Genomic DNA, 56,916 nt, shown 5'->3' on the forward strand with positions numbered 1-56,916 from the left:
AGAAGCCTTCGTAATCCTGCTCGGCCTCGGCGACGAGCGCGCGATAGGCCGGCATGCCGGAAATGGCCGCCGTCTTCTCGAGCGCCGCGGGCGGCGCGAACTGACGGGTTTCGTGAAGAACCGATTCGATCTTGGACAAGCGTGTCTCCATGCGTTCATGTGATTCCTGACGGCGCTCGGGAAAACGCAACATGCGTGCCAGTCGCGTGACGGATGGATGCATGCGGCGCAAGCCGCGACAGTCCGGCGTGTCGCGCCCGCTCCCGGCTAAGCGACGGCATCGCGGACGGTAGCGCGATGCGGCGCGGCGTTCAGAAATGCAGCAGGTCGTGTTGCAGTCCTGAGCAGTTGAGGCGAGCCGGCAGGTGATCGTCCGGCACCGCCGCGTCAGGCGAGCAACGAGCGAAGTGCCGGTGCGTGCCTGAATTGCCGGATGCGTTCGAGCGCCGATACCTCGAGCTGACGAACGCGTTCGGCCGACAGGTTCAGTTGCCGGCCGATCTCGCGCAGCGAATACTCGTTGTCGACGTCGATGCCGTACCGCAGGCGCAGAATCCACGCTTCGCGTACCGGCAGGCTGTCGATCAGCTCGGCAACCGCCGCGCGCAACTGACCGGCGCTCGCGGCTTCTTCCGGCGTCGGCGCGTCGGCGTCGATCGTGACGTCGCACAACGTGAGGTCGTGATCGGGCGAAACCGGCAGGTCGGCAGAGATCGGCTCGCGCACGATGCTCATCAGCTCGCGCACCTTGTCGACCGGCAGTCGCATCTGCGGGGAGAGCGCTCGTGCGTCGGCGACGTCGCCGGTCCGTTGCCGATGGATGCGCGCGAGCCGTGACAGCTTGTTGAGCGAATCGACCGTATGTGCGGGCACGCGGATCGTGCGCCCCAGATCGGCGAGCGCATGCGTGATCGCCTGCCGGATCCACCACGTCGCATACGTCGAGAATTTGAAGCCGCGCCGGTGATCGTAGCGATCGACGGCCTTCATCAGGCCGATATTGCCTTCCTGGATCAGATCGGCGAACGGCAGGCCGCGGTCGGCATAGCGTTTGGCGACCGACATGACGAGCCGCAGATTGCTCTGGAACAGCTTCGTTCTCGCGGGCTGCATCGCGCGCTCGATCCGCGAGAGCCGCGCATCGAGCGCGATCGCGATGTCGAGCGGCAACGGAGACTGCGCCGCGAGGCGAGCGAGCGCGCCGCGCGCGTCGATCAGCGCCGGCGCGTGGCGGGCTAGGGTGGCGGCGCAGTCGGGATGCGCGGCGCTGCATGTGTGCAGCCATGCGCGTACGTCGTCGCACGGCGCGAAGAGTTCGTGGCGCGCGGCATCGAGCGGGATGCCCGTGGCGACCAGCGTGTCGACGAGCCGTTTTTCGAGCGTGCGCGCCTGAGTCGCGCGCTCGCCGTTCGCTTGCCTGATACGCTCGATCGCGCGCGAGGTGAAGCGGATGCGGCCGGTCGACGCGGCCGCCTCGCGCAGCAGCGCCCGGTAAGCGGTGGACGCGAAGCCGTCCGCGTGCAATGCGTGTTGCATCGCCGATACCGGTGCACCGGCGCGTTCGAGTGCTTCGACGACCGTATCGCGCCATGCGGGGCTGTCGAGGGCAAGGCCTGCGTCGTCGTCGGGCGCGGGTGAGGCCATGCTTGGATCGTCGGGTAACGTCGTCGGCGCACTTGCGGCCGATTCGGCATCGCCGGCAAACCCCGTCACGTAAACCGACGCCGCCACCTTGCCGGCGCGGATGTCGTTCGCGATCGCCGCGACGGCGGCGAGTGCCGCCGGATCGCGGCTCAACGCGTCGATGCATGCCGCGCGGCCGCTTTCCAGACGAACCGCGAGCGCGATCTCTTCGTCGCGTTCGAGCAGCGGCGTCGCGCTCATTTCCCGCAGATAGAGCCGAATCGGGTCGTTGGTCCGGCCCGCGAGCAGATCGTCGGCCGCGAGCGGCGTCGATGCGTCGGCGAGCGGCGACGCGACTTCCGTCACTTGCGCGAAATGACGGTCGAGCGTCCATGCGGTGTGCGCGCCGGCATGCTCGCGTACGTCGATGCCGAGCTCACGCAGCATCGACGCGGCGGCGTCCACATCCGCGCCGTCGGCCGCGTCGTCGGGCAACGCATCGGCGATTTCGCCGTGCGTCACGTAGCCGCGATCGATGCCCAGCGCGATCAGCGCATGCAGATGCGCGGCGCGGTCGGCGTGGGCGCCGCGACACGGCGACGGCGCGCCGTCGCGTTCGCGAGCGGGCCCGGCGTCAAGCGAGCTTGGCATAGACGTTGCACCAGCCTTCCGCGGCAACCGTCTTGCCCGCGAACATCGGGCACGTCCCCGAGGATTCGCCCGCGGCGGCCTTGTAGAAGCGGCAGTTCGCACACATCTGGCCGGCCTGGTACTTCGGGAACTTGCCGGCGTCGACGGTCGTCGCCTTGGCGCGGTAGCCGAGCGTCTTCGCCGTCGCGTCGTTTTCGTCGACGGGCGGAGCGGCGGCGAATGCGCGCGTGCCGGCCGCGAGCGCGGCGCACAGGCCGGCGGCCTGCACGAAGAAGGTTCTGCGATGACGGGAGATCATGATGCGGTCCTGAATGAAATGAACGGAAAAAGCCCGGCCCGCGCGCCGGGCATGTTGCCCGGCGCGGCGGTCGATCGAAACGAAAGCGGGTGGAGCGGTTACTTGCGCGGCCCGGCGATCAGCGGCGCCTTCGACGCGTTGGCGATCTCGGCGGTCAGCTTGCTCTTCGACGCGTCGTAGCCGTTCGAATAAAGCAGGAACGCCATCAGATCCTCGTATTCCTGTGCGGTCATCTTGCCGGGGCGATCGGCCGGCATGTTGCTCGACATGTACAGGAAGATGCCGCCGACCGTGATGTGCGACTTGCCTTCGGGCGCGAACGATTCCCCGCTCAGCGCGGGTGCGGTATTGCCCTCGAGCTGGTCGCCGTGGCATTTCGCGCACGCATCGCCGTAGAGCTTCTTGCCGTGCTGCACCTGAGCCTGGTCGAACGACGGGACGCCGCTGCCTTCGCTCGTCGACACCTTGATGAAGCCGGGCCGCTGCGCGGACGCGATCGCGCCGTCGAGAAACCGGCCGGGCACGCGCGAGGCGGCGGCTTGCGCGATGCCGTCGGGCAGCGTCCAGCCGCGCGTGAGCGACGCGAGGCGGCCGTTGCCGCTCAGTTGCGACAGCGTGGCGTCGATGCGCTTTTGCAGCGCGTCCTTGCCCGGCCCGAACGCGAACGACAGTTGCCAGTCGGAGTACGGCGACGACGTCGCCGCCACCTGGAACCGTTGTTTCGGATGCGCACGCTCGTACGCGACGACGCTCGGATACCAGACGATCGCGCGTTGCGCGCGGCCCGCGGCGAGCGCGCCGATCGTTTTCTCGCTCGTGTTCTCGAGATCGAAGCGGGCATTCGTCTGCTGCGCGGCGATCAGCTGCGACGGGCTGCCGTAGGTGGCCGCGATCGTTTCCTTCGCGCCGGACGGCGCGGGCGCATCGCGCAGCGACACGCTGACGTAGCCGGAGCGCAGATAGCCCTGCGAGAACGTCATCTTCGATCCCGACGCATCGGCGATGGCCGAACGCGGGAAGCCGGCGATCACGTCGCAGTCGCGTTCGAGCGATTTCGTCAGTTCGCTGGCGGAGATGCCGTCGTCGTCGCCGTTGTCGTCGACGCCACGTGTGTTGAAGGTCGCGGCGATGCCCGCGGTGCGGAACACTTCGCGCGCGACGGCGCGATCGAGCGTGGTGGTCGGGCTGCCAGGCAGCGTGCAGATGCGCACGCCGGCCGATGCGGTTGCCGGTGTCAGCGCCACGCCCACGGCGAGCAGACTGGCGACGGCAACGGAAGTGAGACGAGTATTCATGGTCGTGTTTCCGGTTGAAGCGGGTGGGGCGTCGCGCCCGCATCGGGCGCATGCGGGCGCGACTCGGGCGTGGCGCCGGGTCAGTTCAGCGCGAACACGTAGAGCGTGCCGCCGCGCGGAACGTCCTTCGCGATGTCGGCCATCGGGCCGCCCCAGATCGGGTTCGCGCCGCCGTAGCCGGCGAGCACCGCGACATACTCCTTGCCGTCGACCTCGTACACCGACGGCTGCGAAATGATGCCGCTCGCCAGTTGCGGGCTTTCCCACAGCACCTTGCCGGTCGCCGTGTCGAACGCGTACAGGTGGCCGTCGAGCGAGCCGCTGAACGCGAGACCGCTCGCGGTGGTCGCGACGCCGCCGTTCCACGGTTTCTTCGACCAGTGGCTCCACAGCTTCTTGCCGGTGTTCACGTCGATGGCCGTCAGCTCGCCGTAGCCTTCGCTGCCCGGTTCGGGCTTGATCTCGAAGCCTTCGCCGAGGTACGGCAGGCCTTCCATGTAGCTGACCGACTTGCCGGTCAGGCTCATGCACGCATGCAGCGCCGGCACGACCGCGATGTTGCGTTCCTGGTCGTACGAGATCGACCACCAGTTCTTGCCGCCGAGGAAGCTCGGGCACGTCTCGATCGTCGTGCCGGCCTTCGGGAACTTCGACGCGTCCTGGATCGGCTTGCCGTCTTCCGTGTAGCCGGTGACCGACAATGCCTTCACGAACGGCGTCGCGTAGATCAGCTTGCCGGTCGTGCGGTCGATCGCGTGGAAGAAGCCGTTGCGGTCGGCGTGGATGATCGCGTCGTAGTCCTTGCCCTTGTACTTGATGTCCGCGAGGACGGCCGCGTTCACGCCGTCGTAGTCCCACGTGTCGTTGTTCGTGTACTGGTAGTGCCACTTCAGGTTGCCGCTCTTCGCATCGAGCGCGAGCAGCGAGTCGGAATACAGGTTGTCGCCCGGGCGCAGCGCCGCGAGCCACGGGCCGGGGTTGCCGACCCCCCAGTACAGCGTGCGCGACGCGGCGTCGTACGTGCCGGTGAGCCATGCGGCGCCGCCGCCATGGCTCTGCATGCCGTCGGGCCAGGTTTCCGCGCCCTTTTCGCCGGCGGCGGGGATCGTGTAGCGTTTCCAGACCTGCGAGCCGTCCTCCGGATTCAGCGCCGCGATGTAGCCGCGAATCCCGTATTCGCCGCCGGACGTGCCGACGACGATCGCGCCGTCGATCGCGAGCGGCGCGAGCGAAAACGCGTAGCCGAGGCCCGGCTCGAACATCTGCTTCTTCCACACGAGATTGCCGGTCTGCGCGTCGAGCGCCGCGACTTCGCCGTTCAGCATCGCGATGTAGACGTTCTTGCCGTACAGCGCGACGCCGCGGTTGACGACGTCGCAGCACGCGGTCTTGAACGAGGCCGCGCCGAGCTTCGGCTCGTATTTCCACAACTGCTTGCCCGTCTTCGCATCGAATGCGTAGACGTTGTCCTTCGGCGTCGTCACGAACAGATAGTTGCCGTTGACGATCGGCGTGGCCTCGAAGCCCTGCTTCAGGTCGGCGGGGAACTTGTACGCCCACACCTGCTTGAGATCCTTCGCGTTCGACGCGTCGATCTGCTTGAGCGGAGAATGCGAGCGGCCGTCGTAGGTGCGGTAGTAGGTCAGCCAGCCCGGGTCGCCGTGTGCATCGGTCAGGCGCTGGTAGGTCACGGCCGGGTAGTCCGCGGCCGCTTCGACGAGGCCGGGGTTCAGCGCGACGGCGGCCGCCACCGCGATTCCGATCGTCGCCAGCCGGCTCGCTGAAGCCGAGAGTTTCTTCATGGTTGTCTCCTGGGTCATTGTGGTCGCACCGCCGCGAATGTTGCGTCGCGCCGGCACGGTTGGGGTTTCCGGGCCGAGTGCCCTGCCCGTTACGCAAGTCGCATGCCATCGCGGCCGGAAGCCGGTACGGTGCGGCACACCGGCGCATCGCAGGCGATGCGTCGAGCGATGGCGTGCGCGGCGACGTCGACGCAGGTGTTGCATTCAGGTACACCGTCGCGCGTGAAGTGTTGCCAAACATGACAGGTGGCGCAGTCGGCCGGACAGCGGCGCGCCGGTCGCGCGCATCGCGTACCCGAGTGATGCGCGGCGCGGCGTGCACCGTTCGTGCTCGCGGTGCTGGCACGGTTCTCGCACGCCGGCTTCGCGACAACCCGTCGCCGTGCGGTGCATCGCACGCGCCGGCGGAATAAAAGTGCGGAGACAACGGAATGATCAGGAGACCAAAGGCCGCCGGGTGGTACGGCGCGATGCGGCATGGCCGGCGTGCGCGATGCGTTGGCGTGACCGTTGGCACGTTGGCGCTGTTCGGTTTGCCGCCCGGCAGCGTGCGCGCGCAGCAGCCGGCGGACGGCGGCACGATCGCGCCGGCCGAGCCGCCGGCCGTCGTGCTGCCCGCGGTGGTTGTCGTCGGCACGACGCCGCTGCCCGGGATCGGCACGCCGCTGTCGAAGGTGCCGGCGAACGTGCAGACGGTGCGCGCGGCGGAACTCGACGCGCAGCACCGCGCGACGCTCGCCGATTTCTTCGCCGCGAACCTGCCGAGCGTGACGATCTCGGACGCGCAGGGCAACCCGTATCAGGCGGACGTCAACTATCGCGGCTTCACCGCGTCGCCGCTGCTCGGCACGCCGCAGGGGGTGTCGGTGTTCGTCGACGGCGTGCGCGTGAACGAGCCGTTCGGCGACGTCGTGAACTGGGACATCCTGCCCATGCAGGCGATCGACCGCGTGCAGCTGATTCCGGGCTCCAACCCGGTGTACGGGCTCAACACGCTCGGCGGTGCGCTCGCGATCACGACGAAGAACGGCAGGTCGAACCCGGGCGGCGAAGCGGAGGTGTCGGGCGGCTCATGGGGCCGCAAGACCGCCAGCGTCGAGCAGGGCGGCACGATCGGCTCGAACCTCGACTACTACGCGACCGCGAACGTCGCGAACGACGGCGGCTGGGCCGACCACAACGCGAGCCGTGTGCGGCAGGCGTTCGGCAAGCTGCGCTACACCGATGCGGACACGACGCTGTCGATTGCCGCGGGCGGCGCGGACAACACGCTGTCCGGCACCCAGACGATCCCGCGCTCGTTCCTCGACAACCGGAAGCAGGCGTATACGTATCCGGACCGTAACCGCAACAGCGCCGGCTACCTGACACTGTCGGGCGAGCGATTTTTCGGCGAGCACGTCGAGCTGAGCGGCAACGCGTACTACCGGCACCTGCGCAACACCAACACGAGCAGCAACAACAATACGGATTACGGATCGGTGGACGAGGACGGCGCGATCGATACGGTGCAGGGCAGCAATGCGCAATCGACGATCGTCACCGACAGCTACGGCGGCAGCGTGCAACTCACGCTGCTCGGCAAGCTGGGCGGGATGGCGAACCGGCTGGTCGCGGGCGTCTCGGCCGATGTCGCGAATTCGAGCTACGTCGCGTCGTCGCAGGACGCATCGTTTACCGATGCGCGCGCGGCGATCGGCATCGGCGATTTCGTTCCGCAGACCAGCGCGAAGACGCGCAATGCGAACGTCGGTGTGTACCTGAGCGATGCGCTGTCGCTGACGCCGCACTGGACGCTGACGCTGTCGGGCCGCTACGACTGGTCGAAAGCGCGGATCGGCGACGAGAGCGGCGTGCAACCGCTGCTCGACGGCAGCCATGTGTTCTCGCGCTTCAACCCGGCTGTCGGACTCAACTGGAACCCGGTGCCGGGCTTGACCGCCTATGCGACGTACAACGAAGGCATGCGTTCGCCGACCGCGATCGAGCTCGCGTGCGCGGACCCGGCCGCGCCGTGTTCGCTGCCGAACGACTTCATCGCCGACCCGCCGCTCGAGCCGGTGATCTCGAAGACGTTCGAGGCCGGCATGCGCGGCCGCATCGGCGCGGCGACGACCTGGAGCGCCGCGGCCTACCGCACGACGCTGACCGACGATATCCAGTTCATCAGCAGCCCGGCCAGCGCACAGGGCTACTTCCGCAACGTCGGCGATACGCGGCGGCAGGGTATCGAGCTCGCCGGCCGCACGCGGGTCGGCCCGCTCGGTGTCGGGTTGTCGTACAGCTATGTCGACGCAACCTACCGATCGTCGTGGACCGAACACAGCCCGGCGAATTCGACGGCCGACGCGAACGGCAACGTGACGGTCAAGCCGGGCGACCGCATCCCCGGCATTCCCGCGCATACGGTGAAACTGCGGCTCGACTACGCGGCGACGCCCGCGTGGGACATCGGCGCGAACGTGACCTGGCGCGGCGGCGTGTATGCACGCGGCGACGAGAACAACGGGGACGTGAACGGCCGGCTTGCCGGCTACGTGCTGGTCGATCTCGACATGCGTTACCGGATCACGAAGCGGTTCGAGGTGTTCGCGAGCGTGACGAACCTGCTCGACAAGCGCTACGCGAGCTTCGGCGCACTCGGCCAGAATTTCTTCAACGGGCCGAACCATACATTCGACGGCGCCCGTCCGGTGAACGAACAGTTCGTCGGGCCGGGCGCGCCGCGCGGTGCGTGGGTCGGCGTGCGCTATGCGTGGGATTGAGCGGCGCACGATCGCGTGTGGCGCGCTTGCGTGTGTCGTCGCGTCATGACAGGAACGAGCGCGGGGCCGTCACGTGAGCGGCACCGTCGCGAACATCGCATTGACGGCGCGTGCGACGCTGCGCGCCAATGCCGGGTCGCTTGCCAGATGCCCGGCCTGCACGCGTTCGATTTCCGCTTCGGGTGTGGCCCGCGCGAGACGTTCGACGTTGCCGACCGGGCACACGGGATCGTGCCTCCCGTGCGCGGCGAACAGCGGCACGCCGGCTTGCGCGGCGCGTCGCGCGAGCGCGAGCACGCGGCGCTCGCCCAGCCAGCAGTCATGTTGCAGGTAGTGCGCCTGAACCCGGTATTTGTCGATCAGACGGCCGACGGTCTGGTTCGAACGGATCGTGTGGGCGGGCGAGCGGCGCGTTCGCACTGACGCTAGGATCGCGCTTTCGTATGCGTGCCACGCGAGCGCCACCGCGCGCTGGCGGGCGGCGCTCGCGCCGTGACGCAACCGCTGCGCGCAGCGCGAGAGCAGGCGATCCGGCCGGCCGCTGCCGGCCGCTGCATGCAGGCGCCGCCATTCGCGCGGCGCACGCGTGCGGGACGTCATGAAGAGTTCGCGGACTTCGCGTCGCGACGTCAGGAACAGGCCGCGCAGCACGACGCCCGAGACCCGCGCCGGATGCGTGCCCGCATATGCGAGCGCGAGCGCCGCGCCCCACGAGCCGCCGACGACTCCCCAGCGTGCAATGCCGAGCTGCTCGCGCACCGCCTCCAGATCCGCGATCAGCCGGGCGGTGGTGTTGTGGCGCGTGCCGCCGCGCGGCCCCGACGCACCCGCGCCGCGCTGGTCGACGAGCACGACGCGCAAGCGGCTGAGGTCGAACAGCCGCAGGATGCCGGCCTGGCTGCCGCTGCCGGGGCCGCCGTGCAGCACGACGACCGGATGGCCTTGTTCAGTGCCGGCGACGGCGAATGCGATCGATTGCGCGTCGCGGTGCAGGTGCCGGCGCGCGGGCGTGTCGGGCAAGACCCGCATGGCGGGCGACGATGTGGATCGAGTCGGGCGACGCGTCATGTCGATAGGGTACGAGAGGGGGGAGTCATCGGCGGCGTGGCGGTGGCCGGGCTTGCCCTGCGACAAAGCGAGAAGCGAGCCAGAAACGCGTCAGCCGCGAAGATCCGGATTCGCACGGGTAGTCACGCGTCGGGAAATCACGGTATCACGAAGGCCTGGCCGTCGCGCGACGCGACACGCTCCGCCCGGACGATTCATTACATCGAGCTTTCAATGTATGCCGCGGCGCCGGTGTGGCCCGATGCTTGCTTGCAACGACGGCAAAGAGTCCGGCAGTTGACCGGAAGGATCCCCCGGAGGAGACAATGCGCGATGACGTAGAGCAGGCGGCCGGATCACGGGCCGCGCATCCCGCTGGCTGGCCCGCGCCGTCGATCCAGAAGGCCCACGAGCGCTCGGAGACGTTCGGCCTGCAGGTATCGGCACGGCCCGACTACGACGTGCTGTCGAACGCGGCACTGGTGCTCAAGCGCGAGCAGAGCCGGGTGCTGTGCGTGCACGCGATGCCGGTGATGGAGACGCTGCACGAGCAGATCGTCAACACGCAGAGCATGATCGTGCTGACCGATGCGGAAGGGCTGATCCTGCATTCGATCGGCGACGACGATTTCCTGCGCCGCGCGGAGAAGGTCGCACTGCGTCCCGGCGCGAACTGGGCGGAGAGTCGCCAGGGAACCAACGCGATCGGCACGGCGCTGGCCGAGCTGTGTCCGATGGTCGTCCACGGCGACCAGCACTTCCTGGCCGCGAACCGCTTCCTGACCTGTTCGAGCGTGCCGATCCTCGATCCGTACGGCGACGCGATCGGCGTGCTCGACGTGACGGGCGACCACCGCAGCTATCACCAGCACACGATGGCGCTCGCGAAGATGTCGGTGCAGATGATCGAGAATCATCTGTTTACGACGACCTTTCAGGAAACGCTGCAGGTGTCGTTCCATGGCCGCCCGGAGTTCCTCGGCACGCTGATGGAGGGGATCGTCGCGTTCACGGCCGACGGCCGCTTCCTGTCGGCCAATCGCAGCGCGCAGTTCCAGCTCGGCATGCCGCTCGCCGCGCTGCGCGCGCACACGCTGTCGTCGCTGTTCGACGTCACCAGCGCCCAGCTGATCGACCGCATGCGCGCGAGCACCGACCGGCACCTGATGCTGAATCTCGGCAACGGCGCGGTGGTCTGCGCGCGCGTGCACTTTCGCCGCGCGACGCTCGCCGAAGGCAGCCGGCCGACCGACGTGCACGACGCGGCGGCGCCGGCCGCGCGCGCGAACGCGGTGCCCGCGCCGGCGGCGGGCACGTCGGCCGGCCTGTCGCGGCTCAACTATCTCGACACCGGCGATGCGCAGGTCGCGTGCGTGATCGCGAAGGTGCGCAAGGTGATCGGCAAGGACATCCCGATCCTGATCACCGGCGAGACCGGCACCGGCAAGGAGCTGCTCGCGCAGGCGATCCACAACGACTCGCCGCGGCGCGACGCGCCGTTCGTCGCGGTCAATTGCGCATCGATTCCGGAGACGCTGATCGAGTCCGAGCTGTTCGGTTACGAGGAAGGCGCGTTCACCGGCGCGCGCCGCAAGGGCGCGATCGGCAAGCTGCTGCAGGCGAACGGCGGCACGCTGTTCCTCGACGAGATCGGCGACATGCCGTATCCGCTGCAGGTGCGGCTGCTGCGCGTGCTGCAGGAGCGCCTCGTCAACCCGCTCGGGTCGACGAAGACGATCGCCGTGGACATCGCGATCATCTGCGCGACGCACCGCGATTTGCGCGACATGATCGCGCAGAACCGTTTTCGCGAGGATCTCTACTACCGGCTGAACGGCCTCGTGGTGCGCCTGCCGCCGTTGCGCGACCGCACCGATCTCGCGGTCGTCGTGCAGAAGATGCTGCAGCGGGAAGCGTTCGCGGGCCCGGGCCGGCCGCCGCTGTCGGTCGCGCCGGACGTGATGGAGTTGTTCGTGCGCTGCACGTGGCCGGGCAACTTCCGCCAGCTCGGCAACCTGCTGCGCACGGCGGCCGCGATGGTCGACGACGACGGCGAAATCCGCCGCGAGCACCTGCCGGACGATTTCTTCGACGACCTGCGGCGCGGCGATGCGCAGCCCGTGCAGGCGGCGCCCGATTCGCTTGCCGCGGCGAGCGCCGGGCCTGGCGTCGCGGACGCGTTGCCGCTCGCCGACGCGCGCCTGCAGGACGTCGCCGCGTCCGCGATCGCCGCCGCGCTCGCGCGTCATGGCGGCAACGTGTCCGCCGCGGCGCGCGCGCTCGGCGTGTCGCGCAACACGATCTACCGGAAGATGCCGGCCGCCGACGCGGGACGCCATCCGTCGGAAGAGAGCTGACGCGCGGCCGTCGCGCCGTGCGCGACCTGTCACAGCCGGTGTGTCAAGTTGCAACACCGGTGTTCAACGATTCAACACCTGTCACCACTCGCGGACATCGCGTCGCCGGGGTGGCGGACCGCATTCGCGCGAATCGTGTCGGCGATTCGTAAGGTTTCCGCGCCGATGCCCGGACGACGGCCGTCTACCGCCGCGGCGCCGCCGAAATACCGCTTCGGCACGCTCCTTGCTGAAGAGGAACCGACCGCTCGATTGCCGCGGTCGTTCGATTCATCCGGCAACACATCAACTCATCAACTCAACAGGAGACACACCATGCAGTGGACGACACCGTCTTACACCGACCTGCGCTTCGGCTTCGAAATCACGATGTACATCGCCAACCGCTGATCGCCGTGCGTGCCGCCCGTTTCGCCGTGGTCGGCGCGGGCGGCCTCGGGAGCTGACGCCCATGAAGATCAAGATACTCGGCTCGGGAGCCGGCGGCGGGCTGCCGCAATGGAACTGCAATTGCGCGAACTGCCGCCGTGCACGCAGCGGAAGCGGCCACGTGCTGCCGCGCACGCAGTCGTCGATCGCGGTCAGCGACGACGGCATCGACTGGGTCCTCGTCAATGCGTCGCCCGACATTCTTTCCCAATTGCGCGCGGACCCGGACCTGCAACCGGCACGCGCGATCCGCGACAGCGGCATCGCCGCCGTCGTGCTGTGCGACGCGCAGATCGATCACGTGACGGGCCTGCTGATGCTGCGCGAGCGCTCGACGCCGCTGCCGCTCTACGCGAGCGCGCCGGTGCTCGACGACCTGTCGACCGGCTTGCCGCTCGTGCCGCTGCTCGGCCATTACTGCGGCGTCGCCGCGCATACGATCGCGCCCGGCGAGCCGTTCGCGGTGCCGGCGGCGAGCGGGATCCGGTTCACCGCGATCGCGGTCGACAGCAAGCCGCCGCCTTATTCGCCGCGGCGTGCGTCGGCCGCACCCGGCGACAACATCGCGCTGTCGATCGAGGACGTCGCGAGCGGGCGGCGCGCGTTCTATGCGCCGGGGCTCGCGTCGGTCACCGACGACGTACGCGCGGCCATGGACGGCGCCGATCTCGTGCTGGTGGACGGCACGTTCTGGACCGGGACCGAGATGATCGATCTCGGCCTGTCGCACAAGCATGCGGCCGACATGGGGCATCTCGCGCAGTGCGCGGAACACGGGCAGCCCGGCATGATCGACTGGCTCGACACGCTGCCTGCGCGAACGCGCAAGGTGCTCACGCACATCAACAACACGAACCCGATTCTCGATCCGCATTCCGTCGAGCACGCGCACCTGCGCGCGCACGGCATCGACGTCGCGCACGACGGCATGCAATTCCAGGTCTGACGATGAACGCACCGATCCCCGCTACGGCGTTGCACGCGACGCCCTGGACCGCGACCGAATTCGAGGCGCGCTTGCGTGCGCTCGAATCGCGCTATCACATCCATCATCCGTTCAACCGGCGGCTCAACAGCGGCGCCTGTTCGCCCGCGCAGATCCGCGGCTGGGTCGCGAACCGCTTCTACTACCAGATCTGCATTCCGCTCAAGGACGCGGCGATTCTGTCGAACTGTCCCGATCGCGACACGCGGCGCCGCTGGATCCAGCGGCTGATCGACCACGACGGGCAGGGCGACAACGCAGGCGGCATCGAGGCGTGGGTGCGGCTCGGCGAAGCGTGCGGCCTGACGCGCGACGAACTGTGGTCGCTCGAACACGTGCTGCCCGGCGTGCGTTTCGCGGTGGACGCGTACGTGAACTTCGCGCGGCGCGCGCCGTGGCAGGAAGCCGTGTGCTCGTCGCTGACCGAGATGTTCGCGCCGCAGATCCATCTCGACCGGCTCGCCGGCTGGCCGTCGCATTACCCGTGGATCGAGCCGGCCGGGCTGCATTACTTCCGCAGCCGCGTGCCGCTCGCGCAGCGCGACGTCGAGCATGGGCTCGCGGTCACGCTCGCGCATTTCACGACACCGGACGCGCAGCAGCGCGCGCTCGGCATTCTGCAATTCAAGCTCGACATCCTGTGGTCGATGCTCGACGCCGTCGAAAAGGCCTACCCGTGATGAACGCGATCGAAGCCGCCAGCGGCGTGCCGCTGCGCCCCTGCCTCAGGGGCATGTACCGCCTGCAATGGGAGGCGGCCCAGGATGCGTACGTGCTGCTCTATCCGGAGGGCATGGTCAAGCTCAACCCGAGCGCGGGCGAGATCCTCGCGCGCTGCGACGGCACGCGCGAACTGGACGACATCATCGGCGAGCTCGAGCGCCTGTTCATGCAGTCGGATCTCGCGACCGACGTCTACCGTTTCCTCGATCATGCGCGACTGCGCGGCTGGCTGGACTGACATGACGCCCGACACCCCCCGTCCGTCCGCGCCGCTGTGGCTGCTCGCGGAACTCACGTACCGCTGCCCGCTGCACTGCGCGTTCTGCTACAACCCGGTCGACTTCGCGACGCACGGCGCGGAACTCGACACCGACGCGTGGCGCACGGTCATCAGCGACGCGCGCGCGCTCGGCGCCGCGCAAATCGGCTTCTCGGGCGGCGAGCCGCTGCAGCGCGGCGACCTCGAGACGCTCGTCGCGCATGCGCGCGGGCTCGGCTTCTATACGAACCTGATTACGTCGGGCATCGGGCTGAACGTCGCGCGCATCGAGCGGCTCAAGGCCGCCGGGCTCGACCACATCCAGTTGTCGCTGCAGGATTCGACGCGCGAGCTGAACGATTTCCTGACCAGCACGCGCACGTTCGAACGCAAGCGCGACGTGGCGCGACTGATCAAGGCGCACGGCTATCCGATGGTGCTCAACTGCGTGCTGCATCGCTACAACCTGCCGCACGTGGGGCAGATCATCGAGATGGCGCTCGATCTTGGCGCCGATTACCTGGAACTCGCGAACACGCAGTACTACGGCTGGGCGATGCTCAATCGCGACCAGTTGATGCCGACCGTCGAGCAGGTGCGCGAGGCCGAGGATACGGTCAACCGCTATCGCAAGCTGATCGGCGAGCGCTGCAAGATCCTGTTCGTCGTGCCCGACTATTTCGAGCGCCGCCCGAAGGCCTGCATGAACGGCTGGGGCTCGGTGTTCCTCGGCGTCGCGCCGGACGGCACCGCGCTGCCGTGCCATGCCGCGCGGTCGCTGCCGGGGCTCGCGTTGCCGAACGTGCGCGACCGCTCGCTGCGGGACATCTGGTACGACAGCGACGCGTTCAACGCGTTTCGCGGCGACGACTGGATGCGCGAGCCGTGTCGGACGTGCGACGAGCGGCATGCGGATCACGGCGGTTGCCGGTGTCAGGCGTACCTGCTGGCCGGCGATCCGAACGAAGCCGATCCGGTGTGCGCGAAATCCGCCCATCACGGCCAGGTCGAACAGGCCGTGCAGTTCGCGCGCCGGCGCGCGCCGCCCGACGAACGGCCGCTGGTTTTTCGCAGCAGGGAGAATTCGCTCGCGCAATGCGGCGTGACGTGCGACGGTTGACGGGGCACGGCCGGGACGACGGCAGGCCGCGTCGTCGCCGCGCGTGTCGCTGCCGCCGGCAGCGGCTATCCGCGCTTCGATGCGGTGCTGCGCGATGCGTGGCTCACGCGCCGCTGCGCCACGCATGTAGAAAACGGCGCGCCGTCGCCGATCCGGGCGCGCGTGCCGATCACGTTCAATCTCGATGAATGACGGGGCCCGTCGCCGCCATTACCCGTCATCCGCCTTCGCCTGCAAATCCTTCAGCCCCTGAATCACGACCAGCAGCGCGCGCCCGTGCTCATCCGAGCCGTCCCACGCGTCGACGATCGCGTCGCGCAGCAGGTCGTTGTACCGGCGGCGCGACGGCTCCGTGTCGACACCGTAGAAACTGCATAGCTTGTTGAATGGCGCGCTGCGGCGCAGCCGGCGCCCGTTCGACAGCCGAAGGCGCGACACGGTGGGCTGGCTGACCCCGGAAAGTCGCGCGATTTCGCTGGACGAGCGTGTATCTGCCAGCAGGCGGCGCAACAGGTCTTGAACGGGAAAATCTTGGTCCGGGGCTTCCATGCGATGCATTATACCTATACAGTTACGGCTGTTGAATGGGCTTGCTGTCACCAGCGAGGCTGTATCCCGAGAAAGTTGATGACACTGAAACACCTCCCTCCCACGTTCTGCTGGACCAAGATCGGTACCGAGTCCGGCGAGGAACTGCCGACCGTCGTGCTCCGCAAGGAATGGGAGCGCCGGCTCGGGGGCGGGCGTTTTCTGTGGGGCATCAACCAGCCGCTCGGCAGCAGCGCGCAAGTCGCCGCGCATCGCACGGGTTCGCTGCTCGCGCTGTTTTCGCCGGTCGCGTCGCGTCCGCGCGCGGGCGAGCGCAAGGACGCGCTGCTGTGGAATGCTTGGGTCGACGCAAGCGGCCAGGTGCGGCCGTTGCCGCCGCATACGTTCATCGCCAGCCGCTCGACGTTGCCGTCGGGCCGGCGTCGCGAGCAGCACTACGCACTCGTGTGCGCGTCGTCCACCGCGCTGACGGTCGGCACGCAGTTGCGCGTGTTTCCCGACCACCTGCGCAGCGTGAGCACCGGCAAGCCGCTGGGCGCCGCGCAAGGGGCGGCCGTGGTCGACTGCATCGGGCGGGCGAAGGAGCAGACGGGCAAGAGCTATCCGCTCGCGCTGTCGGTCGAGCTCGAAGCACCGTATTTCGTGCGGCTCGCGCAGCCGTGCGTGCTGAAGGCGCGCGATCTCGCGGAAGTGAACAAGGCCACGCGCGCGGGCGATTTCGATCGCTTCGTCGAGCTGGTCGCGCGCTTGCGCGGCCGTTCGCCGACGGACGCCGTGCGCGGCGTCACGCGCGATCTGTTCGACGTGCCGCCGCTCGAAACGGCGGCCGCGTATGTGCCGCCTACCCACGTCGCGCGCCTGCGCAACCGGCCGGCGGCCGAGCATCCGCGCGATCTCACCGGCGATCTGTTCGACCTGTCGCCGGGCGAGGCGGCCGCGTTCGCGGGGCTGGCGCATCCGCGCGTCGGGCGCGCGTGACGCCACGCGCGGAGCCGTTCGCGCAAGAATTTGTTGCAATCTCGCCGTAGCGGATCGGCGAGCGCGGAGGGACAATCGGCACGAAGCGCGCGGTGCGGCGGCCGATGCGTCGACACGCGACGGGTCGTGGTTCACGCCGCCGACATGCGTACCACGCACACTGAGCGTCGGCGTGCTTCACACTGCAATCCTGAGGGAGGAGTGTCGATGTCGACCCACATCTGTTCGCCGGAAGCACGGGCCGCACAACGCTTCGTCGAAGCGACGCGCAACGTCGATCAGGCGTTTCGCGCGGTGCGCGGCGAAAGCGACGACGACGGCTCGTCGACCGAATACGCACGCGCGATGTCGCGTCTCGATCGCGCGCTCGACGAGCTGGCGCGTGCACAGGAATTCTTCGATCGCGTCGTCGGCGCGGACACCGCGCACGACAACTGACCGGCTCGCCGCTTTCGTTTGCCGCGCGCGTCGGGCGACGCGCGTTCATCTTCTTGCCGGGCGCGCTGCGCGGCATGCCGGTTCGTCATCCCGTTTCGACTTTCGACGTCAGGCTTTGCCGTCTCGGGCGGTAGCCGCGCCTCGGCCCGCGCGCGTCATGCCCGGCGCGGCGGGCGTGGCACGAACGCGTAGCCGCGATGCTGGAACGACGTCGCGAAGAACCGCATCTGATAGCGGATCGCGTTCGCCCAGTAGTCCCACGTATGGCCGCCTGGCCGCTCCGCATAGTCGTGCGGCACGCCGAGCGCGACGAGCCGTTCGTGCAGTGTGCGGTTCGAGCCGACGAAGGCATCGTCGCGGCCGCAATCGATCGTCAGGTCGAGATGCGCGCGCACGAATGACCGCGCGCTTTCGACGATCACGTTGCGGTTCCAGAATGACGGATGGCGGTCGGGATCGCCGAACACGTGGGCGATCCCCGGCTCCTCCGTGCAGCAGCGCGGATCGACCGCGCCGCTGATGCTGCCGACCGCGCCGAAGGTGTCGGGCCGGTCGAGCGCGATGCGCAGCGCGCCGAAGCCGCCCATGCTGAGCCCGGTGATCGCGCGCGCGTGCTGGGTCGCGATCGTGCGGAAATGCAGGTCGACGTAGGACACGACTTCGTCGCCGATGAAGGTCTCGTAGCGGCTGCCCGAATCGAACGGGCTGTCGATGTACCAGCTTTCATGTCCGCCGTCGGGCATCACGAGGATCACGCGGTAGCGGTCGGCCAGCGCGGCGATGTGCGTGTTCGACGTCCAGTCGGTATGGTCGCCGCCCGAGCCGTGCAGCAGATACACGACGGGGTAGCGTTCGCCGTGGTTGTCGCGCGCGTAATCGTCGGGCAGCACGATGGTGGCCTTGAGCGTCTCGCTCATCGCGGCGCTCGGGATCGCGACGACCCGCGCATGGAATGCGAACGCAGGGGGCGTGACGGCGAGCAGCAGAAGCAGCCAGAAGGTACGTGCCAGGCGCATCGATCCTTGCATGTGTCGACCCAGTCCGGCCGGATGCCGGGAAAACCCTGTTGCGACGACTCTAGCAACCGCGCCTTTCAACCATATTTCGGTGAATCCTACGGGTTGTCAGGCGGCCGGCTTGCATACGATGCGCGCGAGGGCGGCGCGCAACGCATCGGGCCGCTCGGCCGCGATCAGGTGGCCGCAGCCGGCGATCGTGTCGAAGCCGGCGCAGCGGGCGAGCGCGTATTCGGGCACGTGCCAGCCCGCGCGCGAGCGTTCGCCGGCGATCAGCCAGACCGGATGACGCTCGAACACTTGCGCGAGCGCCGGCAGGTAACCCGCGTCGCCGGTCGTCTCGACCACCGAGCGGCCCATCGCGCGCAGCGTCGATGCCGGCTGATGCGCGAGCCAGCGGCGTGCGTCGTCGAGCTGACTCGGCGACGGTGCGTTGATCGCGCCGCGCAGCCAGTCGAGCGGCGCCGCGCGCAGGCCGTCGAGCATCGCGTCGGCTTCGTCGGGCGTCATGCGCCCGACCGATGCGGACCAGAACGCATCGTCGAGCGTGAAATTGCCTTCGACGTTGACGATGCGCCGCACGCGTTCGGGGTGCGCATGCGCGAACAGCATCCCGATCGCGCCGCCGACCGAATGGCCGACGACATCGACCGGCCGCATGCCGACGTGCATCTCGACGGTTTGCCGCACGTGCTCGACCTGCGCGGCAAGCGAGATCGCGTCGGGCGGCGTGGCGCGATGCGCGCCGTAGCCGAGCAGGTCGGGGCACAGATGCGGGCCGTGCCATCCGCGCACGTCGAACGTGCCGATGAAGCCGTGAATGAAGACGACGGGCGTGGGCTGGATCATGCGGCGTGTGCGGAAGGAAGCGGCGGCAATTCGAGTTCGGCGAGCAGTTCGTCGAGCTCGAGCAGGTGCGTGCGGTCGTGGTCGAGCAACTCGCGCACGAGTTCGTCGAGCGACATCCGGCGAATGCCGTCGCGCAGCCCGCAGCGTGCGAGTTGCGATGGGTCCAGCGCGGCCGCGGTGGCGCACAGCGCGGCGCGGCCGCTGCGGAACGCCGCGACGGCGAGATCGAGCGGCTGCGCGAGATAGTCGCGTTGCGTGGCGAGCGCGGTGCCGTCGACGGATTCGATCACGGGCAGCTCGGCCGTGCGCACGGCGTCGATGCGTGCGGCGAACACCGCATCGAGATCGCGCAGGTGGCACGCATGTTCGACGAGCGAGAAGCCGGTGCCGGTCGGGCGGCGCGTGGCCAGCGCCGCCGGTACATGCGCGGCACGGGCGGCGAGCCGGGCGGGCATGCGGGCCAGCGCGGCGACGACGTCGGCGAACGGCAGCCGCTGCGGGTGCGCGGCGAACACCGCGCCGTAGCTGAACAGCGCGCCGCCGAGCCGCCCGCGCGCCTGCACGACCTCATGGCCGTGGCGACGCATCACGTCGGCGACCATCGCGCCGCAGAACTGGCGGGCCGTCGTGTCGGCTTCGACTTCGGGGAATTTGCGTGCGATCTCGTCCTGGATCGCGCCGATCGCGGCGACGCCGACGCGCGACAGCGCCGCGAACTCGAGATAGCGCTCGGGCTGCTCGATCAGCGCTTCGAGCTGGGCGCCGAGCGCGGTCGAGCGGAAACGGTCGAAACGGGAATGCATGACGAAGCCCTGCCGAGTAACGTGACAAAACGATACGTTACTCGGCAGGGCTTCGTCAACGGGCTCGTCCGGGCGCGTGCGAGATTCGCGTGCGCCGCCCGCTTGCGGTTCAGGACTTCTGCCGGGCGTCGACCTCCGCACGCATCCGCGCCTCCTGCTCCTGCAACTCCGGCGTGAATGCGTCGCCGAAATCTTCCGCCTCGAACAGCGGGCGGATCTCGATGTCGGAGTCGCCGGGCATCGGGTTCGGGCAGCGCTTCACCCATTCGACCGCTTCTTCCATCGATTTCACTTGCCACAGCCAGTAGCCGGCGACGAGTTCCTTCGTTTCGGCGAACGGGCCGTCGATGACGGCGCGGCTCTTGCCGGAAAAGTGCACGCGTTTGCCGTGGCTGCTCGGGCGCAACCCGTCGGCGGCGAGCAGGATGCCGGCTTTCACGAGTTCTTCATTGAAGCGGCCCATTTCGGCCATGATTTCGGTGTCGGGCATTTGGCCGGATTCCGAATCGGCGGTGGCTTTGACGATGACCATGACGCGCATTGTCGTATCTCCTTGAACGTGAATAGGACGTTTGCCGGCGGTGCGACGGCAAAACGATCGGTTACGACAACACGACGCGCGACGGCGACGCGAATCGACATCGCGGGTAAAAAAATTCAGCGGCGATCGGAATGGCGAGGGGCGCCGTGTCGGCAATGCGTCAGGCCGCGTCGGCCTGCGCATCGAGCACGCTGCGGATCCGCGCGGCGAGTTCGTCGCGCCGGTAAGGTTTGCCAAGCAGCATCACGCCGGGGTCGAGCCGCCCCGCATGGAAGATCTCGTCGCGTGTGTAGCCCGAGGTGAACAGCACCGGCAACGGCGGCTTGCGCAGCGCGGCGCGGCGTCCGAGTTCGCCGCCCTTCACGCGGCCCGGCATGATCACGTCGGTAAACAGCAGATCGATCGGCGTCTCGCTGTCGAGCACGCGCAGCGCGGCTTCGCCGTCGGACGCCGTGATGACCTTGTAGCCGAGCTGCGCGAGCATGTCGACCACCGTCAGCCGGACATCCGCATCGTCCTCGACGACGAGGATCGTTTCGCGGCCGCGCATCGCGTCGTGCTGCGGCGTGCGGGCAGGCTCGTCGGCCGCCTCGTGGCAGCGCGGAAACGTGAGGCGCACGGTGGTGCCCTGGCCGGGCGTGCTGTCGATCGACACGTGGCCGCCGCTCTGCTTGACGAAGCCGAACACCATGCTGAGCCCGAGCCCGGTGCCTTCGCCGTCCGGCTTGGTCGTGAAGAAGGGTTCGAAGACGCGTTCGAGCACGTCGGCCGTCATGCCGACACCCGTGTCGGCGATCTCGAACGTCACGTATTCGCCGGGCGGCATCGGCGCGCGGCGCGTGCCGGCCGCGGGGCCGGGCTGCGTGCTGTTGTATGCGGCGATCGTCAGCGTGCCGCCGCCGCGCATCGCATCGCGCGCGTTGATCGCGAGGTTCAGCAGTGCGTTTTCGAGCTGGTGCCGGTCGGCGAGTACGTTGCCCACGTCGGGCGACAGCGCGGGGACGATTCGCACCGCTTCGCCGAGCGCGTGGTGCAGCATCTCGTGCATGCCGTCGATCAGCCGGCACGGGTTCAGCGTGGTCGGCGCAAGCGGCTGGCGTCGCGCGAACGCGAGCAGGTGCGACGCCAGTTGCGCGCCGCGCCGCACGGCGTTGTTCGCGTTCTCGATCCGTGGCTGCGCGCTCGCATGCGCGCCGAGTTCGACGGAGAGGATCTGCAGGTTGCCGCTGATCACCTGCAGCACGTTGTTGAAGTCGTGCGCGATGCCGCCGGTCAGGCTGCCGATCGCTTCCATCTTCTGCGCGTGACGCAACTGTTCCTCGATCGCCGCGCGCTCGGCGATCGCGTCGGTCACGCGCTGTTCGAGCGTTTCGGTCAGGTTGCGCAGCTCGGCATTGGATGCCTGCAGCGCCGCTTCCGCGCGATCGCGATGGCGCGTGGCGAGCACGCGCTCGGTGGTCTCGACGACGACGGCGAGCACGCCGCCCGGCGCGCCGTCGTCGTCGGGCAGCGGGCTGTAGTGCAGATCCATCCACACGTCTTCGGGGCGGCCGCTGCGCAGCAGCACGAGCGCCTTGTCGCGATAGGACAGCGTGCCGCCGGCGAGACAGGTGTTCATCACGTTGCGGTTGAAATCGGCGACTTCGGGCCAGCCGAGTTCGACCGGCTGGCCGAGCAGATACGGATGGCGGCCGCCGGCGAACCCGGCATACGCGTCGTTGTAGATCATGTAGCCGGGGCGGCCCCACAGCATCACCAGCGGCAGCGGCGAGGCAAGCACAGCGCGGACTGCCGCGACGAGGCTGGCGGACCAGCCGTCGATCGGGCCCAGCCCGGTGGCCGACCAGTCGAATGCGGTAATGCGTCGGGCCATGTCGCCCTGCCAGCCGGGGCAAGCGTGATGCTGCGCGAACAACTCGACATGCATGGAAGCGCTCCGATGAGGACATGCGGCCGCGGGCGGTGCGGCAGGTCGCGTAAGCGTGGTCCATTTTAGAGCAGATCGATCCGCGCGGCCGCTGTCACGGAGCGCCTCGGCAAAACTGGTATGCTGGTCCACACCACGTTTACGCGGAGGGCGCCATGGCTGCTAAGGAAGTCTCGAAGAAGAAGTACCTGAAGATCCTGAACAAACGCCTGCGTGCGGAGCCGGCGGCCCCGGCCGGCGCGTCGTTCGTCTTTTTCCCGCTGGGTGCGAAGGCCAAGCACGCGACGGGCGTCGTGTCCGGCGACGCGCGCAGCAAGCGCGAACTGGCGGTGATGGCCGCAGTTCAGCGCAAGGCGGCCGAAGAGTTCATCGTCGCCGGCGCCTGACCGGCCCCGGCCCCGGCCGTCGCGCCGCCGGAAGACCGCCGCCGCGGCTTACGCGGCGCGGCTTCGCGATGAGCGAGCGCGCCGGCGAGCACGCGCGGGATGTCGTGCGCGATCACCGGGCCGTGCATCGGCAGGGCGATGTCGAGATCGAGCGCGTGGATCCAGCGCGCTCGCCAGGTGCGTGAGCGACGGCAGGTAGGCCGAGCGTGCGATCGAATCGACGATCGCCGGCAGCGGTCGTCCGTTTCCTCGTCGCCGAAACGCATCAGGATGTCCGACGACAGCAGCAGCGTGTACGCGGGCCAGCCCGGTGATCAGGACGCCTTGTCCGCCGCCGTCGCCGGATACCGGCCGCTGCCGCCCGCGTCGTCGCCTGCCGCCAGTTGCTCCAGCGCGAGGCCCTTCGTCTCGATTCCCAGTGTCCACACGGCGATGGCCGCCGCGACGAACGACAGCGCGCCGAGCGTGAACACGCCGCCCTGGCCGAACACCGGCAACACGACGCCGACCACGTAAGGCCCGATCAGCGAACCGACGCGACCGATCGCCGACGCGAAGCCCGAACCGGTCGCGCGTGCGCCGGTGCCGTACAGCTCGGGCGTGTACGTGTACAGCGCCGCCCACATCCCGAACAGGAAGAACTGCATCGCGAGGCCCGTGACGATCAGCAGCGTCGTGCTGCCGCCGTACAGCGCGCTCTGGCCGTATGCGTACGCCATCGCACCGCCGCCGATCAGCGATGCGATGCAGGTCGGCTTGCGGCCCCAGCGTTCGACGAGCCACGCGGCGCACAGGAAGCCCGGCACGCCGCCGAGCGAGATCAGCACCGTGTAGAACACCGATTTCGTGACTTCGAAGCCGGCCTGCTGCAGCAGCGCGCCGAGCCACGACGTGAGGCCGTAGAAGCCGAGCAGCGCGAAGAACCACAGCAGCCACACCATCACCGTGCGGCGACGGTACACGCCGCTCCAGATCTCGCGCAGCGCGCCGCGACCGCGTGCGGCGGCCGGCTCGGCGAGCCGCGACGGCGGCGGCAGCGTCGTGACGCCGGCCGAGCGCATCACCTTCGCCTCGATCGAGTGCATCACCGTGTCGGCTTCCGCGTGCCGGCCCGCATGTTCGAGCCAGCGCGGCGATTCCGGCACGATGCGGCGTACGACGAGCACGAACACGGCCGGAATCGCGAGCAGCGCGAACACGGTGCGCCAGCCGAACTGCGGCAGCACGAAATACGCGACGATGCCGGCCGTGATGAAGCCGAGCGGCCAGAAGCCGTCCATCAGCGCGATCAGGCGGCCGCGTTTCTCGGTCGGCACGAATTCGGACAGCAGCGTCTGCGCGACCGGAAACTCCATCCCCATCCCGATGCCGAGCAACACGCGATAGACGATCAACGCGTCGACGCTCTGCGCGGTCGAGCACAGGTACGACGCGGCGCCCCACAGCACCATGCTCCACTGGAACACCGGCCGACGGCCGAAACGGTCGGCGAGCAGGCCGGCGACGGCCGCGCCGAGCACCATCCCGAAGAAGCTCGCGCTCGCGACGAGGCCGGCGGCCGCGGTCGACAGCCCGAACTCCTTGCGAATCGAGCCGAGCACGAACGTCATCGTGCCGAGGTCGACCGAATCGAAGAAGAACGCGATCGCGATGATGAAGAAGATGCGCTTGTGATAGCCGGAGAACGGCAGGCGTTCGAGCCGGGCGGCGGCGGAGGCGGGAGCGGTGGCGGCGGGCATGGCGTCCTCTGAAATGAAAAAGGGGCCGCGCAGCGCATGCTCGAGGGCCCCGATGCTTCGTATTCAGTAGACGCGACCACAAACTGCCGCATCGGAGGAAAAGCGCCGCCCGCTTGCCGAAATGCGTCATCGGCGGGCGGCGCGTGACGCCAGGCAGCGTTAGTTCTTCAGCTTGTAGCCGGTGCGGAACATCCACGCGACGATCGCGAGCAGGATCACGAGGAACAGCGCGGTCGCGGCGAGGCTGATCCACACGTGCACGTCGGCGATCCCGTAGAACGACCAGCGAAAGCCGCTGATCAGGTAGACGATCGGGTTGAACAGCGTGACCACGCGCCACGCTGGCGGCAGCATGTCGACCGAGTAGAAGCTGCCGCCCAAGAAGGTGAGCGGCGTGATGATCAGCAGCGGCACGAGCTGCAGTTTCTCGAAGCTGTCGGCCCAGATGCCGATCACGAAGCCGAACAGGCTGAACGTGACGGCCGTCAGCACCAGGAACAGCACCATCCAGAACGGATGCAGGATGTGCAGCGGCACGAACAGGCCGGCCGTGGCGAGGATGATCACGCCGAGCAGGATCGACTTCGATGCGGCCGCGCCGACGTACGCAATCACGATCTCCCAGTACGACACGGGGGCGGACAGGATCTCGTAGATCGTGCCGGTGAAGCGCGGGAAGTAGATGCCGAACGACGCGTTCGAGATGCTCTGCGACAGCAGCGACAGCATCACGAGGCCCGGCACGATGAACGACCCGTAGCCGATGCCGTTCACGTCGCTGATGCGCGAGCCGATCGCGGAGCCGAACACGACGAAATACAGCGACGTCGAGATCACCGGCGCGATGATGCTCTGCATCAGCGTGCGGCGCGTGCGGGCCATTTCTGCGCGGTAGATCGCGCGGATTCCATGCCAGTTCATGGGTCAGGCTCCTTGCACGCCGTTGCGGCGGTTGTCGATCAGGCTGACGAAAATGTCCTCCAGCGAGCTCTGCGTCGTGTGCAGGTCGCGAAAGCCGATGCCGGCCGAGCCGAGCGCGTTGATCAGCTTCGCGATGCTCGCGTCGTCGCGCTGTGAGTCGTACGTATAGACGAGCGCGGCGCCGTCTTCCGCGCGTTCGAGACCGAACGGCGCGAGCGCGGGCGGCACCTCCGCGAGCGGCTGCTCGAGTTGCACGGTCAGCTGCTTCTTGCCGAGCTTGCGCATCAGTTCGCGCTTTTCCTCGACGAGCACGAGCTCGCCGCCGAGGATGATGCCGATCCGGTCGGCCATCTCTTCGGCTTCCTCGATGTAGTGCGTGGTCAGCAGGATCGTCACGCCGCTTTCGCGCAGTGAATCGACGAGCTTCCACATGTCGCGGCGCAGTTCGACGTCGACGCCGGCCGTGGGTTCGTCGAGGAACAGGATGCGCGGCTCATGCGACAGCGCCTTCGCGATCATCACGCGGCGCTTCATGCCGCCCGACAGCGTCATCAGCTTGTTGTCGCGCTTGTCCCACAGCGACAGCGCCTTCAGCGTCTTCTCGATGTACGCGGGATCGGGCGCCTTGCCGAACAGGCCGCGGCTGAACGACACGGTGGCCCAGACGGTTTCGAACGCGTCGGTGGTCAGCTCCTGCGGCACGAGGCCGATCATTTCGCGGGCCGCGCGGTATTGATCGCGGATGTCGTGGCCGCCGACCGTCACGCGGCCTTCGGTCGGCGTGACGATGCCGCAGATCGAGCCGATCAGCGTCGTCTTGCCGGCGCCGTTCGGCCCGAGCAGCGCGAAGATCTCGCCGGGGCGGATGTCGAGGGTCACGTGCTTCAGCGCCTGGAAGCCGGACGCGTAAGTCTTGGAGAGGTCGGAGACGGAAAGGATCGGTTGCATGCTCACGGATGGCACGGCCGCCCGGCGCGACGGCGGGCGCCGCGCGTGCCCGGCGTCGCCGCCGCTGCGAAGCGGCCGGGACCGGGGACGGCATGGCGAACGGGCGTCATGTCGAACGGCAGGGTAGTGCGGGATCGCGGGACCGCCATATTAGCAATCGGCAGATCGAAATGCATTCTGATGGAAAGGCCGGGCTGGACCGGCGTCGGATTTGCGGGAATTGCGGTGATATCGCTCAACGATTTGGCGTTTTATTTGAATGATGCGAATAATCCGGATGGTTTTCCGCGAATCGGGCCGCGAGCGCGTTGCCGCTCGACGGGCGGGCCGACTGTGCTGCCTGCCGTCCCTCGCGCCGTACCGGGACGGCACGCGTGGCGCTCGCGATAATGCGTGCCTTTCACGGTGATACGGAGCGGGGCGCATGTCTTTGATCGATTTCAAGTCCGTGGCGGACGCGCAGGCCGCCGCATGGAAATCCACGATCGTCGGCGAAGTCGGGCCGGCCCGGATCAAGGTGCTGCGCATGGATGCGCAGCCTTACGAAGCAGAAGTGCACGACTACAACGAGGGGCTGCTGGTGCTCGACGGCACGCTGAGGCTCGAGGTCGAGGCGGAAACGGTCGTGGTCGGCGCCGGGCAGATGTATCTCGCGCGCGCCGGCACGCGCCACGCGGTGCTGCCCGGCAGCCACGGCACGCTTGCGATCATCGACGTATGAGGTGCGCCGCAACATGCGTGCGGGCCGCCGAGGGCCGGCTGGCCTGGCTCGGCGCGGATTGTCGTCCGTCGTTCAAACGCGTGTTCCATGGTCCGTGTATTTGTCTGAGCAAATAAAATGAAGGCTGTTTGAAAATCTGTCAAATACCGTATGAACGCTAGGATCGCGCGGTTTCATCCGTTTGGAACTCTGCATCCATTTACTTGTGGGAATGGTCCGATCATAGTCTCGACAAACGACGCATCACGATAACGAATCAAGCGTACGTATGGAGACCACACCATGAGACGCCTATCCGCGGGGCCAGCCGGACTGCCGTTTCCCGATTTTTCGCTGAATGCAGGCGCGACGCAGGTCGCGTGCCTGCCTCGTCACCACGCCGTGTAGCGGCGAACCGTAGCGACAAGCTACTTTCCGTTTCGATCGTTCCGACGGCGCCGTGCCGCATGACGGCGCTGCGGGAGCGCGCTCGTCTGCCGCCGCGGCATGTGCCGCATCTGCCTGACCGGCATCGCGGCGGCCTTGCGTGCATCGTCATGCGCCGCGCCTTCGTGCGGCGGCGCGATACCAACCGGCGGGCCATGCAGCCCGGCCGGACGAGACTTGTCGTACCTGAAAAGGAGGGGTTGATGATTTGCATTCCTGAATGGCGGAAGGCGGTCCTGTCGTGCGCGGTACTGGCGCTGCCGTTCGTCGCCGGTTGCGGCGGCGGCGACGATCCGGGGCCGATCACCGTGCCGCAGTGCTCGGGTAGCGCCTGCGGGCCGAGCGGCGCCGACACGACGCCGCCCGTCGTGACGAAGCTGTGTCCCGACGCGCTCGATTACACGACGACGTACACGGGCGGCGCCGGCAGCGGCGAATACGTGAAGGTGAAGTTCGACACGACGAAGCTCACCTACCAGCTGCAGTTCATCGAATCGTCGGTGCCGACGTCGGCGGGGCAAGTCAACAACACGCGCGCGGGCCTGACGATCAGCGGTGCATTCCATCATCCGACTAATCTCCCGACGGCCGAGCAGAACCGTTGCGCGTTCGTGCTCGACAGCGGCGCGACGAGCGACGGCGCGTATTCGGTGACGATCAACCGCGCCGACCCGCCGATGCTGTTCGTCGGCAATGGCGTGGTGGGCGGCGGGATTCCGGGGGCGACGATTGCGTTCGCCGGTATCCCGCTGCTTCCGGGCATCACGCTCGGCGTCGTACCGTCGCGCACCTTCGATTTCTATCCGTTCATCGGCTTCACCGACACGGAAACGGACTTCAGGAAAGTGGCGGGCAACTACAACGAGGTAGGCATCCATCTGTCGCCCATCGGCGGTGACGGTCAGAGCCCGACCGGGGCGGTCGGCTGGGAATCCGACGTCGTCAACTGGAATCAGACGTTGAACGCGGACGGTTCGTGTTCGATCACGCAGGGCAGCGACTACTCGTGTCAGACGACCGGGACGCCGTGGGCGCAGCGCAAGAACGCGGACGGATCGGCGGACAATGTGTTCGTGAGCAATCCGGCCGGCGGGGCAGGGTATCCGATCGCGGGACAGGGCTCGACGCTGATCATTGCACCAAGCCAGGCGAAAGGCATCATGATCGTCGGCAGGCTGAACGGCGTACTGGTGCCGATCGTGATTCGTGTCGGCTACACGCACGTCGATACGGTCAATCTGCTCGCATCGGTCGCCGACGCCGAAGTCGGCATCTCGATGCTGTCGTCGACGAAAGCGATTGCCGCGAACTCCCTGAAGGGCGGGTACATCGGCGCGACCAGCGCCTCTGCATGCGGCATCGTGACATCCAGCGGCCAGGGGAACAAGTTGGCGTCGGCGGGGCCGAGCTTCAACCCCAACGTGCCGCACCCGGACCTGCCCGGCATCTTCGCCAACAACGCCTTCTATTCGGTAGCCGGCAGTTGCAACGACGGCACCGCGGTGTCGACGCTGGCCGCGAACTATACGTCCACGCTGTTCCAGGGCAGTACCGCGGCGTTCATCGATCCGCAGACGTCGTCGGTCACCTCGCAGTTCGCGCTGGACTATACGCAGGCCACGCCCGGCAAGATCAAGGTGACGGCCGCGCAGGACTTCAACGCGAAGGGCGCGAACGGCAACGCGGCGATCTTCGGCAAGGGCGACACGGGCTGGCTCGTGACGGCCGGCAACGTCTACGCGATGGTCGTCAACAACAACAAGGTCAACCCGTTCTTCACGATCGGCGCGTTCGTCCAGTAACCCCGCATTGAACACGTCACACCGGCGGCGCATGCGTCGCCGCCGGTGAATCGAATTTCAAGAGGATTCCTATGAATGTGAAACATTGGATGGTCGCGGCGTCGCTCGCGCCCGTGCTGGCCGCCTGCGGCGGTGACGGCGACCCGCCGCCCGCGCCGGTGGTCCGGCTGTGCCCGCAGACGATCGACTACAACACGGTGTTCATCGGCGGCTCCGGGTCGGGCGAGCTCGTGAAGGTGCAGCTCGACACGACGAAGATGACGTACCGGATGACCTACCTCGCGTCGCCGGTGCCCGCCACCACCGGTACCGTGCAGCCGACGCGCGACACCGCGCCCGCGAACGTGGTCGACGGCACGCTGGCCGACGAGACGGGGCTGCCGACGGTGAAGCTGAACCAGTGCACGTTCCGGATGCAGAACGCGAGCCTCGACCCGAGCCGGCCCGCGCGGCTGTTCCTCGGCGAAGGCGTGCTGGGCGGCGCGATCCCCGGCGCGACGATCCAGTTCGACGGCGTGATCGGCGTCGGCAAGATCACGAAGACGACGTTCCCGTACTACCCGTTCATCAGCTTCTCGTCGCTGGAAACCGACCTGACGAAGATCGCCGGCACGTACAACCAGCTCGGCTATCACCAGGTGCCGTCGCAGAACTTCCAGCCGGTGGCGCTCGACCAGCAGGTGACGATCAACGCGGACGGCAGCTACACGGAAACCGACAACTTCGGCAAGAAGAACGGCGGGCAGCCGCTTGCGTCGAGCGCGACGGTGAATCAGCCGTTCACGCTGCGCCCCGATGCGCCGGCATTCCAGTCGCTGAACTACCAGCCGCAGATTCCACCGACGCTCGCCGCGCTCGATCCGGCGAAGGCCGGCAAGGGGATCCTGATCGTCGGCAAGCTGCGCAAGCAGCTCGTGCCGATCTTCATCCGCACCGGCGCCGCGAACGCGGACCTTACGCAAGGCCCGCCGAGCGCGGACGACGAATCGGGGATCTCGTTCCTGAGCCCGCGGACGGCGATCGCGCAGGGCTCGCAGGACGGCGAGTACACGGGCGTCGACAGCGCGTTCAACTACCGCGCGACCGCGCTCGTTGGCGCACAGGCCACGCTGCTCGATCCGTTCAACGCATCGCAGGCCGCGCTCACGCGCGCGCTGAACCTCGACTACACGCAGAAGGCGCCGGGCGTCGTGACGACCGTGCATGCGGATGCGGCGTCGGGGCCGGCGACCGGCAAGTTCGTGTTCACCGGCGGCGTGTTCGGATTCCTCGACATGGCCGATACGAGCAACCCGTACTTCACGGTCGGCGCGTTCGTGCAGTGACCGCGTGTGGATGGAGACACGGCGGCGCCGCGCGCGAAGGCGCGGCGCCCGGACAGAATGAGGGGGAGACTTCATGAAGAAGCTGATTGTCGCGGGTGTCGTCGCAGGCGTATCGACGCTCGCATCGGCCCAGCAGGCGGGCGACAACGTCGCGACGCTGGGCTGGCTGCACATCATGCCGCAGGATTCGACCAACGGGCTGACGACGAATCTCGCGAACATGCCGATCAACGGACCGTTGCGCCTGCCCGGTTCGTTCACGTCGCCGGGCACGAGCCTGACGGTCAACAACGCCGATACGGTCGGCCTCACGCTCACGCACTTCTTCACCGATCACATCGCGGTGACGTCGGTGCTCGGCGTGCCGCCGGAATTCACGCTGACCGGACACGGGGTGATCAAGCCGCCTGGCCCGGCCGGCGCGCTCGGTTCGGTCAACATGGACAATCCGGCGAACCAGCCGGCCGTGAAGAACGCGCGGCAGTGGAGCCCGACGATCATTCTGCAGTACTACTTCAATTCGTCGACGGCGAAGTTTCGTCCGTTCGTCGGGATCGGCGTGGCCTACAGCTGGTTCAGCAACATCGAACTGAATGGCAACTTCGCGAGGGACATCAACGAGAACCTCGGCAGCGTGCTCGCCGCCGGCGCCGGCAAGCCGGGGGCAACGTCGGTGGAGGGCAAGGCGTCGTCGTCGTTCACGCCGGTCTACAACATCGGCGCGAGCTACGCGATCGACAAGCACTGGGGGCTCACGGCGACGCTGACGTACATGCCGCTGAAGACCTACTCGTCGCTCGTGATCAAGGCGGCCGACGGGTCGACGCTCGCGACCACGCGCACGAAGTTGAAGGCCGATCCGCTGATCACGTTCGTCGGGATTTCCTACAAGTTCTGAGCCGACCGGCGCGCATGACGCGTGCCGGCGGCTTCCTGCGACCGGCTGGCCGGATCGTTCCGGCCGGACGGTCGCGTTCCTGGCGGCGTGCCGCCATTTGTGAAGAGAGGGGGCAGTTCAAATGAGCATTCGCAAAATCGTATCGCTTGTTGCTGCAGTGGCTTTCACCGTGGTTTCGGCCGCGCCTGCTTTCGCCGTCACCGTTTCGCGTGCCGACGGCCAGCCGATGAATCCGAACGGCGAGCCGTTCTCGGCGACGGGGCTCACGAATCTCAGCAAGGGATCGATCAACGCCAGCTGTACCGCGACCTTCAACGGCACGATCACGTCGACCGGCATCGTCAACATCACGTCGACGACGTTCGCGGGCGGCGCGACGTGCGGCCTGATCAGCGGCAGCGCGAGCAGCACGTCGCCGTGGACGGGGCAAGCCGACAGCACGACGCAGCTGTCGATCAACAACGTGAAGGTCAACGTCACGCTGCTCGGCACCTGCGGGCCGAGCAAGGTCGTGACCGCGTGGAGCGACGCGAACTCGTCGCTGGCGTTCAACAACTCCGTGCTGACGCCGGACTGCACGGTGACCGGTACGGTCCTGACGTCGCCGAAGTTCCACGTGCAGTAAGCGTCGCGCGAGCGAAGCGGGAACCCGCCGCGCGCGAGGGCCGTGCATGCGGTATGCGCGGCGGGTTTTCGCGGCTTCGATGGGTTCGCGCCGTCGCGCGTATCGGCGCGGCGGCCGGATTCGTCCGACAGCGTGGTCGTGTATGCCGCCATCCATGTATTGCCGAAGCGCCGCGTGCAGTAGGCGCCGCGAAGCGGGGCGCCCGCCGCGCATGTGAACCGCGCGGCGCATACGCGAGTTTCCGCATCTCCGATTCATGCGAGCCGTCATGCTTACCAGCGCGACGGCCGGTTGCCCGCCCGTGTCGCGATCCGATACGGGCGGACTTGCAGGGCCGGCGTGGCGTGTATTGCGCCACCCGATCCGATTGAAACAAAACCAGGCCAATTGACCAGAACCATCCCGGACGACCCATGCTGACCGATCCAGCAAAGTATGGCGATGCCCGCGGCGCGACGCCCGACCGGCTGCGCACGGCCGCGTGGTTGCAGTACCTGATCGACCATCTCGACACGCCGGTTTGCGCGATGGCGCCAACCGGCGTGGGCGACGCGACCGTCGCCGCTTCGCACGCGATCCGTGCGGGCGCAGGCGCGAACCTCTCCCGCGAAGCGACTGCGGTTCTTCATCGGCTCGTCCCGTGGATCGCGACGGACGGCGGCGGTTGCGCATGCGACCCGACCGATCCGCCCGGCGCGTGCTCGCATGTGCCTTCGGTCCAGCAACTCGCCGAGGCCGAGCGTTGCTGCCCCGGCTCGCGTGCCGTATTCGACACCGCGCACGGCGTGATCGGTGCATGCACGTTCGACGATCCCGACGTCGGCTGGGCCGCGCTTGAACGAATTGCCGATGGCGTCGAATGCGCAGGCCGCGACTCGGGCGCGCGCATCGCGGCTCGACATGACGGGCGGTGCGAGACGCCGCCTGCAAAGAACCTGAGAGACAGGCTGGCCGCTATCGCGGCAACACCGACTCGTCCCGGCGCGGTCATCGATGCGACCGTGTTGCGCGTATGCGGCCCGCGCGACGACGCGGCGCGCGTCGACGAGATGGCCGCACTCGCGATGTTCGCGGCCGAACTCGCCGCGGGCAACGGCGTTTCCGTTCAGGCGTACGGCGGTCGGCACAACTTCGTCGCGCAAGCGATCAGAACGCATCGCACCGATCTCGCGTCGAAGGACGGGCTGCTTGCTGCACTTGCCGTGTGCCGGCTCGATCGACTCGTTGGCGCCGGCAGCTTCTGGGCCTGCTACCTGCTGGCGGGCATCGTGATCGCCGCGCCGGACACGGTTCGGGAAATCGGCCACCGGTTTTGGGGCGACACATGGCAAACGTGGCTCGACCACGTGCTCGCATGGCCGGCGGTCAGCCGCTTCGGGGTGAAGGAAGATGTCGCATTCGACCGCCTGCGTGACGCGATGAGCCTGACGTCGCGCAGGAACCCGATCGTCCGCGCCAAGCGGATGCGCGGTGTTTCGGCAGCCCGGCCACGCAGCGCAAACGAGAAGGCGCAATGAAATGCGGCTCGCGGCGAGAACGCCGCGAGCCGCGCGGGTGGTATCGCGGCGCCCGGGCAGGCGCCTGCCTGCATCAGACCGTCTCGGGTTGCCGCACGGCCTTCGCGACATTCCTCGCCGGTGCGCCGTTCGCGACGAAGTACGGCACGTCGACCCGCGCGAGCGGCGTGCGGCCGCGGATCTTGTCGGCGATCTTCTCGGCGATCATGATCGTCGGCGCGTTCAGGTTGCCGGTCGTGATGATCGGCATGATCGACGCGTCGACGACGCGCAGCCCGTCGAGCCCGTGCACGCGGCCTTCTTCATCGACCACCGCCATGTCGTCGTAACCCATCTTGCACGAGCACGACGGATGGAATGCGGTTTCGGCGCGGGCGCGCACGAATGCGTCGAGTTCCTTGTCGGTCTTGCAGTCGGCGCCCGGATTCAGCTCGCGGCCGCGATAGCGGTCGAGCGCAGGCTGTCGCATGATCTCGCGCGTCGCGCGGATCGCATCGCGGAACTCGCGCCAGTCGAGCGCTTCGGCCATGTAGTTGAACAGGATGCTCGGATGGTCGTTCGGATCGCGCGAGCGCAGCTTCACGCGGCCGCGGCTCGGCGAACGCATCGAGCCGACGTGCGCCTGGAAACCGTGCATCTCGATCGCGTTCGAGCCGTTGTAGTTGATCGCCACCGGCAGGAAGTGATACTGGATGTTGGGCCACGGATCGTCGTCGCGCGTGCGGATGAAGCCGCCCGCCTCGAAGTGGTTGCTCGCGCCGAGGCCCGTGCCGTTCAGCATCCATTCGAGGCCGATCTTCGGCTGGTTCCACCACTTGAGCGCCGGGTACAGCGAGACGGGCTCCTTGCATTCGTACTGGATGTACATCTCCAGGTGGTCCTGCAGGTTCTGGCCGACGCCGGGCAGGTCGAGCACGACGGGAATGTCGAGTGCCTTCAGCCATGCGCCGGGGCCGACGCCCGAGCGCTGCAGCAGTTGCGGCGATGCGATCGCGCCGCTGCACACGAGCACTTCGCGACGCGCATGCGCGGTCGCGCGCTCGCTGCCGCGCAGGTAGGTGACGCCCGACGCGCGCTTGCCGTCGAACAGGATGCGGTCGGCGAGCGCGTGCGTGACGATCTCGAGGTTCGGCCGCGCCTTCGCCTGGTCGAGGTAGCCGCGCGCGGTGCTCGCGCGGCGGCCCTTCGGCGTGACGGTGCGGTCCATCGGTCCGAAGCCTTCCTGCTGGTAACCGTTCAGGTCGTCGGTGCGCGGATAGCCGGCCTGCACGCCTGCGTCGACCATCGCTTCGAACAGCGGATTCACGCCCGGCTTGCTGGTCGTGACCGACACGGGGCCGCTGCCGCCGTGATAGTCGTTCGGGCCGACGTCGCGCGTCTCGGCTTTCTTGAAGTACGGCAGGCAGTCGAGATACGTCCAGTTCTCGAGGCCCTTGTGCGTCGACCAGTTGTCGTAGTCGAGCGCATTGCCGCGGATGTAGCACATCCCGTTGATCAGCGACGAGCCGCCGAGCCCCTTGCCGCGGCCGCATTCCATCCGGCGGTTGTCCATGTGCGGCTCGGGATCGGTCTCGTACGCCCAGTTGTAGCGGCGGCCCTGCAGCGGATAGGCGAGGGCGGCCGGCATTTGCGTGCGGAAGTCGAAGCGGTAGTCGGGGCCGCCCGCTTCGAGCAGCAGCACCGTGACGTCCGGATCTTCCGTCAGGCGCGTTGCGAGCACGTTGCCCGCGGAACCCGCGCCGCAGATGATGTAGTCGTATTCGCGTGTCGTCATGACGGATCTCCTTGTCTTAAAACACCGGGTTGTAGCGGCCGAGCTCGACCTGCACCGACTTGATGCGAGTGTAGTGCTCGAGCGTCGTGATGCCGTTCTCGCGCCCGACACCGGATTGCTTGTATCCGCCAACCGGCATTTCTGCCGGCGACTCGCCCCACGTGTTGATCCAGCAGATGCCGGCTTCGAGGCGATGGATCGTGCGGTGCGCGCGCGACAGGTTCTCGGTCACGACACCGGCCGCGAGCCCGTAGTGCGTGTCGTTCGCGCGGGCGATCACTTCGTCCTCCGATTCGAAATCGAGGATGCTCATCACCGGCCCGAAAATCTCCTCGCGCACGATCTTCATGTCGTCGCGGCAGTCGCCGAACACGGTCGGCGCGACGTACTGGCCGCTGCCGAAGTGGCCGTCGGTCAGGCGCGTGCCGCCCGCGAGCAGCTTCGCGCCTTCGGCCTTGCCGCTCTCGATGAAGCCGAGCACCTTGTCGAGCTGCGCGGCCGACACGAGCGGGCCGAAGTTGGTGTCGGCATCGGTCGGCTTGCCGACGCGGATGCGCTTCACGCGTTCGAGCACCTTCTGCGTGAAGGCGTCCTTGATCGAGCGGTGCACGAACACGCGCGTGCCGTTCGTGCAGACCTGGCCCGAGCTGAAGAAGTTGGCGGTCACCGCGATGTCCGCCGCGCGATCGAGGTCCGCATCGTCGAACACGATTAGCGGCGACTTGCCGCCAAGCTCCATCGTCACTTCCTTCAGCGACGAGGCGCCGGCCAGCGACATCACCTTCTTGCCGGTTTCGACGCCGCCGGTGAACGACACCTTCGCGATGTCCGGATGGCCGGTGAGCAGCGCGCCGACCGAGCCGTCGCCCTGCACGACGTTGAACACGCCGGCCGGCACGCCGGCTTCCGTATAGATTTCCGCGAGCTTCAGCGCGGTCAGCGGCGTGACTTCGCTCGGCTTGAACACCATCGCGTTGCCGGCCGCGAGCGCGGGCGCCGTCTTCCAGCAGGCGATCTGGATCGGGTAGTTCCACGCGCCGATGCCCGCGCACACGCCGAGCGGCTCGCGGCGCGTATAGACGAACGACTCGGCGCGCAGCGGCACCTGCAGCCCTTCGATCGCGGTCGCGAGGCCCGCGTAGTACTCGATCACGTCCGCGCCGGTGACGATGTCGACCGCGAGCGTCTCGCCGATCGGCTTGCCGGTGTCGCGCGTTTCGATGGCCGCGAGTTCGTCGTTGCGTTCGCGCAGCAGGTCGACCGCGCGGCGCAGGATGCGCGAGCGCTGCATCGCGGTCATCGCGGCCCATTCGCGCTGGCCTTCCTGGGCGGACGCGACCGCGCGGTCGACGTCGGCCGCGCTCGCCTGCTGCACCTGCGCGAGCAGTTCGCCGGTGGCGGGATCGAAGGTGTCGAAAGTCTTGCCGCTGGTGGCGTCGACGTAACCGCCGCCGATGTAGAGGCGCTGCAAACCGTATACGGACATGAGGATCTCCTTGAGGGCGACTGCGTGACGCGTCAGTCGGACGCGAGCAGCAGGTCGATGTAATCGTGGGCGAGCTTCAACGCGGCTCGGGTGTCGATCGGGCCGCCGGCGAGTGCGCCGCGCAGCCACAGGCCGTCGATCAGCGCGGCGAGGCCGCTGGCGGCTTCGCGCGCTTTCGTCCGCGGCAATGCTTTCGCGAACTCGGCGCACAGATTCGAATGCAGGCGCCGCGTGTTCACGTGCTGCAGGCGCTTGAGCATCGGGTCGTGCATGCTCTGCGACCAGAATGCGAGCCACGTCTTCATCACCGGCGCGCTGACCTGCGTGTCGTCGAAGTTCGCGGCGACGACCGCGCGCAACCGCGAACGCGGGTCCTTGCGTGCGGCGACGCGGCGACGCGTGGTGGCCGACCACAGGTCGCGCAGCACGTGTCGCATCGTCGCTTCGAGCAGGCCGTCCTTGTCGCCGAAGTAATGGCTGACGATGCCCGTCGAGATGTTCGCGCGTTGCGCGACCGATGCGAGCGTCGTGCCGGGCAGGCCCGCTTCGTCGATCGAGCGCAGCGTGGCGTCGATCAACTGTGCGCGGCGTATCTCCCGCATTCCGACTTTCGGCATCGCGACTCCCTTCGCCCGGGCGGGCCGTCCATGGAAGTCGAGAGCTTATCGGTTTTTTATTGATCGTTCAATCAACAAAAAATCGGGGCCGAACGAGGTGCGGTGTTCTAAACGGGGCACGGTCGTTCGTCGCGAGCGTCATGTGCAGGTGCGGAAAAACGCCTTGAAAGAACGTTAATTAAGTTTGAATCTGTTTAAAACGGTTCATGAAAAAATGACGCAATGCGATGGACCGTTTCCCCACCTGTTTCTATTACAAATCGAAAGAGTGTTGAAATCTGCAACATTATTCACGATGTGAAATTGTCAAATCGGATTGTGAAGATGCGCGGTTTTCTAAAAACCGTTTCAATCGGTCGATTGAAATGATGTAATTGATTGAAAACAATGCGTATTTACGGATTTGTGAATGCCGGCAGTGGACTGCTCGCAAACGATTGCGTTCGTTCTTTTTGGGATTCCGCATACCATAGAAATTGATGAAAAAATTTGAATCCGGCGTATTTCCGGGCCGAGTAGAGGGATTTTTGGAATGACTTGAGTCAGTAATATCGACCGTATTAGTATGGCGCCGCACTACGAGGAATGAATGGCGCCGCCGGTCATTGCCGCGGTGCGTCGGCAATGGCCGCGCGGACGGATCGCGCGCCTGGCCGGCGCCAGCCATTGCGCACCTGCAGCATGCCGCGACGTCGAGACGCCGCATCCACCGGAGAACGACGATGCCGACCGAAAAACACGTGGTCCCGCTGCCGAATGGTCTGAAGGTCTACGTCGAACGGAACGTGTTCGACCCGGCGTTCGACACGGCGATGCTCGTCAACGGCGCGCTCGCGACGACCGCGTCGTTCGGCCAGACCGTCCAGTATCTCGGCGAGCGGATGAACACGATCTGCTTCGACCTGCCGTATGCGGGGCAGTCGCGCCAGCACAATCCCGGCTGCTTCATCCTGACCAAGGACGACGAAGCCGCGATCCTCCAGTACCTGGTCGAGCACTTCGCGCCGTCGTTCCTCGTGTCGGTGTCGTGGGGCGGCGTCGCGTCGCTGTTCGCGCTCGCGCGCGGCTGCCCGAGCGTGCGGCGCGCGGCGATCTGTTCGTTCTCGCCGTTCCTGAACGACGCGATGGTCGACTACGTGACGCGCGCCCGCGACCACATCGCGGCCGGCGAGAACCTGAAGGCCGCGCAGTTGCTGAACGACACCGTCGGCCGTTATCTGCCGCGCATCATGAAGCTGTACAACTACCGGTATCTGACGCGCCTGCCGCGCGACGAGCAGGACCAGGTCGCGTTCCACGTCGACCAGATCCTGTCGCTGCAGCCCGAGCGCTATTTCAGCGAATTCGCGAACATCGGCTGCGAGCTGCTGTTCCTGAACGGCGAGCGCGACGAATACACGACGCCGGCCGACGTGCGGCAACTCGGCGCGCACGTGGCGCGCGCGCGGTTCGCGACGGTGCCGGACGCCGGCCACTTCCTCGACATCGAAGGCCGTGCGCAGCGCGAATACACCCGTGCCGCGTTGCTCGATTTCTTCTGTGGCGAAGCGTCCGTCGCGGCCGGCATCGCACGTGCGACCGCGCCGGCGTGCATACCCGCACCGATGCACGCGCTGTCGTCGTGACGCCATCCGCCGCGCATCGCGTTCGTCCCGCGTATCCGAATTCCCATCCCAACGAGGCAGGCCAGCCGTGAATATCGTTCAGACCATCGCCATCGTCGTTCCGTGGGCCGCGTGGCTCGCGTACTGGATCGCCACGTCGCAGGGCGTCAAGACGACCGTGCGCAAGGAGGCGTCGCGCTCGCGCACGCTGCAGTCGATTCCGCTGATCGTCGGCGGCGCGCTGATCATCCTGCCCGATCCGTCGTGGCAGGCGCTCGTGCCCGACTGGCAGCGCTTCGGGCTGCAGGCGCAGTGCGGGCTCGCGGTGCTGGTGGCCGGCCTGCTGTTTTCGGTGTGGGCGCGGCTGCATCTCGGCACGAACTGGAGCGTGTCGGTCACGCTGAAGGAAAACCACGAACTCGTGCGCACGGGGCCGTATGCGCTCGTGCGTCATCCGATCTACACCGGCTGCCTGATCGCGCTGGTCGGCGCCGCGCTGATCGGCGGCGAATGGCGCGGTGCGATCGGCGTGCTGCTCGTGTTCGCGTCGCTCGCGTACAAGGTGCGCGTCGAGGAGAGCTGGCTGACCGGATATTTCGGGCCGGCGTATACGCAGTACCGCCGCGAGGTCGCGGCGCTGATCCCCGGCTTCTACTGACACCCGCGAGGCGCGCGATGGCGAAGATGATCGTGACCGCGATCGGCTCGGCGGGCGACGTGCATCCGCTGCTCGGCGTCGCGCGCACGCTCGCCGCGCGCGGTCACGACGTCGTGTTCTGCACGCATGCGCCGTTCGAGGCGGCCGTGCGCCGCTGCGGGTTCGCGTTCGTGCCGGTCGGCACCGCGGCGGAATACGACGCGGCGATGGCGAACCCCGCGCTGTGGGATCCGCGCACGTCGTTCCGCACGCTGTGGCAGGTGATCGCGCCGACGTTGCGCCCGCATTACGATGCGCTGCGCGCGCTGGCCGATGCCGACACGGTGCTGGTCGGCACGCTGTGGGCGTTCTCCGCGCGCTTCATGCAGGAACTGCACGGCACGCCGTACGTGTCGGTGCAGGTGTCGCCGTCGACACTGCTGTCCGCGCATGCGCCGCCCACTCACCCGCGCCTGACGATTCCCGCGCGCTGGCCGCTGCCGGTGAAATCGGCGCTGATGACGCTGATCGAGCGGCAGGTGCTCGACCGCGTGTGCGGCCCCGCGCTCGACGCGGTACGCCGCGAGCTCGGGCTGCCACCCGCGCGGCGCGTGCTCGGCCGCTGGCTGCATTCGACCGACGGCGTGCTGTGCCTGTTCCCCGGCTGGTTCGCGCCGCCGCAGCCCGACTGGCCGTCGAATCATCTGCAAAGCGGTTTTCCGTTGTTCAACGATATCGCGACACCCGACGATGATGTGGCACTCGATGCGTTTCTCGCGGCCGGCGAAGCCCCGGTCGTGTTCACGGCCGGGTCGACGCTCGTCGATCATGCGGCGTATGCGCGTGCGGTGGCGGACGCGCTGCGCGCGACCGGCGCGCGCGGCATCCTGCTGACGCCGCACGATGCGGCGCCCGGCGGCGACCGGCTGCTCGTGCGCCGCTTCGTGCCGATGCGCACGTTGCTGCCGCGTTGCCGCGCGCTCGTGCATCACGGCGGGATCGGCACGGCGGCGCTCGCGTGCGAAGCCGGCATCGTGCAGGTCGTCACGCCGTTCGCGCACGATCAGTTCGACAACGCGCAGCGCGTCGTCGCAAACGGCTGCGGCGTGCGGGTCGACGGCCCGCTCGACGGCGCGCGGCTCGGCGCGGCGCTCGCGCGCGTACTCGACGAACCCGCGTTCGCGGTGCATGCGGAACGTACGCGCGCGCTGCTCGCGGCCGCGCCGGACGGCTGCGACGCGGCCGCCGGTTTCATCGAACGGTTCGTGCCCAGGCGCGGGCGCCTGGCCGCGCGGGCCGATGTCGCGGTGGCCGGCGCATGAGCGCCGCGTCGCCGCTTCACGACGGGCCCGTCGCGCCGTCCGCGTTCGACGCGCCGGCGCCCGCGCCCGCGCCCGCGGCGCAGCCGGTGCGCGGCATCCGGCTCGCGCTGCTGACGTTCGCGCTGTCGCTCGCGACCTTCATCGAGGTGCTCGACTCGACCGTGACGAACGTCGCGGTGCCGGCGATCTCGGGCAGTCTCGGCGTATCGAACAGCCAGGGCACGTGGGTGATCAGTTCGTATTCGGTCGCGGCCGCGATCGCGGTGCCGCTCACCGGCTGGCTGGCCCGCCGCGTCGGCGAGCTGCGGCTGTTCGTCGGCGCGGTGCTGCTGTTCACGCTGACGTCGCTGTTGTGCGGGCTCGCGCGCGACCTGCACGTGCTCGTGATCTGCCGCGCGCTGCAGGGATTGTGTTCGGGGCCGATGGTGCCGCTGTCGCAGACGATCCTGCTGCGCACCTTTGCGCCGACCAAACGCACGATCGCGCTCGCGCTGTGGGCGATGACGGTGCTGCTCGCGCCGATCTTCGGGCCGGTGGTCGGCGGCTGGATCGTCGACAACTTCTCGTGGCCGTGGATCTTCCTGATCAATTTGCCGATCGGGCTGTTCTCGTTCGCGGTCTGCACCGCGATGCTGCGCCCCGACGCGCAGCGCGGCGCGGCCGGCCCGATCGACGTGCCGGGCATCGTGCTGCTCGTGATCGGCGTCGGCTCGCTGCAGGCGATGCTCGATCTCGGCCACGACCGCGGCTGGTTCGATTCGCCGCTGATCGTCACGCTCGCGGTGGTCGCGGCGCTCGCGATCGTGTCGCTGCTGATCTGGGAAGCGGGCGAAGCGCATCCCGTGGTCGACCTGAGCCTGTTTCGCGACCGCACGTTCTCGTTCTGCGTGCTGATCATATCGCTCGGGATGATGAGCTTCTCCGTGGTCGGCGTGGTGTTTCCGCTGTGGATGCAGGCCGTGATGGGCTACAACGCGTTTCATGCGGGGCTCGCGACCGCGTCGCTCGGCGTGCTCGCGCTCGTGTTCTCGATCCTCGTCGGGCTGCATGCGCACCGCTTCGACGCGCGGGTGCTCGCGACGTTCGGCTTTCTCGTGTTCGCCGCTGTGCTCGCATGGGACGCGCATTTCACGCTGAAGATGACGTTCGCGCAGATCGCGGCACCCGGGTTGATCCAGGGAATCGGGCTGCCGTGCTTCTTCATCCCGCTGACCGCCGCGACGCTGTCGCGCATTCCGGACGACCGGCTCGCCGCCGCGTCGAGTCTGTCGAATTTCCTGCGCACGCTGTCGGCCGCGTTCGGCACCGCGATGAGCGTGACGCTGTGGGACAACCGCGCGACCTATCACTACGACGTCGTGTCGCAATCGGTCACGCATGCATCGGCGAACACGCAACGCTTCGTGCACGCGCTGAACGCGATGGGCGTGGACGGCGTGCGAGAGCTGACGACGCTGCACCACGTCGTGATGCAGCAGGCCTACATGATGGCGACCAACGACATGTTCTGGATGGCGAGCATGACGTGTCTCGCGCTCGCGGCGATGATGTGGCTGACGCGCCCCAAGCGCGGCGCGGCCGCGTCGTTCGGGCATTGAGGAGCGGACCATGACGACACTCGGCGCACTCGTGATCCTGTATCACCCGAGCGACGCGCAGCTCGACGCGCTGCGCGGATGGCGGCACGCGTGCGACGCGCTGCTCGTCGTCGACAACACGCCGCAGCCCGATGCGCGGGCTCGTGAACTGTGCGCACGCGAAGGCATCGCGCTGCTGCATCACGGCAATCGCGGCGGCATCGCGGGGGCGTACAACGCGGGGCTCGCGGCGCTGTTTCGCGACCGCGTCGACGCAGTCGCGCTGTTCGACCAGGATTCGTCGGTGCCGGCCGCGTATTTTCCGACGATGCGCGACGTCTGCGCGGGGCTCGCGGGGCGCGCGTTCCTGGCCGGCCCGCGCATCTTCGACGAGAACGCGCGCAGCTTCCTGCCCGAACTCGCGACCAACGGCATCGGCTTGCGCCGCCTGCGCATCGAGCCGGGCACGCCGATGCAGCGCTGCGCATTCCTGATCTCGTCCGGCTGCGTCGTGTCGCGCGACGCGTTCGACGTGCTCGGCCGGTTCGACGAGACGCTGTTCATCGATCACGTCGATACCGAATACAGCTTCCGCGCGCTGGCGCGCAACGTGCCGCTCTACGTCGTGCCGTCGCTGGTGCTGCCGCACCGGATCGGCGCGAAGCAGCGGCACGCGATCGGCCCTTTTGAAATGACGTCGATGAATCACTCGTGGCAACGGCGCTACTACAGCGCGCGCAATGCGGTGCAGCTCGGGATGCAGTACGGGCTGCGCTTTCCGGTGGCGCTCGTGCCGAACCTGCTGACCGTGTGGCAGGTCGTGCAGATCGCGCTCGTCGAGCGCGACAAGCGGGCGAAGCTGGCCGGCATCCTGTTTGGCGTCGCGGACGGCCTGTTCGGCCGGCTCGGCCCGCTCGAGCGCACGCGGCCGCGTCTGGCCGCGCGGGCGCAGCGCGTTCGACAGGGGTGACGATGCAGCCGACGAAGCAAGCGGCGGGTGTGCCGCGGGGCGTGAAGGGCGGTTCGTTGATCGCGGCGGCCGCCGCGGCATTGCTCGCACTGGGCGGCTGCGTGCCGTCGGGCTTCCTGCCGTCGCTGTCGCTGCGTGCGCCGGCCGACGATGCGCTCGCGCATACCGCCGGCCCGGGCGCGAACGGCGCGTGGCCGGCGCCCGACTGGGTGAAGCAGTTGCAGGACCCGCAACTCGACGATCTGGTCGCCGAGGCGTCGCAGCACAACCCCGACCTGCAGGTCGCGCAGGCGCGGCTGAGGATCGCGCAGGCACAGCTTCAGCAATTCGATTCGCTGACCGGGCTGACCGGCACGGCCGGCGCGACGATCAGCCGGGCACGGATGCCGAAGCCCGGCGACATCGCCGACGTGACGGCCGGCGGCTATCGCGTGCCGGTGCAGATTTTCGGCGATCCGAACGTGTCGCCGTCTTCGATCTTCGTCGGGCTGAACTACCAGCTCGATCTGTGGGGCAAGAACCGCGCGGCGACGAAGAGCCTGATGTCGTTGCGCGACGCGGCCGGCGTCGAGGCCGAGCAGGTGCGGCTCACGCTCGCCGTCGCGATCGTCACCGTGTATTGCCAGCTCGACCAGGCGTACGCGGTGCGCGACCTGTTGCAGCAGAAGCTGAAGATCAGCCAGCGCGTGACGGCCGTGCTGCGCGAGCGCACCGCGCGCGGCCTCGACAACGCGTACGACGCGAGCGATGCGTCGATCAAGCGCAGCCGCCTGCTCGAACAGATCGCGCTGAACGACGAGCAGATCAAGCTCGCGCAACTGCAACTCGGCGTGCTGTCCGGCCGTGGCCCGGAGCGCGGGCTCGCGCTGCAGCGGCCGCGCGTCGGCGCGTTCGCGGGCGGCGCGGTGCCGGCGCGGCTGCCGGCCGATCTGCTCGGCCGCCGGCCCGACATCGTCGCCGCGCGGCTGCGGGTCGAGGCCGCGTTCGCGAATGCCGACTCGACGCGCGCGCAGTTCTATCCGGACGTGAACCTCGTCGCGCTCGGCGGCGTGTTCGCACTGACGCCCGCGTCGCTGTTCTCGCGCGATTCGCTCGCGGGCTCCGTCGGCCCGGCGATTTCGCTGCCGATCTTCGACCGCGGCCGGCTGAAGGCGAAGCTCGGCGCGGACGTCGCGCAAGCCGACGTCGCGATCGGGTTGTACAACAAGACCGTCGACGACGCGCTCGGGCAGGTCGCGCAACTCGTCACGTCGCTGCAGACGTCGCAGACGCTCGTCGCGCAGCAGCAGGAGGCGGTCGCGGCCGCGCAGAAGATCGTGCAGATCGCGGCGGATCGGCATCGGCGCGGCGTGCTGATGCAGAAGGACGTCGATGTCGCGGATCTCACGCTGATCGACGAGCGCACGCAGATGATCGCGTTGCTCGGCAAGCAACGCATGCTCCGCGTGGGGTTGATCGGCGCGCTGGGCGGCGGGTTCGATGCGGGCGCAACGGTCGCGCAGGCGCAGACGCCGGCCGTGCATCAGGCGCGCGGCGGGGCGGCCCGGCGCGGGGCCGCGACTGCCGTGGCCGCGAACCGGGCGACGGTGGCGGGGCCTTCGAACGACTCGCCGGCGGCCAGTACGGCGAGCACGGCGATGTCGGCGGCCTTCGCCACGACGCGGGCCGCGCCCGCCCCTGAATCCGCGCGACGCGACGACACGGCGCGCCCGTCGACGATCGGCGCGACCCGTCCCGACGCAGCGCCTCGCGGCACGCCCGTGCTCGCGCGCACGGCCGCGGCGAGTCCGGCGCGGAGCGCGTCGCCGATGCCCGCGATTCCCGTCTTCCAGCACGATCGTCTGATCGTTACGCAAAGCGACTGATGCACCACGACAACCTTCATTCCGCCGCGCCGCCTGCCGCGCTGGACGACCCGGCCCTCGATGGGCGCCGCGCGACGCGTCGCAAGCGCTTCACCGTGTTCTTCGCGATCGTGCTGCTGGCCGCGATCGCATGGACCGCGTACTGGCTGTTGAGCGACCGCTATTACGAAGACACCGACGACGCGTACGTCGCGGGCAGCATCGTGCAGGTCGCCGCGCAGATCCCGGGCGCCGTGACCGACGTGGTGGTCGCCGATACGCAGGCCGTGCGCGCCGGGCAGACGCTCGTGCGGCTCGACGACACCGAGGCGTCCGTCGCATTCGCGCAGGCGAAGGCGCAGCTCGCGCAGGCCGTGCGCCAGGTCGCGAACGCGAAGATCTCGAACACGATGTACGTCGAGGCCGTGAATGCGCGGCGCGCCGACCTGTCGCTGGCGCAGCGCGCGCTCGCCGCGCGTTCGGGTGCATCGGTCGAGATCGTCGCGCCCGAAGAACTGGCACGGGCCCGCGCGGCCGTGGCCGGTGCGCAGGCGAACCTTGCGGCCGCGCAGGCGCAGCTCGACGCGGCGCGCGCGCTCGGCGGCAAGCTGCCCGTCGACGAAAGCCCGGCCGTCGTGCAGGCGGCCGCGCAGTTCAAGCTCGCGTACCGGAACCTGAAGCGCACGACGATCGTCGCGCCCGTCGACGGCACGGTCGGGCAGCGCTCGGTGCAGGTCGGCCAGCAGGTCGGGCCCGGCGTGCCGCTGATGTCGATCGTGCAGCTCGACCGGCTGTGGATCGAGGCGAATTTCAAGGAAGGGCAGATTCGCCACATGCGCGTCGGGCAGCCGGTCGAGGTCGTGTCGGATCTCTACGGCTCGCGCATCGCCTATCGCGGCCGCGTGCAGGGCTTCTCAGCGGGCACGGGCAGCGCGTTCTCGATGCTGCCGTCGCAGAACGCGGCCGGCAACTGGATCAAGGTCGTGCAGCGCGTGCCGGTCGTGATCGCGCTCGATCCGCGCGATCTCGCCGCGCATCCGCTGCGCGTCGGGCTGTCGATGCGCGCGACGGTCGACACGCACGACCGCAACGGCCACGCGCTCGACAGCGAGCCGCCGACGCCCGCCGTCAGCACGCGCGTGCACGACGGCGTCGCGAGCGACGCGGAAGCGGCCGCCGCCGCGATCATCCGCGAGAATCAGGGCGGGTAGCGCCGGCCCGTCGAGGTTGGGCCGGCCGCAAGGGCCGGTCCGGCCCCCGGTAGATTCCCGCCCGACTTTCGTATTTCCGCCATCGATGTCGGCGCCGATCAAACGCATGTCGCGTTTGAGACATCGGCGCCCCTGCCTCCCGGACTACTCTCGAACAGCACGTTGCGCGTGCGCCGCAAGGGCCGGCGCGCCGCGGCGCCATCCAACGAGACATGGAGACAATACGATGAGCAGCAATCGAGGTGTCGTCTATCTTGGACCGGGCCAGGTCGAAGTCCAGAAAATCGATTATCCGAAGATGGTCGACCCGAGCGGCCGCGCGATCGGCCACGGCGTGATCCTGAAAGTGGTCAGCACGAACATCTGCGGCTCCGACCAGCACATGGTGCGCGGCCGGACGACCGCGCCGGTCGGCCTCGTGCTCGGTCACGAGATCACCGGCGAAGTGGTCGAAGTGGGCCGTGACGTCGAGACGCTGAAGCTCGGCGATCTCGTGTCGGTGCCGTTCAACGTCGCGTGCGGCCGCTGCGCGATGTGCAAGGACACGCATACGGGCGTGTGCCTGAACGTGAACCCGTCGCGTGCCGGCGGCGCGTACGGCTACGTCGACATGGGCGGCTGGATCGGCGGCCAGGCCGAGTACGTGCTCGTGCCGTATGCCGATTTCAACCTGCTGAAATTCCCGGATCGCGACCAGGCGATGGCGAAGATCCGTGACCTGACCTGCCTGTCCGACATTCTGCCGACCGGTTATCACGGTGCGGTGAGCGCCGGCGTGAAACCCGGTTCGACGGTCTATATCGCGGGCGCGGGCCCGGTCGGGATGGCGGCGGCCGCATCGGCTCGCCTGCTCGGCGCGGCCGTGACGATCGTCGGCGACATGAACGCGGAACGTCTCGCGCATGCGCGGGCGATGGGGTTCGAGACGGTCGATCTGTCCAAGGACGCGTCGCTCGGCGAGCAGATCGAGCAGATCCTCGGCGTGCCCGAGATCGACTGCGCGGTCGATTGCGTCGGCTTCGAGGCGCACGGCCACGGCTCGTCGGGCCATGCGGAGGAAGCGCCCGCGACGGTGCTGAACTCGCTGATGGAAATCACGCGCCCGGCCGGCGCGATCGGCATCCCGGGCCTGTACGTGACGGACGATCCGGGCGCGAAGGACAAGGCCGCGCAGCACGGCAGCCTGAGCATCCGCTTCGGCCTCGGCTGGGCGAAGTCGCATTCGTTCTTCACGGGCCAGACGCCGGTGCTCAAGTACAACCGCAACCTGATGCAGGCGATCCTGTTCGACCGGCTGCCGATCGCGAAGATCGTCAACGTCGAAGTGATCTCGCTCGATCAGGCGCCGGAAGGGTACAAGAAGTTCGACGGCGGCGCGCCGCGCAAATTCGTCATCGACCCGCACGGGTTGCTGGCGGCGTAATGCACTAGCGTTCGACACGCGCCACACGAAGCGGGCGGTTCCGGAAACGGGCCGCCCGTTTTCGTTGCCGGAGCAAAGGCGGGGCCGCGCAATTGCTGCGATAATCATCGCCCGTTCCCGAACCCTCCACCGCCGCGCGGCGGCGCTCCACGGATGGCCAAGTCACTTCCCCTCGCCGCGTTGCACACGTTCGTCGAAGTGGCGCGTTGCGGCAGCATGAAACAGGCGGCCGACCTGCTCTGCATTTCGCCGGGCGCCGTCAGCCAGCATGTCCGCAATCTCGAGGATCGCCTCGCCGTGCGCCTGTTCGAGCGCACCGGCCGCGAACTCGAGCTGACCGGCACCGGCCGCGCGCTGTTCGACCAGCTCGCCGGCGGCTTCAACGAGATCGAGGCCGCGTGGGCGAGCGTGCACGGCGCGAACCGGCGCATCGTCCGGCTCGCGGTGACGACCACCGCGTCGTTCGCGAACACGTGGCTCGTGCAGCGGCTCGGGTCGTTCCATGCCGCGTACCCCGAAATCGAAATCACCGTCGAGACGCGCGCGCAACTGGTCGACTTGCGCCGCGACTACGTCGACGTCGCGATCCGGCACGGGCTGGGCCGCTATCCCGGGCATGCATCGTTCCGCATCTGGACGCCGGAGCTGTGGCCCGTGTGCAGCCCGCAACTGCTGGATCCCGCGCGCCCGATCGACGCCCCCGCCGATTGCCTGTCGTACCCGCTGCTGCAGGACGCCGACCGCGCCGACTGGGTGCTGTGGCTGCGCACGCAGGGCATCGAGGACGCACGCGCGCCGCGCGGCGCGAGCTTCAGCGAGGATGCGTTGCTGATCAGGGCCGCGGTCGCCGGGCAGGGCATCGCGCTGGTGCGCGACATCTATGCGCGCGACGAAGTCGCGGCCGGGCGGCTGGTTCGCGTGCTGGCGCGGCCCTGGCCGACCGAGTTTTCTTATTACGTCGTATGCAGCGAAGTGCGCCAGCACGAGTGGAAGATCGCCGCGTTCCGCGACTGGCTGGCGCGGGAGATCGGCCGCGACGAGCGCGACGCCTCCGATCTACTGGCTTGACCCGCGCACGGCAGCCGAGGCGAAGCCCTTGAGCTTGCCGGTCGCGAGCGCCGTGCCGAGCAGGATGATCGCGCACCCGGCGACCGTCTGCACGGTGATCGTCTCGTGCAGGAAGATCGCGCCCCACACCACGCCGAAGACCGGAATCAGGAACGTGACCGACGCCGCGTATTGCGCGCCCGCACTGCGAAGCAGCCCGAAATACAGCAGGTAGGCCACCGCCGTGCAGATCGCGCCGAGCAACACCACCGCGATCCATGCGGACGCATGCACGGGACCGTGCGGCCACATCGGCAGCGCGAGCGGCACGAGTGCGACGGCCGCGAACAACTGGCTGCCGAACGCGGACACGAACGGCCGCACGTTCGCGAGCTTGCGCTTCGAGTAATGCGCCGCGAACCCGTACGACAGCGTCGCGAGCATCGCGGCGGCGATCGCGCTCGGCGCGCCGGGCGTGCCGGTGCCGAGCGCCGAACCGGCGAGCACGACGACCCCGGCGAAGCCGAGCGCGAGGCCGATCGCCTGCGGTTTCGTCAGCGGCGCGCGCAGCCACACGTACGCGACGATCGCGGTCCACAGCGGGGTCGTTGCATTCAGGATCGAATCGGTGCCGGCCGTCACGAACAGGGCCGCATAGGTCAGCAGGCAGAATGGCAGCGCCGAGTTCGCGATGCCGACGACGAACAGCGGCACGACGTGCGCGCGGAATTCGTGCCGCGCTTGCGCATCGCGCAGCACCGGGGACAACAGCACGGCCGCGATCGCGACGCGCAATGCGATCAGCGGGACGGCGCCGAATTCCGGCGCGCCCATGCGCATGAACAGGAAGGACGCGCCCCAGATGGCAGCCAGGGTCACGAGCTGCAGTGCATTCATCGACAGACTCCGTTCGGTGGATCGGACTGCGCCGGCGTGCGATACGCGCCGGCGCGGGCGAATGACCCATTGAACGTCATGCGTCCGTCGCGGCACAAACGAGGTTTCGTGAGGGGCGGTTTAGAAAATTGAATCGACGGGCACGCGGGCCCGGATCGCGCGCTCAGTGGCCGCGATAGAGCTTCGCGAGTTCGGCGTTGCTGGCCGCGGCGCGACGTGTCCGCCCGGTGTGCAGGCTGACGCGGCGGATCGCACGCGTGCGATGGGCGGTGTCGCGGTTGCCTTTCCAGTCGGCGACGCGGACCGCGCCGGTGCGCGTCCGGTCAGGCGCGCGCAACGACGGCGCGGCCTGTGCAACCGCCATCCGGCGCGCGGGTTTGCCGGCGAGCGGGGCGTCCTGTGGCGGATTGGCCAGTGGCGGACGGGCTGCCACCGCCGTTTCATCGGTCGAATGAAACGGGTAGACGGGTGCCGGCACGACCGGTATCAATGGCTCGTTCGACGCTTGAAGTACGGCTCCGGTCGCGACGGCGCCCGGCACACCGGAGCCCCGACAGACGGGATCGGCCTTGCAGGTCTGGTCGACCATCACGTAGCCGCCGACCAGCAGCACGAGCGTCAGTATGCTCAGGATTGGCGCGCTCGATGCGCGCGGCCGCTGGAAAGCCGCGTTGCGCAGCGCTCGGGCGACGCGCGACGACCATGTATGGAACGACCGCGGCGCATGCGCGGCACGCGCGTCGGCCGGTGTGTGGCCAATCGACTCGAACGGCCAGTTCCACTGACCGCAGACGGGGCAATGCTCGAGCGCGCGGAACGCCACGAAACCGCATTCGCGGCAGCGGCAGCAAGCGGCGTGCCGCGATTCGGCGCGCGTGTTCAGCACGGCCCGCCAGGCATCGCGCGCGCGGACACGCCGGTTGGGCAGGACGCGCATCGTCAGCGACCGGCGCGCGCCATCGTCGGGTTACACATCGGCGGTCGTTCGCATGCGGTGTTCATGTCATTCTCCATAACATCGGACGCGTGGAACCCGTTCGTCCGCGGCTGCCTGCCGCTTCATTCTTGGTCGTTCGCGCGTGAAACGCAAGGCGCATGTCGCGCGTCGCGTGCCGCACATTTCGTGCCGCCCGTCTCGTGCTAGCCGCCGTGCCGTTGCCGGGACGCGAGCGTGCCGAGCGTCTCCAGCGCGCGCTCGACGGCCGGTGTCCACGGCCGCCCGTAGTTGAGCCGCAGATAGCGGCGAAAGCCGCCGGTCGCGGAGAAGATCGGCCCGGGCGCGATGCTGACACCGCTCTCCATCGCGTCGTCGAACAGGTGCATCGCATCCATGTGCGGCGGCAGTTCGATCCACAGAAAATATCCGCCGCGCGGCGCGAACACTTCGGTGTCAGCCGGAAAATACGCGCGCACGGCCGACAGCATCTGAGCCTGGTGCGCGGCGAGATTGCGTCGCAGCTTGCGCAGGAACCGGTCGTATGCGCCGTCGCGCAGGTAACTCGAAATCGCCATCTGCGCGGGTACGTCGGCGGCCGGCCCGCTCGCGCCTTTGGCCTGACGGATCTGCCGCACGAAGCGGCCGGCCGCGACCCAGCCGATCCGGAACCCGGGCGCGAGACATTTCGAGAACGACCCGCAATGCAGGACGAGCCCGCTGTCGTCATACAGTTTCGCGGGGCGCGTGGGGGCCGTGCCGAACTGCAGTTCGCCATACACGTCGTCCTCGATCAGCGGCACGCCGCGCGACGCGAGCAGCTCGATCAGCGCGCGCTTGCGCTCGTCGGTCAGCGTCGCGCCGGTCGGGTTGTGGAACGACGTCATGAACCAGCACGCGCGCACCGGATGCGTGTCGAGCGCTTCGGCGAGCGCGTCGAGATCGAGGCCCGTGCGCGGGTCGACCGGAATCTCGACGGCCTTCAGGTGCAGGCACTGGACGACCTGCAGCACCGCGTGGAATGCCGGCCGTTCGATCGCGACGATGTCGCCCGGGCGCGTCAGCGCCTGCAGGCTGAGCGTCAGTGCCTCGATCGCTCCCGTCGTGATGACGATCTCCTCCAGCGGCAGCGACGCGCCCGCATTCAGGTAACGCAACGCGATCTGGCGGCGCAGCGCGTCGTAGCCGGGCGGCAAGCCCGCCAATAGCTTGCCGCGGTCCATGTTGCGGGCGGCCGACGCGACGTGACGCCACAGGCTGCTCATCGGGAACAGCGAATAGCTCGCGAATGCCGAGCCGAGCGGCACGACGTCGTCGCATTTGAGCGAGTCGAGCAGGCGGAACAACGCGTCGTCGTCGCCGGTTTGTGCCGCACCTGGCTTGCGCGGCGGATCGTGGCCGAACCGCACGTGCTTGTCGGCCAGGTTCGCCACGAAATAGCCGGAGCGCGCCCGCGCGACGATCAGGCCCTCGCTTTCGAGCGCGTAGTACGCGCGAAACACGGTGGACGGACTCACGCGATACGCGCGGCATGCCGCTCGCACGGTCGGGATACGTGCGCCGGCCGCGAGGTCGCCGCGCCGGATGGCGTCCGCGATCGTCTGTGCCAGCACCGCATAGCGCTTCATGCTTGTCCCCCGGCCGATCGGGCCTCGATGACAAAGAGTAGTACGGCAGCCGTCACGTGCAAGCGCGCCCCAAATCGCTGATCCGTATGTTTCAGGCGTCCTCTGATCCTTTTCTTTCGTCTGACCAGAAGGCACACTCCCGCAAGTTTTGTTCCCGATGTCCGACCGATACGGAATTCACGCTGCCCGACGGCGGATCCGTGGCGCCCGCGCTTTCCGCGCGGGTCCTTTTCTGCGGCCGTCCCGTCCTTACCTTACCCGGAAGTATCCAGCGTGAAATTGAAGACCCTCGTCGCGGGCCTCGTGGCCGGCCTCGCCCTCAACCTGTTCAGCGGCGTGGCAGCCGCAGCCTGCGTCAACAATCCCGCCGCCCAGCCGAATGCGACGTTCCCCGCCGCGCTGACCGGCAAGCTCGTCTATCACAGCTACGTCAAGTACGGCGACGGCACGAGCCAGCTGTTCCTCTACGATTTCTCGGCCCGCACGCTGACGCAACTCAGCAAGAGCGCGTGGGGCATCACCGATCCGATGAACGGCGTGTTCAGTCCCGACGGCAAGTGGCTCGCGTTCATGGGCATCAGCAACGGCGCATGGAACGTGTTCATGCTGCAGCTCGGCGCCGGCACGCCGCCCGTCAACATGACGCACAGCACGGGCGCCACGCGCAACGAAGACCCGAAGTTCAGCGCGGACGGCAAGACGCTCGTGTTCAAGCAGAACGGCGACGTCAAGCAGGCGACGCTGTCGTACACGAGCGCGGGCCCGGTGTTCACGTCGATCGTGAGCCTGACGAACGCGCCGGCCGGCGCCGAATACTCGATGCCGTTCCTCGCGCCGGACGCGAGCGCCGTGTACTACGCGACCGGCACCGGCTCGAACATGGGGCTGATGAAGCGCACGATCGCGACCGGCGTCACCGCCGTGTTCGATCGTCCGGCCGGGCTGCAAACGTACTACCCGACCGTGCGTGCGGACGGCATGGTGTACTACGCGCGCTGGAAGGACAGCGGCGGGGCCGACCAGATCTATGCGAAGACGGCGGACCCGGCGTCGACGCCGAGCGCGCTGGCGCTCAACGACTGCATGAGCAACAACTCGGATCCGGCGCCTGTCAGTGGTACGAACTACCTGTTCTTCTCCTCGACGACGGCGGGCGGCTATCAGCTCTACGTCGGCGACGTGACGACCGGCCAGCGCTGGAGCCTGTCGCAGTTCGGCGTGAATGCGGATGCGACGAAGGCGAAGCTCGGGGCGAACTACTACGGCGGCCCGGCCGCGGCGCGCACGCTGCTGTCGCAAGGGCGGCCGGCCGCGGCGTCGGCGAGCTACAACGCGTCGCTCACGCCGGACAAGGCATTCGACGGCAACACGACGAGCACGCGCTGGGATTCGCCGGAAGGCGCGGGCGTGGATCCGCAGTGGATCTCGGTCGATCTCGGCGCGACGAAGACGATTAGCAGCATCGATCTGTACTGGGACGCGGGCGCGCTCGTCTACCAGATCCAGACGTCGAACGACAATGCGAACTGGACGACGATCTACTCGACGAGCAACGGCGTGTCGTACGGCCATGTGACGCTGCCGAACCTGAACGGGCAGGGCCGTTACGTGCGGATGCTCGGCACGAAGCGGGCGACGCAGTGGGGGTACTCGCTCGATGAAATGCAGGTGTGGGGATCGTGAGTACCAGCAAAAAGCGGCCTTGATTGAAGGCTGCTTTTTTTGCTTCAAATGCTGCCCGCTTCACGCATGCAGCACATGCGCCGGAAACGCCGGCGCTGCGCTCGCCGCCCCCTGCGCGAGCGGCGCGACCTGCTTGCGGCGCTCGCGCGTCGGCGCGACGCCGAACGCGTCGCGATAGCTCTTGCTGAAGTGGCATGCCGACTGGAACCCGCACGCCATCGTGATGTGCATGATCGACATGTCGGTCTGCAGCAGCAGCTCGCGCGCGCGGCGCAGCCGCAACGTCAGGTAGTAGTGCGTCGGCGTCATCCCGAGATGCTCGCGGAAGAGGCGCTGCAACTGCCGCTGCGACATGTTCGCGAGCCGCGCGAGTTCCTCGCGCGACAGCGGCTCCTCGATGTTGTTCTCCATCAGCGCGATCACTTCGAACAACGACTTGTTCGCCGAGCCGAGGCGCGCGACGAGCGGCATGCGCTGCTGCGCGCTCGTGTCGCGCACGTGTTCGACGATGAACTGCTCGGCGATCTGCGTGACGCGTGCGGTGCCGACGCGCGCGGCGATCAGGTTCAGCATCATGTCGAGCGGCGCGACGCCGCCCGTGCACGTGATGCGGTCGCGGTCGATCACGAACAGTTCCTTCAGGAAGCGCGTGTCCGGAAACTCCTCCTTCAGCGCCGACATGTTCTCCCAGTGGATCGCGCATGCGTAGCCCGCGAGCAGCCCCGACTTCGCGAGCGCATAGGTGCCCGTGCACAGGCTGCCGAGCGGGATGCCCGCGCGCGCGAAGCGGCGCAGGGTCGAAAGATGGGCAGGCGTGGTCGCACGCTGCACGTCGACGCCGCCGCAGACGAACACGATGTCGGGTTGCCCCGCGCATTCGGCCGGGCCCGTATCGACCGTGAGGCCGTTGCTCGCCGTGACCGGGCCGCCGTCCGGACTGATCACCGACCAGCGGTAGAGCGGCTGGCCGCTCAGGTAGTTCGCCATCCGAAGCACCTCGATCGCATTGGTGAACGCGATCATCGTGAAGTTCGGTAAAGGCATGAACGCGAAGTGGGACAGCGACGCTGTGCGGTCGGGCGACATGGGGAGCGTTCCTTGAATCTCTAATAGCTTTTCGCCCGGGGCACGGATCGGGCTGCGGTATTGTGTGAGCGAGCGCAACAAGCGTGCCATACGGCTAAACCCTAGCTCCATACGTTGTCTGGGCGTAAGGCCGATGCTGCACTGCACCGTATCCGGGACAAGCCGCACCCCGAATGAGCGGCAAACGCACTGCCGGTGTGCGTGTCCATAGGTGAATCATCGATACCGTTTCGGCAGGTCATCCCGAAAAGCACGACCGGTCACTTGTATAAAACGGACGTGCATGGCGGAAAAGGCAAAGAACGCGTCTAAATTCATCAATCCGCCGAAAATCCGAACGACAAGAATAGAGCCGTCGGCAGCCTTGCACTGGACGAGCGGGAAACCCAGGCACGGCGGGCCTTGAGCTTCGGTTACAGCCCTTTATTCTTCGTCACGGACGCACTATGTCGAACACCCAGCCTTTCTTCTCGCAGCCCCTTGCCGAGCGCGACGCGCCGGTGCGCAGCGCCATCCTGAAGGAACTCGAGCGTCAGCAGTCGCAGGTCGAGCTGATCGCGTCGGAAAACATCGTGTCGCGCGCCGTGCTCGAGGCGCAGGGCTCGGTACTGACCAACAAGTACGCGGAAGGCTATCCCGGCAAGCGCTACTACGGCGGCTGCGAATTCGCCGATGAAGTCGAGGCGCTCGCGATCGACCGCGTGAAGCAGATCTTCAACGCCGGCTATGCGAACGTACAGCCGCACTCGGGCGCGCAGGCGAACGGCTCGGTGATGCTCGCGCTGGCGAAGCCGGGCGACACGGTGCTCGGCATGTCGCTCGACGCGGGTGGTCACCTGACGCACGGCGCGAAGCCGGCGCTGTCGGGCAAGTGGTTCAACGCGGTCCAGTACGGCGTGAACCGCGACACGATGCGGATCGATTACGACCAGGTCGAGGCGCTCGCGCACGAGCACAAGCCGAACCTCATCATCGCCGGCTTTTCGGCGTACCCGCGCGCGCTCGACTTCGCACGCTTTCGTGCGATCGCCGACAGCGTCGGCGCGAAGTTGATGGTCGACATGGCGCACATCGCGGGCGTGATCGCCGCGGGCCGCCACGCGAACCCGGTCGAGCACGCGCACGTCGTCACGTCGACCACGCACAAGACGCTGCGCGGCCCGCGCGGCGGCTTCGTGCTGACCAACGACGAGGAGATCGCGAAGAAGATCAACTCGGCCGTGTTCCCCGGCCTGCAAGGCGGCCCGCTGATGCACGTGATCGCCGGCAAGGCGGTGGCGTTCGGCGAGGTGCTGCACGCGGACTTCAAGACCTACATCGACAACGTGCTCGCGAACGCGCAGGCGCTCGGCGAAGTGCTGAAGGCCGGCGGCGTCGATCTCGTCACGGGCGGCACCGACAACCATCTGCTGC

General features: G+C 68.0%; 49 protein-coding genes and 1 pseudogene (1 of these 50 only partly in view). 27 read left to right on the forward strand and 23 right to left on the reverse strand.

Features of this window, described 5'->3' with window-relative positions; genetic code table 11:
- The 5 genes and pseudogenes from H0X91_RS08815 to H0X91_RS08835 all read right to left on the reverse strand — a co-directional run.
- Positions 1 to 151, reverse strand: a pseudogene (locus tag H0X91_RS08815) (AMP-binding protein); the annotation flags it as partial.
- Between the two features lie 236 nt (positions 152 to 387).
- A complete protein-coding gene (locus H0X91_RS08820; RefSeq protein ID WP_058903484.1) occupies positions 388 to 2,274 on the reverse strand; it encodes a sigma-70 family RNA polymerase sigma factor in 1,887 nt (628 codons plus the stop codon).
- Complete coding sequence (locus H0X91_RS08825; protein ID WP_196432957.1) at positions 2,258 to 2,572, reverse strand: high-potential iron-sulfur protein; 315 nt, start codon at positions 2,570 to 2,572, stop codon at positions 2,258 to 2,260. Before H0X91_RS08825 ends, H0X91_RS08820 begins: the two co-directional genes overlap by 17 nt.
- Before the next feature lie 98 nt (positions 2,573 to 2,670).
- Positions 2,671 to 3,867, reverse strand: coding sequence for a c-type cytochrome (locus tag H0X91_RS08830; protein ID WP_060212000.1), 1,197 nt, complete (start codon positions 3,865 to 3,867; stop codon positions 2,671 to 2,673).
- An 80-nt stretch (positions 3,868 to 3,947) separates the two neighbouring features.
- Positions 3,948 to 5,669, reverse strand: coding sequence for a methanol/ethanol family PQQ-dependent dehydrogenase (locus H0X91_RS08835; RefSeq protein ID WP_048985152.1), 1,722 nt, complete (start codon positions 5,667 to 5,669; stop codon positions 3,948 to 3,950).
- Positions 5,670 to 6,100: 431 nt separating this feature from the next.
- Between H0X91_RS08835 and H0X91_RS08840 the strand changes: the two genes are divergently transcribed.
- Positions 6,101 to 8,434 (forward strand): TonB-dependent receptor, encoded by a 2,334-nt coding sequence (locus H0X91_RS08840; protein ID WP_062884946.1) that lies wholly within the window; start codon positions 6,101 to 6,103, stop codon positions 8,432 to 8,434.
- Between the two features lie 69 nt (positions 8,435 to 8,503).
- Here H0X91_RS08840 and H0X91_RS08845 read toward each other — a convergent pair whose 3' ends face one another.
- Entirely contained in the window at positions 8,504 to 9,502 is a 999-nt protein-coding gene (locus H0X91_RS08845; protein ID WP_084751755.1) for an alpha/beta fold hydrolase, read from the reverse strand.
- 305 nt (positions 9,503 to 9,807) lie between these two features.
- Here H0X91_RS08845 and H0X91_RS08850 point away from each other — a divergent pair, with 305 nt between their 5' ends.
- From H0X91_RS08850 to pqqE, 6 genes are all read left to right on the forward strand, one after another.
- On the forward strand, positions 9,808 to 11,838 hold the full coding sequence (locus tag H0X91_RS08850) for a sigma-54-dependent Fis family transcriptional regulator (protein WP_006498714.1): 2,031 nt from the start codon (positions 9,808 to 9,810) through the stop codon (positions 11,836 to 11,838).
- Between the two features lie 315 nt (positions 11,839 to 12,153).
- Positions 12,154 to 12,228 carry a pyrroloquinoline quinone precursor peptide PqqA gene (gene pqqA, locus H0X91_RS08855; protein ID WP_006485436.1) on the forward strand — a complete coding sequence of 25 codons (75 nt, stop codon included), beginning with the start codon at positions 12,154 to 12,156 and terminating at the stop codon, positions 12,226 to 12,228.
- A 61-nt stretch (positions 12,229 to 12,289) separates the two neighbouring features.
- The gene (pqqB, locus tag H0X91_RS08860) at positions 12,290 to 13,213 is read left to right on the forward strand and encodes a pyrroloquinoline quinone biosynthesis protein PqqB (protein ID WP_048985145.1); all 924 of its coding nucleotides are present in this window, start codon (positions 12,290 to 12,292) and stop codon (positions 13,211 to 13,213) included.
- A 2-nt stretch (positions 13,214 to 13,215) separates the two neighbouring features.
- Positions 13,216 to 13,932, forward strand: a complete 717-nt coding sequence (gene pqqC, locus H0X91_RS08865) for a pyrroloquinoline-quinone synthase PqqC (protein ID WP_043206078.1) — start codon at positions 13,216 to 13,218, stop codon at positions 13,930 to 13,932.
- Positions 13,932 to 14,213, forward strand: coding sequence for a pyrroloquinoline quinone biosynthesis peptide chaperone PqqD (gene pqqD, locus H0X91_RS08870; protein WP_006480620.1), 282 nt, complete (start codon positions 13,932 to 13,934; stop codon positions 14,211 to 14,213). The genes pqqC and pqqD overlap by 1 nt, the downstream gene beginning before the upstream one ends.
- Before the next feature lies 1 nt (position 14,214).
- Positions 14,215 to 15,354 (forward strand): pyrroloquinoline quinone biosynthesis protein PqqE, encoded by a 1,140-nt coding sequence (pqqE, locus tag H0X91_RS08875; protein WP_060263864.1) that lies wholly within the window; start codon positions 14,215 to 14,217, stop codon positions 15,352 to 15,354.
- A 210-nt stretch (positions 15,355 to 15,564) separates the two neighbouring features.
- Here the strand turns inward: pqqE and H0X91_RS08880 are convergent, their stop codons facing one another.
- The gene (locus tag H0X91_RS08880) at positions 15,565 to 15,903 is read right to left on the reverse strand and encodes a helix-turn-helix domain-containing protein (RefSeq protein ID WP_006493567.1); all 339 of its coding nucleotides are present in this window, start codon (positions 15,901 to 15,903) and stop codon (positions 15,565 to 15,567) included.
- 78 nt (positions 15,904 to 15,981) lie between these two features.
- Here H0X91_RS08880 and H0X91_RS08885 point away from each other — a divergent pair, with 78 nt between their 5' ends.
- Both H0X91_RS08885 and H0X91_RS08890 read left to right on the forward strand, forming a co-directional pair.
- Complete coding sequence (locus H0X91_RS08885; protein ID WP_006485430.1) at positions 15,982 to 16,881, forward strand: hypothetical protein; 900 nt, start codon at positions 15,982 to 15,984, stop codon at positions 16,879 to 16,881.
- A gap of 207 nt (positions 16,882 to 17,088) precedes the next feature.
- A complete protein-coding gene (locus H0X91_RS08890; RefSeq protein ID WP_048985139.1) occupies positions 17,089 to 17,319 on the forward strand; it encodes a hypothetical protein in 231 nt (76 codons plus the stop codon).
- Positions 17,320 to 17,474: 155 nt separating this feature from the next.
- On the opposite strand, the gene H0X91_RS08895 is transcribed toward H0X91_RS08890, so the two are convergent.
- The 5 genes from H0X91_RS08895 to H0X91_RS08915 all read right to left on the reverse strand — a co-directional run bounded on the left by H0X91_RS08895 (position 17,475) and on the right by H0X91_RS08915 (position 22,455).
- Positions 17,475 to 18,335 carry an alpha/beta hydrolase gene (locus H0X91_RS08895; RefSeq protein WP_006498721.1) on the reverse strand — a complete coding sequence of 287 codons (861 nt, stop codon included), beginning with the start codon at positions 18,333 to 18,335 and terminating at the stop codon, positions 17,475 to 17,477.
- A 108-nt stretch (positions 18,336 to 18,443) separates the two neighbouring features.
- The gene (locus H0X91_RS08900; protein ID WP_196432958.1) at positions 18,444 to 19,184 is read right to left on the reverse strand and encodes an alpha/beta fold hydrolase; all 741 of its coding nucleotides are present in this window, start codon (positions 19,182 to 19,184) and stop codon (positions 18,444 to 18,446) included.
- A complete protein-coding gene (locus tag H0X91_RS08905) occupies positions 19,181 to 19,987 on the reverse strand; it encodes a DinB family protein (protein ID WP_196432959.1) in 807 nt (268 codons plus the stop codon). Before H0X91_RS08905 ends, H0X91_RS08900 begins: the two co-directional genes overlap by 4 nt.
- 109 nt (positions 19,988 to 20,096) lie before the next feature.
- The gene (locus tag H0X91_RS08910) at positions 20,097 to 20,528 is read right to left on the reverse strand and encodes a YciI family protein (RefSeq protein ID WP_006481960.1); all 432 of its coding nucleotides are present in this window, start codon (positions 20,526 to 20,528) and stop codon (positions 20,097 to 20,099) included.
- Between the two features lie 160 nt (positions 20,529 to 20,688).
- Positions 20,689 to 22,455, reverse strand: a complete 1,767-nt coding sequence (locus H0X91_RS08915; RefSeq protein ID WP_006481958.1) for an ATP-binding protein — start codon at positions 22,453 to 22,455, stop codon at positions 20,689 to 20,691.
- A 155-nt stretch (positions 22,456 to 22,610) separates the two neighbouring features.
- Between H0X91_RS08915 and H0X91_RS08920 the strand changes: the two genes are divergently transcribed.
- The gene (locus H0X91_RS08920) at positions 22,611 to 22,841 is read left to right on the forward strand and encodes a hypothetical protein (protein WP_006481962.1); all 231 of its coding nucleotides are present in this window, start codon (positions 22,611 to 22,613) and stop codon (positions 22,839 to 22,841) included.
- Here the strand turns inward: H0X91_RS08920 and H0X91_RS08925 are convergent.
- The 4 genes from H0X91_RS08925 to H0X91_RS08940 all read right to left on the reverse strand — a co-directional run bounded on the left by H0X91_RS08925 (position 22,799) and on the right by H0X91_RS08940 (position 26,449).
- A complete protein-coding gene (locus H0X91_RS08925; protein WP_227739687.1) occupies positions 22,799 to 23,107 on the reverse strand; it encodes a hypothetical protein in 309 nt (102 codons plus the stop codon). The two genes, H0X91_RS08920 and H0X91_RS08925, sit on opposite strands and share 43 nt — an antisense overlap.
- A 48-nt stretch (positions 23,108 to 23,155) precedes the next feature.
- On the reverse strand, positions 23,156 to 24,580 hold the full coding sequence (locus H0X91_RS08930) for an MFS transporter (RefSeq protein WP_062884942.1): 1,425 nt from the start codon (positions 24,578 to 24,580) through the stop codon (positions 23,156 to 23,158).
- 159 nt (positions 24,581 to 24,739) lie between these two features.
- Positions 24,740 to 25,501, reverse strand: a complete 762-nt coding sequence (locus tag H0X91_RS08935; protein WP_006481964.1) for an ABC transporter permease — start codon at positions 25,499 to 25,501, stop codon at positions 24,740 to 24,742.
- Positions 25,502 to 25,504: 3 nt separating this feature from the next.
- Entirely contained in the window at positions 25,505 to 26,449 is a 945-nt protein-coding gene (locus tag H0X91_RS08940; RefSeq protein ID WP_006481959.1) for an ABC transporter ATP-binding protein, read from the reverse strand.
- 424 nt (positions 26,450 to 26,873) lie between these two features.
- On the opposite strand from H0X91_RS08940, the gene H0X91_RS08945 reads away from it, so the two are divergent.
- The 6 genes from H0X91_RS08945 (at position 26,874) to H0X91_RS08970 (ending at position 33,763) form a co-directional block, all read left to right on the forward strand.
- Positions 26,874 to 27,170: a cupin domain-containing protein gene (locus tag H0X91_RS08945; protein ID WP_006482698.1), complete on the forward strand. Its 297-nt coding sequence runs from the start codon at positions 26,874 to 26,876 to the stop codon at positions 27,168 to 27,170.
- 629 nt (positions 27,171 to 27,799) lie between these two features.
- Positions 27,800 to 29,398, forward strand: a complete 1,599-nt coding sequence (locus H0X91_RS08950) for a DUF2957 domain-containing protein (protein ID WP_080331915.1) — start codon at positions 27,800 to 27,802, stop codon at positions 29,396 to 29,398.
- A gap of 71 nt (positions 29,399 to 29,469) precedes the next feature.
- The gene (locus tag H0X91_RS08955; protein WP_196432960.1) at positions 29,470 to 30,723 is read left to right on the forward strand and encodes a DUF2957 domain-containing protein; all 1,254 of its coding nucleotides are present in this window, start codon (positions 29,470 to 29,472) and stop codon (positions 30,721 to 30,723) included.
- A 73-nt stretch (positions 30,724 to 30,796) separates the two neighbouring features.
- A complete protein-coding gene (locus tag H0X91_RS08960; protein WP_006482693.1) occupies positions 30,797 to 31,621 on the forward strand; it encodes an OmpW/AlkL family protein in 825 nt (274 codons plus the stop codon).
- Between the two features lie 121 nt (positions 31,622 to 31,742).
- The gene (locus tag H0X91_RS08965; protein WP_080322399.1) at positions 31,743 to 32,246 is read left to right on the forward strand and encodes an activator protein; all 504 of its coding nucleotides are present in this window, start codon (positions 31,743 to 31,745) and stop codon (positions 32,244 to 32,246) included.
- A gap of 413 nt (positions 32,247 to 32,659) precedes the next feature.
- Complete coding sequence (locus H0X91_RS08970) at positions 32,660 to 33,763, forward strand: hypothetical protein (RefSeq protein ID WP_077056635.1); 1,104 nt, start codon at positions 32,660 to 32,662, stop codon at positions 33,761 to 33,763.
- A 73-nt stretch (positions 33,764 to 33,836) separates the two neighbouring features.
- On the opposite strand, the gene betA is transcribed toward H0X91_RS08970, so the two are convergent.
- Genes betA through betI form a run of 3 tightly spaced genes read right to left on the reverse strand, consistent with a single transcriptional unit; the run spans position 33,837 to position 37,640 of the window.
- A complete protein-coding gene (betA, locus tag H0X91_RS08975) occupies positions 33,837 to 35,537 on the reverse strand; it encodes a choline dehydrogenase (RefSeq protein ID WP_006482695.1) in 1,701 nt (566 codons plus the stop codon).
- Between the two features lie 16 nt (positions 35,538 to 35,553).
- Positions 35,554 to 37,023 carry a betaine-aldehyde dehydrogenase gene (gene betB / locus H0X91_RS08980; RefSeq protein ID WP_078041628.1) on the reverse strand — a complete coding sequence of 490 codons (1,470 nt, stop codon included), beginning with the start codon at positions 37,021 to 37,023 and terminating at the stop codon, positions 35,554 to 35,556.
- Between the two features lie 32 nt (positions 37,024 to 37,055).
- On the reverse strand, positions 37,056 to 37,640 hold the full coding sequence (gene betI, locus H0X91_RS08985; protein ID WP_006482690.1) for a transcriptional regulator BetI: 585 nt from the start codon (positions 37,638 to 37,640) through the stop codon (positions 37,056 to 37,058).
- A gap of 722 nt (positions 37,641 to 38,362) precedes the next feature.
- On the opposite strand from betI, the gene H0X91_RS08990 reads away from it, so the two are divergent.
- The 9 genes from H0X91_RS08990 to H0X91_RS09030 all read left to right on the forward strand — a co-directional run bounded on the left by H0X91_RS08990 (position 38,363) and on the right by H0X91_RS09030 (position 49,296).
- Positions 38,363 to 39,265: an alpha/beta fold hydrolase gene (locus H0X91_RS08990; RefSeq protein WP_006498732.1), complete on the forward strand. Its 903-nt coding sequence runs from the start codon at positions 38,363 to 38,365 to the stop codon at positions 39,263 to 39,265.
- Between the two features lie 67 nt (positions 39,266 to 39,332).
- On the forward strand, positions 39,333 to 39,902 hold the full coding sequence (locus tag H0X91_RS08995) for a methyltransferase family protein (RefSeq protein WP_006482692.1): 570 nt from the start codon (positions 39,333 to 39,335) through the stop codon (positions 39,900 to 39,902).
- 17 nt (positions 39,903 to 39,919) lie between these two features.
- Complete coding sequence (locus tag H0X91_RS09000) at positions 39,920 to 41,203, forward strand: glycosyltransferase (RefSeq protein ID WP_196432961.1); 1,284 nt, start codon at positions 39,920 to 39,922, stop codon at positions 41,201 to 41,203.
- Positions 41,200 to 42,801 carry a DHA2 family efflux MFS transporter permease subunit gene (locus H0X91_RS09005; RefSeq protein ID WP_006498734.1) on the forward strand — a complete coding sequence of 534 codons (1,602 nt, stop codon included), beginning with the start codon at positions 41,200 to 41,202 and terminating at the stop codon, positions 42,799 to 42,801. The genes H0X91_RS09000 and H0X91_RS09005 overlap by 4 nt, the downstream gene beginning before the upstream one ends.
- A 10-nt stretch (positions 42,802 to 42,811) precedes the next feature.
- Positions 42,812 to 43,750 carry a glycosyltransferase family 2 protein gene (locus H0X91_RS09010; protein WP_006482184.1) on the forward strand — a complete coding sequence of 313 codons (939 nt, stop codon included), beginning with the start codon at positions 42,812 to 42,814 and terminating at the stop codon, positions 43,748 to 43,750.
- Positions 43,751 to 43,752: 2 nt separating this feature from the next.
- Positions 43,753 to 45,615, forward strand: coding sequence for an efflux transporter outer membrane subunit (locus tag H0X91_RS09015; protein WP_196432962.1), 1,863 nt, complete (start codon positions 43,753 to 43,755; stop codon positions 45,613 to 45,615).
- The gene (locus tag H0X91_RS09020) at positions 45,615 to 46,805 is read left to right on the forward strand and encodes an HlyD family secretion protein (protein WP_006498736.1); all 1,191 of its coding nucleotides are present in this window, start codon (positions 45,615 to 45,617) and stop codon (positions 46,803 to 46,805) included. The genes H0X91_RS09015 and H0X91_RS09020 overlap by 1 nt, the downstream gene beginning before the upstream one ends.
- A 226-nt stretch (positions 46,806 to 47,031) precedes the next feature.
- On the forward strand, positions 47,032 to 48,228 hold the full coding sequence (fdhA, locus tag H0X91_RS09025) for a formaldehyde dehydrogenase, glutathione-independent (RefSeq protein WP_006488979.1): 1,197 nt from the start codon (positions 47,032 to 47,034) through the stop codon (positions 48,226 to 48,228).
- A gap of 153 nt (positions 48,229 to 48,381) precedes the next feature.
- The gene (locus tag H0X91_RS09030; protein WP_006488990.1) at positions 48,382 to 49,296 is read left to right on the forward strand and encodes a LysR substrate-binding domain-containing protein; all 915 of its coding nucleotides are present in this window, start codon (positions 48,382 to 48,384) and stop codon (positions 49,294 to 49,296) included.
- Here H0X91_RS09030 and H0X91_RS09035 read toward each other — a convergent pair.
- The 3 genes from H0X91_RS09035 to H0X91_RS09045 form a co-directional block, all read right to left on the reverse strand.
- The gene (locus H0X91_RS09035; RefSeq protein ID WP_112751384.1) at positions 49,285 to 50,172 is read right to left on the reverse strand and encodes a DMT family transporter; all 888 of its coding nucleotides are present in this window, start codon (positions 50,170 to 50,172) and stop codon (positions 49,285 to 49,287) included. The genes H0X91_RS09030 and H0X91_RS09035 overlap by 12 nt on opposite strands.
- 163 nt (positions 50,173 to 50,335) lie before the next feature.
- A complete protein-coding gene (locus H0X91_RS09040; protein ID WP_060263887.1) occupies positions 50,336 to 51,109 on the reverse strand; it encodes a hypothetical protein in 774 nt (257 codons plus the stop codon).
- Positions 51,110 to 51,312: 203 nt separating this feature from the next.
- Positions 51,313 to 52,734 carry an aminotransferase-like domain-containing protein gene (locus H0X91_RS09045; protein WP_006498742.1) on the reverse strand — a complete coding sequence of 474 codons (1,422 nt, stop codon included), beginning with the start codon at positions 52,732 to 52,734 and terminating at the stop codon, positions 51,313 to 51,315.
- A 273-nt stretch (positions 52,735 to 53,007) separates the two neighbouring features.
- On the opposite strand from H0X91_RS09045, the gene H0X91_RS09050 reads away from it, so the two are divergent.
- Positions 53,008 to 54,417 (forward strand): discoidin domain-containing protein, encoded by a 1,410-nt coding sequence (locus tag H0X91_RS09050; protein WP_006488982.1) that lies wholly within the window; start codon positions 53,008 to 53,010, stop codon positions 54,415 to 54,417.
- Positions 54,418 to 54,477: 60 nt separating this feature from the next.
- Here H0X91_RS09050 and H0X91_RS09055 read toward each other — a convergent pair whose 3' ends face one another.
- Positions 54,478 to 55,593: a GlxA family transcriptional regulator gene (locus H0X91_RS09055; protein ID WP_077175816.1), complete on the reverse strand. Its 1,116-nt coding sequence runs from the start codon at positions 55,591 to 55,593 to the stop codon at positions 54,478 to 54,480.
- Between the two features lie 356 nt (positions 55,594 to 55,949).
- On the opposite strand from H0X91_RS09055, the gene H0X91_RS09060 reads away from it, so the two are divergent.
- Positions 55,950 to 56,916: the 5' portion of a serine hydroxymethyltransferase gene (locus tag H0X91_RS09060; RefSeq protein WP_006488995.1), read on the forward strand. Its footprint extends 308 nt past the window's final position; 967 of the gene's 1,275 nt are visible here — the first part of the coding sequence; it begins with the start codon at positions 55,950 to 55,952; its stop codon lies off the right edge, out of view.

The sequence above is a fragment of the Burkholderia sp. 9777_1386 genome (genome assembly GCF_015712265.1).
Lineage (GTDB): Bacteria > Pseudomonadota > Gammaproteobacteria > Burkholderiales > Burkholderiaceae > Burkholderia > Burkholderia cenocepacia.

Coding starts and splice junctions, on each gene's coding strand:
- fdhA (WP_006488979.1), top strand. CDS start 47,032: ATGAGCAGCAATCGAGGTGTCGTCTATCTTGGACCGGGCCAGGTCGAA.
- betB (WP_078041628.1), bottom strand. CDS start 37,023: ATGTCCGTATACGGTTTGCAGCGCCTCTACATCGGCGGCGGTTACGTC.
- H0X91_RS09040 (WP_060263887.1), bottom strand. CDS start 51,109: ATGCGCGTCCTGCCCAACCGGCGTGTCCGCGCGCGCGATGCCTGGCGG.
- H0X91_RS09010 (WP_006482184.1), top strand. CDS start 42,812: ATGACGACACTCGGCGCACTCGTGATCCTGTATCACCCGAGCGACGCG.
- H0X91_RS09015 (WP_196432962.1), top strand. CDS start 43,753: ATGCAGCCGACGAAGCAAGCGGCGGGTGTGCCGCGGGGCGTGAAGGGC.
- H0X91_RS08825 (WP_196432957.1), bottom strand. CDS start 2,572: ATGATCTCCCGTCATCGCAGAACCTTCTTCGTGCAGGCCGCCGGCCTG.
- H0X91_RS09030 (WP_006488990.1), top strand. CDS start 48,382: ATGGCCAAGTCACTTCCCCTCGCCGCGTTGCACACGTTCGTCGAAGTG.
- H0X91_RS08850 (WP_006498714.1), top strand. CDS start 9,808: ATGCGCGATGACGTAGAGCAGGCGGCCGGATCACGGGCCGCGCATCCC.
- H0X91_RS08955 (WP_196432960.1), top strand. CDS start 29,470: ATGAATGTGAAACATTGGATGGTCGCGGCGTCGCTCGCGCCCGTGCTG.
- H0X91_RS08990 (WP_006498732.1), top strand. CDS start 38,363: ATGCCGACCGAAAAACACGTGGTCCCGCTGCCGAATGGTCTGAAGGTC.
- H0X91_RS09020 (WP_006498736.1), top strand. CDS start 45,615: ATGCACCACGACAACCTTCATTCCGCCGCGCCGCCTGCCGCGCTGGAC.
- betI (WP_006482690.1), bottom strand. CDS start 37,640: ATGCCGAAAGTCGGAATGCGGGAGATACGCCGCGCACAGTTGATCGAC.
- H0X91_RS08965 (WP_080322399.1), top strand. CDS start 31,743: ATGAGCATTCGCAAAATCGTATCGCTTGTTGCTGCAGTGGCTTTCACC.
- H0X91_RS08830 (WP_060212000.1), bottom strand. CDS start 3,867: ATGAATACTCGTCTCACTTCCGTTGCCGTCGCCAGTCTGCTCGCCGTG.
- H0X91_RS08910 (WP_006481960.1), bottom strand. CDS start 20,528: ATGCGCGTCATGGTCATCGTCAAAGCCACCGCCGATTCGGAATCCGGC.
- pqqE (WP_060263864.1), top strand. CDS start 14,215: ATGACGCCCGACACCCCCCGTCCGTCCGCGCCGCTGTGGCTGCTCGCG.
- pqqB (WP_048985145.1), top strand. CDS start 12,290: ATGAAGATCAAGATACTCGGCTCGGGAGCCGGCGGCGGGCTGCCGCAA.
- pqqC (WP_043206078.1), top strand. CDS start 13,216: ATGAACGCACCGATCCCCGCTACGGCGTTGCACGCGACGCCCTGGACC.
- H0X91_RS08835 (WP_048985152.1), bottom strand. CDS start 5,669: ATGAAGAAACTCTCGGCTTCAGCGAGCCGGCTGGCGACGATCGGAATC.
- H0X91_RS09005 (WP_006498734.1), top strand. CDS start 41,200: ATGAGCGCCGCGTCGCCGCTTCACGACGGGCCCGTCGCGCCGTCCGCG.
- H0X91_RS08895 (WP_006498721.1), bottom strand. CDS start 18,335: ATGCGCCTGGCACGTACCTTCTGGCTGCTTCTGCTGCTCGCCGTCACG.
- H0X91_RS08960 (WP_006482693.1), top strand. CDS start 30,797: ATGAAGAAGCTGATTGTCGCGGGTGTCGTCGCAGGCGTATCGACGCTC.
- H0X91_RS08840 (WP_062884946.1), top strand. CDS start 6,101: ATGATCAGGAGACCAAAGGCCGCCGGGTGGTACGGCGCGATGCGGCAT.
- H0X91_RS08945 (WP_006482698.1), top strand. CDS start 26,874: ATGTCTTTGATCGATTTCAAGTCCGTGGCGGACGCGCAGGCCGCCGCA.
- H0X91_RS08845 (WP_084751755.1), bottom strand. CDS start 9,502: ATGACGCGTCGCCCGACTCGATCCACATCGTCGCCCGCCATGCGGGTC.
- H0X91_RS08915 (WP_006481958.1), bottom strand. CDS start 22,455: ATGCATGTCGAGTTGTTCGCGCAGCATCACGCTTGCCCCGGCTGGCAG.
- H0X91_RS08940 (WP_006481959.1), bottom strand. CDS start 26,449: ATGCAACCGATCCTTTCCGTCTCCGACCTCTCCAAGACTTACGCGTCC.
- betA (WP_006482695.1), bottom strand. CDS start 35,537: ATGACGACACGCGAATACGACTACATCATCTGCGGCGCGGGTTCCGCG.
- H0X91_RS08885 (WP_006485430.1), top strand. CDS start 15,982: ATGACACTGAAACACCTCCCTCCCACGTTCTGCTGGACCAAGATCGGT.
- H0X91_RS08925 (WP_227739687.1), bottom strand. CDS start 23,107: ATGCGTTTCGGCGACGAGGAAACGGACGACCGCTGCCGGCGATCGTCG.
- H0X91_RS09055 (WP_077175816.1), bottom strand. CDS start 55,593: ATGGCACGCTTGTTGCGCTCGCTCACACAATACCGCAGCCCGATCCGT.
- H0X91_RS09000 (WP_196432961.1), top strand. CDS start 39,920: ATGGCGAAGATGATCGTGACCGCGATCGGCTCGGCGGGCGACGTGCAT.
- H0X91_RS09045 (WP_006498742.1), bottom strand. CDS start 52,734: ATGAAGCGCTATGCGGTGCTGGCACAGACGATCGCGGACGCCATCCGG.
- H0X91_RS08880 (WP_006493567.1), bottom strand. CDS start 15,903: ATGGAAGCCCCGGACCAAGATTTTCCCGTTCAAGACCTGTTGCGCCGC.
- H0X91_RS08935 (WP_006481964.1), bottom strand. CDS start 25,501: ATGAACTGGCATGGAATCCGCGCGATCTACCGCGCAGAAATGGCCCGC.
- H0X91_RS08890 (WP_048985139.1), top strand. CDS start 17,089: ATGTCGACCCACATCTGTTCGCCGGAAGCACGGGCCGCACAACGCTTC.
- H0X91_RS08820 (WP_058903484.1), bottom strand. CDS start 2,274: ATGCCAAGCTCGCTTGACGCCGGGCCCGCTCGCGAACGCGACGGCGCG.
- H0X91_RS09035 (WP_112751384.1), bottom strand. CDS start 50,172: ATGAATGCACTGCAGCTCGTGACCCTGGCTGCCATCTGGGGCGCGTCC.
- pqqD (WP_006480620.1), top strand. CDS start 13,932: ATGAACGCGATCGAAGCCGCCAGCGGCGTGCCGCTGCGCCCCTGCCTC.
- H0X91_RS08930 (WP_062884942.1), bottom strand. CDS start 24,580: ATGCCCGCCGCCACCGCTCCCGCCTCCGCCGCCGCCCGGCTCGAACGC.
- H0X91_RS08950 (WP_080331915.1), top strand. CDS start 27,800: ATGATTTGCATTCCTGAATGGCGGAAGGCGGTCCTGTCGTGCGCGGTA.
- H0X91_RS08905 (WP_196432959.1), bottom strand. CDS start 19,987: ATGCATTCCCGTTTCGACCGTTTCCGCTCGACCGCGCTCGGCGCCCAG.
- H0X91_RS08900 (WP_196432958.1), bottom strand. CDS start 19,184: ATGATCCAGCCCACGCCCGTCGTCTTCATTCACGGCTTCATCGGCACG.
- H0X91_RS08970 (WP_077056635.1), top strand. CDS start 32,660: ATGCTGACCGATCCAGCAAAGTATGGCGATGCCCGCGGCGCGACGCCC.
- H0X91_RS08920 (WP_006481962.1), top strand. CDS start 22,611: ATGGCTGCTAAGGAAGTCTCGAAGAAGAAGTACCTGAAGATCCTGAAC.